The sequence below is a fragment of the Corynebacterium sp. genome (assembly GCF_012837295.1).
In the GTDB taxonomy this organism is placed as follows: Bacteria; Actinomycetota; Actinomycetes; order Mycobacteriales; family Mycobacteriaceae; genus Corynebacterium.
The window spans coordinates 1-50,683 of the sequence record NZ_DURI01000373.1; the positions used below are offsets into that span (position 1 = coordinate 1).

At 69.2% G+C, this 50,683-nt stretch carries 49 protein-coding genes and 5 tRNA genes; 18 read left to right on the top strand and 36 right to left on the bottom strand.

Annotated features, from left to right (window positions below):
• The 4 genes from GX015_RS12225 to aspS all read right to left on the bottom strand — a co-directional run.
• The coding region (locus GX015_RS12225) for an alanine--tRNA ligase-related protein (protein ID WP_291345422.1) at positions 1–330 on the bottom strand (330 nt) is incomplete at its 3' end.
• Between the two features lie 85 nt (positions 331–415).
• The gene (locus tag GX015_RS12230) at positions 416–1,834 is read right to left on the bottom strand and encodes a replication-associated recombination protein A (RefSeq protein ID WP_291345423.1); all 1,419 of its coding nucleotides are present in this window, start codon (positions 1,832–1,834) and stop codon (positions 416–418) included.
• Between the two features lie 31 nt (positions 1,835–1,865).
• Positions 1,866–3,059, bottom strand: coding sequence for a phosphotransferase (locus tag GX015_RS12235; protein ID WP_291345424.1), 1,194 nt, complete (start codon positions 3,057–3,059; stop codon positions 1,866–1,868).
• Between the two features lie 28 nt (positions 3,060–3,087).
• On the bottom strand, positions 3,088–4,893 hold the full coding sequence (gene aspS / locus GX015_RS12240) for an aspartate--tRNA ligase (protein ID WP_291345425.1): 1,806 nt from the start codon (positions 4,891–4,893) through the stop codon (positions 3,088–3,090).
• 173 nt (positions 4,894–5,066) lie between these two features.
• Here aspS and GX015_RS12245 point away from each other — a divergent pair, with 173 nt between their 5' ends.
• Positions 5,067–5,942 carry a neutral zinc metallopeptidase gene (locus GX015_RS12245; RefSeq protein WP_291345426.1) on the top strand — a complete coding sequence of 292 codons (876 nt, stop codon included), beginning with the start codon at positions 5,067–5,069 and terminating at the stop codon, positions 5,940–5,942.
• Between the two features lie 51 nt (positions 5,943–5,993).
• Here GX015_RS12245 and GX015_RS12250 read toward each other — a convergent pair whose 3' ends face one another.
• Positions 5,994–6,497 (bottom strand): DUF4112 domain-containing protein, encoded by a 504-nt coding sequence (locus GX015_RS12250; RefSeq protein WP_291345427.1) that lies wholly within the window; start codon positions 6,495–6,497, stop codon positions 5,994–5,996.
• Between the two features lie 34 nt (positions 6,498–6,531).
• Between GX015_RS12250 and GX015_RS12255 the strand changes: the two genes are divergently transcribed.
• The 6 genes from GX015_RS12255 to GX015_RS12280 all read left to right on the top strand — a co-directional run bounded on the left by GX015_RS12255 (position 6,532) and on the right by GX015_RS12280 (position 12,556).
• Positions 6,532–7,284: a CBS domain-containing protein gene (locus GX015_RS12255; RefSeq protein ID WP_291345428.1), complete on the top strand. Its 753-nt coding sequence runs from the start codon at positions 6,532–6,534 to the stop codon at positions 7,282–7,284.
• A gap of 496 nt (positions 7,285–7,780) precedes the next feature.
• Entirely contained in the window at positions 7,781–8,899 is a 1,119-nt protein-coding gene (locus tag GX015_RS12260; RefSeq protein WP_291345429.1) for an LLM class flavin-dependent oxidoreductase, read from the top strand.
• A gap of 43 nt (positions 8,900–8,942) precedes the next feature.
• Entirely contained in the window at positions 8,943–9,629 is a 687-nt protein-coding gene (locus tag GX015_RS12265; protein ID WP_291345430.1) for a CE1759 family FMN reductase, read from the top strand.
• Between the two features lie 62 nt (positions 9,630–9,691).
• Positions 9,692–10,606 carry a VOC family protein gene (locus GX015_RS12270; RefSeq protein ID WP_291345431.1) on the top strand — a complete coding sequence of 305 codons (915 nt, stop codon included), beginning with the start codon at positions 9,692–9,694 and terminating at the stop codon, positions 10,604–10,606.
• Positions 10,607–10,686: 80 nt separating this feature from the next.
• On the top strand, positions 10,687–12,192 hold the full coding sequence (locus GX015_RS12275) for an L-serine ammonia-lyase (RefSeq protein ID WP_291345432.1): 1,506 nt from the start codon (positions 10,687–10,689) through the stop codon (positions 12,190–12,192).
• Positions 12,193–12,196: 4 nt separating this feature from the next.
• A complete protein-coding gene (locus GX015_RS12280; protein WP_291345433.1) occupies positions 12,197–12,556 on the top strand; it encodes a hypothetical protein in 360 nt (119 codons plus the stop codon).
• Between the two features lie 42 nt (positions 12,557–12,598).
• On the opposite strand, the gene hisS is transcribed toward GX015_RS12280, so the two are convergent.
• Entirely contained in the window at positions 12,599–13,888 is a 1,290-nt protein-coding gene (hisS, locus tag GX015_RS12285) for a histidine--tRNA ligase (protein ID WP_291345434.1), read from the bottom strand.
• Between the two features lie 10 nt (positions 13,889–13,898).
• A complete protein-coding gene (locus tag GX015_RS12290) occupies positions 13,899–14,582 on the bottom strand; it encodes an MBL fold metallo-hydrolase (protein WP_291345435.1) in 684 nt (227 codons plus the stop codon).
• Between the two features lie 243 nt (positions 14,583–14,825).
• On the opposite strand from GX015_RS12290, the gene GX015_RS12295 reads away from it, so the two are divergent.
• Positions 14,826–15,662: a peptidylprolyl isomerase gene (locus GX015_RS12295; RefSeq protein WP_291345436.1), complete on the top strand. Its 837-nt coding sequence runs from the start codon at positions 14,826–14,828 to the stop codon at positions 15,660–15,662.
• Positions 15,663–15,797: 135 nt separating this feature from the next.
• On the opposite strand, the gene GX015_RS12300 is transcribed toward GX015_RS12295, so the two are convergent.
• The 8 genes from GX015_RS12300 to ruvC all read right to left on the bottom strand — a co-directional run bounded on the left by GX015_RS12300 (position 15,798) and on the right by ruvC (position 24,867).
• Positions 15,798–18,059, bottom strand: coding sequence for a bifunctional (p)ppGpp synthetase/guanosine-3',5'-bis(diphosphate) 3'-pyrophosphohydrolase (locus tag GX015_RS12300; protein ID WP_291345437.1), 2,262 nt, complete (start codon positions 18,057–18,059; stop codon positions 15,798–15,800).
• Positions 18,052–18,678 carry an adenine phosphoribosyltransferase gene (locus GX015_RS12305; RefSeq protein ID WP_291345438.1) on the bottom strand — a complete coding sequence of 209 codons (627 nt, stop codon included), beginning with the start codon at positions 18,676–18,678 and terminating at the stop codon, positions 18,052–18,054. Before GX015_RS12305 ends, GX015_RS12300 begins: the two co-directional genes overlap by 8 nt.
• A gap of 180 nt (positions 18,679–18,858) precedes the next feature.
• The gene (gene secF, locus GX015_RS12310) at positions 18,859–20,190 is read right to left on the bottom strand and encodes a protein translocase subunit SecF (protein WP_291345439.1); all 1,332 of its coding nucleotides are present in this window, start codon (positions 20,188–20,190) and stop codon (positions 18,859–18,861) included.
• Positions 20,191–20,192: 2 nt separating this feature from the next.
• Positions 20,193–22,073 (bottom strand): protein translocase subunit SecD, encoded by a 1,881-nt coding sequence (gene secD, locus GX015_RS12315; RefSeq protein ID WP_291345440.1) that lies wholly within the window; start codon positions 22,071–22,073, stop codon positions 20,193–20,195.
• A gap of 97 nt (positions 22,074–22,170) precedes the next feature.
• Positions 22,171–22,536, bottom strand: a complete 366-nt coding sequence (gene yajC, locus GX015_RS12320; protein WP_291345441.1) for a preprotein translocase subunit YajC — start codon at positions 22,534–22,536, stop codon at positions 22,171–22,173.
• 72 nt (positions 22,537–22,608) lie between these two features.
• Positions 22,609–23,658, bottom strand: coding sequence for a Holliday junction branch migration DNA helicase RuvB (ruvB, locus tag GX015_RS12325; RefSeq protein ID WP_291345442.1), 1,050 nt, complete (start codon positions 23,656–23,658; stop codon positions 22,609–22,611).
• A 28-nt stretch (positions 23,659–23,686) separates the two neighbouring features.
• Positions 23,687–24,316 (bottom strand): Holliday junction branch migration protein RuvA, encoded by a 630-nt coding sequence (ruvA, locus tag GX015_RS12330; protein ID WP_291345443.1) that lies wholly within the window; start codon positions 24,314–24,316, stop codon positions 23,687–23,689.
• Positions 24,313–24,867 carry a crossover junction endodeoxyribonuclease RuvC gene (gene ruvC, locus GX015_RS12335; RefSeq protein WP_291345444.1) on the bottom strand — a complete coding sequence of 185 codons (555 nt, stop codon included), beginning with the start codon at positions 24,865–24,867 and terminating at the stop codon, positions 24,313–24,315. The genes ruvA and ruvC overlap by 4 nt, the downstream gene beginning before the upstream one ends.
• A gap of 125 nt (positions 24,868–24,992) precedes the next feature.
• Between ruvC and GX015_RS12340 the strand changes: the two genes are divergently transcribed.
• Entirely contained in the window at positions 24,993–25,454 is a 462-nt protein-coding gene (locus GX015_RS12340; RefSeq protein ID WP_291345445.1) for a DUF3817 domain-containing protein, read from the top strand.
• Positions 25,455–25,459: 5 nt separating this feature from the next.
• On the top strand, positions 25,460–26,425 hold the full coding sequence (locus tag GX015_RS12345) for an aminoglycoside phosphotransferase family protein (RefSeq protein WP_291345446.1): 966 nt from the start codon (positions 25,460–25,462) through the stop codon (positions 26,423–26,425).
• A 68-nt stretch (positions 26,426–26,493) separates the two neighbouring features.
• Here GX015_RS12345 and GX015_RS12350 read toward each other — a convergent pair whose 3' ends face one another.
• From GX015_RS12350 to GX015_RS12420, 15 genes are all read right to left on the bottom strand, one after another.
• Positions 26,494–27,252, bottom strand: a complete 759-nt coding sequence (locus GX015_RS12350; protein ID WP_102211987.1) for a YebC/PmpR family DNA-binding transcriptional regulator — start codon at positions 27,250–27,252, stop codon at positions 26,494–26,496.
• Between the two features lie 150 nt (positions 27,253–27,402).
• Entirely contained in the window at positions 27,403–28,023 is a 621-nt protein-coding gene (gene pdxT, locus GX015_RS12355; protein ID WP_257995824.1) for a pyridoxal 5'-phosphate synthase glutaminase subunit PdxT, read from the bottom strand.
• The gene (locus GX015_RS12360) at positions 28,016–28,897 is read right to left on the bottom strand and encodes an acyl-CoA thioesterase II (protein WP_291345447.1); all 882 of its coding nucleotides are present in this window, start codon (positions 28,895–28,897) and stop codon (positions 28,016–28,018) included. Before GX015_RS12360 ends, pdxT begins: the two co-directional genes overlap by 8 nt.
• Before the next feature lie 27 nt (positions 28,898–28,924).
• On the bottom strand, positions 28,925–31,000 hold the full coding sequence (locus GX015_RS12365) for an acyltransferase family protein (RefSeq protein WP_291345448.1): 2,076 nt from the start codon (positions 30,998–31,000) through the stop codon (positions 28,925–28,927).
• A 28-nt stretch (positions 31,001–31,028) separates the two neighbouring features.
• A complete protein-coding gene (gene pdxS / locus GX015_RS12370; RefSeq protein WP_291345449.1) occupies positions 31,029–31,931 on the bottom strand; it encodes a pyridoxal 5'-phosphate synthase lyase subunit PdxS in 903 nt (300 codons plus the stop codon).
• A gap of 115 nt (positions 31,932–32,046) precedes the next feature.
• Positions 32,047–32,550, bottom strand: coding sequence for an NUDIX hydrolase (locus GX015_RS12375; protein ID WP_291345450.1), 504 nt, complete (start codon positions 32,548–32,550; stop codon positions 32,047–32,049).
• Positions 32,547–33,686: a glycosyltransferase family 4 protein gene (locus GX015_RS12380; RefSeq protein ID WP_291345451.1), complete on the bottom strand. Its 1,140-nt coding sequence runs from the start codon at positions 33,684–33,686 to the stop codon at positions 32,547–32,549. The genes GX015_RS12375 and GX015_RS12380 overlap by 4 nt, the downstream gene beginning before the upstream one ends.
• A 3-nt stretch (positions 33,687–33,689) precedes the next feature.
• Positions 33,690–34,628: a phosphatidylinositol mannoside acyltransferase gene (locus tag GX015_RS12385; protein WP_291345452.1), complete on the bottom strand. Its 939-nt coding sequence runs from the start codon at positions 34,626–34,628 to the stop codon at positions 33,690–33,692.
• Positions 34,625–35,293, bottom strand: a complete 669-nt coding sequence (pgsA, locus tag GX015_RS12390) for a phosphatidylinositol phosphate synthase (protein WP_291345453.1) — start codon at positions 35,291–35,293, stop codon at positions 34,625–34,627. The genes GX015_RS12385 and pgsA overlap by 4 nt, the downstream gene beginning before the upstream one ends.
• A 39-nt stretch (positions 35,294–35,332) precedes the next feature.
• A complete protein-coding gene (locus tag GX015_RS12395; RefSeq protein WP_291345454.1) occupies positions 35,333–35,926 on the bottom strand; it encodes an HIT domain-containing protein in 594 nt (197 codons plus the stop codon).
• Positions 35,910–37,967 carry a threonine--tRNA ligase gene (thrS, locus tag GX015_RS12400; RefSeq protein ID WP_291345455.1) on the bottom strand — a complete coding sequence of 686 codons (2,058 nt, stop codon included), beginning with the start codon at positions 37,965–37,967 and terminating at the stop codon, positions 35,910–35,912. Before thrS ends, GX015_RS12395 begins: the two co-directional genes overlap by 17 nt.
• A 90-nt stretch (positions 37,968–38,057) precedes the next feature.
• On the bottom strand, positions 38,058–39,287 hold the full coding sequence (locus GX015_RS12405) for a Dyp-type peroxidase (protein WP_291345456.1): 1,230 nt from the start codon (positions 39,285–39,287) through the stop codon (positions 38,058–38,060).
• A 117-nt stretch (positions 39,288–39,404) separates the two neighbouring features.
• A complete protein-coding gene (locus GX015_RS12410; protein WP_120982816.1) occupies positions 39,405–40,031 on the bottom strand; it encodes a copper chaperone PCu(A)C in 627 nt (208 codons plus the stop codon).
• A 5-nt stretch (positions 40,032–40,036) separates the two neighbouring features.
• Positions 40,037–40,585: a copper resistance protein CopC gene (locus GX015_RS12415; RefSeq protein ID WP_120984098.1), complete on the bottom strand. Its 549-nt coding sequence runs from the start codon at positions 40,583–40,585 to the stop codon at positions 40,037–40,039.
• Positions 40,586–40,875: 290 nt separating this feature from the next.
• A tRNA-Val gene (locus tag GX015_RS12420) sits at positions 40,876–40,947 on the bottom strand.
• A 419-nt stretch (positions 40,948–41,366) separates the two neighbouring features.
• Between GX015_RS12420 and GX015_RS12425 the strand changes: the two genes are divergently transcribed.
• The 4 genes from GX015_RS12425 (at position 41,367) to GX015_RS12440 (ending at position 41,779) form a co-directional block, all read left to right on the top strand.
• Positions 41,367–41,439 (top strand) — tRNA-Gly (locus tag GX015_RS12425).
• 68 nt (positions 41,440–41,507) lie between these two features.
• Positions 41,508–41,578: transfer RNA gene (locus GX015_RS12430), tRNA-Cys, on the top strand.
• A gap of 32 nt (positions 41,579–41,610) precedes the next feature.
• Positions 41,611–41,685 (top strand) — tRNA-Val (locus GX015_RS12435).
• Positions 41,686–41,703: 18 nt separating this feature from the next.
• A tRNA-Gly gene (locus tag GX015_RS12440) sits at positions 41,704–41,779 on the top strand.
• A gap of 163 nt (positions 41,780–41,942) precedes the next feature.
• Here the strand turns inward: GX015_RS12440 and GX015_RS12445 are convergent.
• Positions 41,943–42,452 (bottom strand): ferritin, encoded by a 510-nt coding sequence (locus tag GX015_RS12445; RefSeq protein ID WP_291345457.1) that lies wholly within the window; start codon positions 42,450–42,452, stop codon positions 41,943–41,945.
• A 134-nt stretch (positions 42,453–42,586) separates the two neighbouring features.
• Here GX015_RS12445 and GX015_RS12450 point away from each other — a divergent pair, with 134 nt between their 5' ends.
• The 3 genes from GX015_RS12450 to msrB are packed head-to-tail and all read left to right on the top strand — an operon-like array spanning position 42,587 to position 45,184.
• Positions 42,587–43,351, top strand: a complete 765-nt coding sequence (locus GX015_RS12450) for a dihydrofolate reductase family protein (protein WP_291345458.1) — start codon at positions 42,587–42,589, stop codon at positions 43,349–43,351.
• 10 nt (positions 43,352–43,361) lie between these two features.
• Entirely contained in the window at positions 43,362–44,762 is a 1,401-nt protein-coding gene (locus GX015_RS12455) for a glycosyltransferase family 87 protein (protein ID WP_291345459.1), read from the top strand.
• Positions 44,759–45,184: a peptide-methionine (R)-S-oxide reductase MsrB gene (gene msrB / locus GX015_RS12460; RefSeq protein WP_291345460.1), complete on the top strand. Its 426-nt coding sequence runs from the start codon at positions 44,759–44,761 to the stop codon at positions 45,182–45,184. The genes GX015_RS12455 and msrB overlap by 4 nt, the downstream gene beginning before the upstream one ends.
• Positions 45,185–45,295: 111 nt before the next feature.
• Here the strand turns inward: msrB and hemQ are convergent, their stop codons facing one another.
• From hemQ to hemE, 3 genes are all read right to left on the bottom strand, one after another.
• Positions 45,296–46,000: a hydrogen peroxide-dependent heme synthase gene (hemQ, locus tag GX015_RS12465; protein WP_291345461.1), complete on the bottom strand. Its 705-nt coding sequence runs from the start codon at positions 45,998–46,000 to the stop codon at positions 45,296–45,298.
• A gap of 125 nt (positions 46,001–46,125) precedes the next feature.
• Positions 46,126–47,577, bottom strand: a complete 1,452-nt coding sequence (gene hemG / locus GX015_RS12470) for a protoporphyrinogen oxidase (protein ID WP_291345462.1) — start codon at positions 47,575–47,577, stop codon at positions 46,126–46,128.
• A complete protein-coding gene (hemE, locus tag GX015_RS12475; RefSeq protein WP_291345463.1) occupies positions 47,574–48,671 on the bottom strand; it encodes a uroporphyrinogen decarboxylase in 1,098 nt (365 codons plus the stop codon). The genes hemG and hemE overlap by 4 nt, the downstream gene beginning before the upstream one ends.
• Before the next feature lie 97 nt (positions 48,672–48,768).
• On the opposite strand from hemE, the gene GX015_RS12480 reads away from it, so the two are divergent.
• Entirely contained in the window at positions 48,769–49,344 is a 576-nt protein-coding gene (locus tag GX015_RS12480; RefSeq protein WP_291345464.1) for a DUF3000 domain-containing protein, read from the top strand.
• Between the two features lie 3 nt (positions 49,345–49,347).
• Here the strand turns inward: GX015_RS12480 and GX015_RS12485 are convergent, their stop codons facing one another.
• A complete protein-coding gene (locus tag GX015_RS12485) occupies positions 49,348–50,103 on the bottom strand; it encodes an ATP-binding cassette domain-containing protein (RefSeq protein ID WP_291345465.1) in 756 nt (251 codons plus the stop codon).
• The coding region (locus GX015_RS12490) for an iron chelate uptake ABC transporter family permease subunit (RefSeq protein WP_291345466.1) at positions 50,100–50,683 on the bottom strand (584 nt) is incomplete at its 5' end. The genes GX015_RS12485 and GX015_RS12490, both read right to left, overlap by 4 nt.

Here is a 50,683-nt window from a genome sequence, read left to right on the forward strand (position 1 = left end):
GTTGGTCAGCAGCGCCCACGCGTGCTTGATGGCGCCTTCCTTGAAGTAGTCGCCGAAGGAGAAGTTGCCGGCCATCTGGAAGAAGGTGTTGTGGCGGGTGGTGATGCCCACCTCCTCGATGTCGAGGGTGCGCACGCACTTCTGGATCGACGTCGCCGTGGCGTACTCGGGGGTCTGGTGGCCCAGGAAGTACGGCTTGAAGGGGACCATGCCCGCGTTGACGAACAGCAGGTTCGGGTCGTCGAGGACCAGCGAGGCGCTGGGGACCTCGGTGTGCCCCGCGTTCACGAAATGGTCGATGAAACGCTTCCGGATCTCATGGGTCTGCACGGAGTCGGGTCCCTCTTTCGCGACGTTGATGTGTCTGCCGCGCGGTCGCGGCGATAGCCGTGCCAGCATACCCCCTCGGGTCGGGCTACTCCGCCTTCCCCCGGGCGCGGTTTCCGCCCGTGCCTCGTGGCCCGCCCCGGACGATGCCGCGCAGCGTGCCCATGTGCTCGCGCATGGCGCGTTCCCGGCCGTGGGTGCCGGGCCGGTAGTACTCGGCGTCGGCGAGTTGGTCCGGCGGGTACTGCTGCTTGACGACGCCCTTCGGATCGTCGTGCGGGTATTGATAGTCCACGGCGTTGCCCAGGGCCCGGGCGCCGCCGTAGTGCCCGTCGCGAAGGTGCGGGGGCACGGCACCATAGTTGCCCGCGCGGACGTCCTTGAGCGCGGCGTCGATGGCGGAGATCACCGAGTTCGACTTCGGGGCGGTGGCCAGGTGGATGACCGCCTGGGCCAGCGGCAGGCGTCCCTCCGGCAGCCCGATCATCTGCACCGCGTCCGCGGCGGCGACGGCGACCTGCAGCGAGGACGGGTCGGCCATGCCGATGTCCTCGCTGGCGAGGATGATGATGCGCCGCGCGATGAAGCGGGGGTCCTCCCCTCCCTCGATCATCCGGGCCAGGTAGTGCAGGGCGGCGTCGACGTCGGAGCCGCGGACGGACTTGATGAACGCGCTGGTGACGTCGTAGTGCTGGTCCCCGTCGCGGTCGTAGCGCACCACGGCGCGGTTGACGGAGGCCTGGACGGTCTCCACGTCGAGCGTGCCGCCGTCCGGAACCGCCTCGGCGGCGGCCTCGAGGTACGTCAGCGACCGGCGGGCATCTCCCCCGGCCAGCGCCACGAGCTGGTGCAGCGCGCCCTCGTCGAGCGTGATGCGACCGTTCAAACCCCGTTCGTCCGAAGCGGCGCGCCTGATGACCTCCGCGACGTCCTCTTCCGACAACGGCTCGAGCTGGAGCAGGAGCGACCGGCTGAGCAGCGGGGATACGACGGAGAAGCTCGGGTTCTCCGTCGTCGCGGCGACGAGGAGGACCGTGCGGTTCTCGACGGCACCGAGCAGGGCGTCCTGCTGCGTCTTGGAGAAGCGGTGGACCTCGTCGATGAACAGCACCGTCTGCACGCCCTCGCGCACCAGGTGCTTCCGGGCGCGCTCGATGACGGCGCGGACTTCCTTCACGCCGGCGTTGAGCGCCGACAGCGCCTCAAATCGTCGGCCCGTCGACGTGGAAATGAGGCTGGCCAGCGTGGTCTTGCCGGTGCCCGGGGGGCCGAAGAGGATGACGGAAGTGTCTCCCCCGCCGTCGACGAGCCGGCGCAGCGGGGCGCCGTCGCCCAGCAGATGCTTCTGGCCGACGACTTCGTCGAGCGTGCGCGGGCGCATCTTCACGGCCAACGGCGCGTGGGAACCCGGGTGGAAGTAGGCGCCGGCGTCGGCACCGTCGTCGACCACGTGCCCGGTTGAACCACCGGTGCCCGGGTCGTCGAAAAGCCCCTGTTCGCCGGCCATGACCGCCTCCCGTTCGCCGTGCCCGAAGACCTTAGGAACCCGCCAGCGCGATGACCGCGCGGGCGAAATCGCCGACCTCGGCGGAACGCGGGTCCTCGCAGCCTCCGGAGAACTCCTCCAGCGCACGCGCGGTGCCCAGCAGATCGCGGCGTTCCAGGGCGCCGCCGCCCAGCGACGCCCCGGACGCGGCCTTCTCGCCCTCGGGGATCTCGACGCCCGCCGTCAGCGCGGCCTGCGGCGAACCATAATGCAGGATCGTGACGGTGATGAGGGTCCAGCCGAGCAGGGCCGTCATCAAACGGGTGCGCAGATGCTGGTCGCCGACGACCTCCGGCCACGGCGCGCGGACCTCTTCGACCCACGACCGGACGAAGGCCTCCGACTCCGCCGGGCTCGGCGGCTCGGTGAACACGTGCAGCGGAAAGCCCGCGATGACGCTGGCGACGTCGAAGGTGGCGTCGCGGAAGCCGGCCCACTCGTAGTCGAGGAAGCCGACGCGGCCGGCCATGAGGATGTTGTCGGGCGCCAGATCGAAGGGCGTGAACGCACGGTGGTGCCCGGAGGAGATGCGCCGCGCGGCCTCGCCGGCCAGGCCCCGCACTCCGTCGGTCACCGGCACGCCGAGGTCCTCCAGGCGGCCCATGCCGGACTCGATGGCCCGGACGATGCCGCGGTCGCGCTCGCCGGAGACGTCCTCGTCCCCGCGATGGCGGGACCACATGCGCGACAGCAGGGTGTTGAACCCGTCTTCGCGATCCGCGGTGCCCGCGTGCATCCGGCCCAGCGCCGCGCCCATCGAGCGCAGCGCGCGCAGCCGCTCGTTCGCGTCGCCCGACTCGAGGACGTCGGCCAGCGTCGGGGCGTCGCCCGCGTCGGAGATGACGATGATCCGCTCGGCGACGTCATGCGCCAACAGCTCCGGGCCCGGGCGGACGTCCTCCGGCAGCGACGTGGCGAACTGGTAGGCCACGATTTCGCGCAGCAGGGCCGGGTCGGCGCCCGCGGCGGAAGACTCCGGCAGACGCTTGACGACGAGCGATCGAACCGGCAGGAACGGATTCGGCGACACCCGCAGCCGCACGACCATGGCACGGCTCGAACCGCCGAGGTCCTCGGGATCCGTCAGCTCCGGCCGACCCCCGAAACGGGAGGACAGCAGTTCGCCGGCGGTGGCGATGATGTCGGCGACGTCGTGGTCGTTGCCGTGGTCGTCGTGGGAATCCATGATCTCCTTGGGCTCGCGCCCGGTGCTGTTAGGCCTGCTGCTTGTTCTGCTTCTTGTCCGCCTTGGGCTTGAAGTCGATGCCCGACTCCTTGCGCTGCTGGGCGGTGACCGGCGCCGGGGCGTCGGTCAGCGGGTCGACGCCGCCGCCGGACTTCGGGAAGGCGATGGTCTCGCGGATCGAGTCCACGCCGGCGAGCAGGGCGACGATGCGGTCCCAGCCGAAGGCGATGCCGCCGTGCGGCGGGGCGCCGAAGGCGAAGGCGTCGAGGAGGAAGCCGAACTTCTCGTGGGCCTCCTCGTCGGTGATGCCCATGACCTCGAACACGCGCTTCTGCACGTCCTGGCGGTGGATTCGGATGGAGCCGCCGCCGATCTCGTTGCCGTTGCAGACGATGTCGTACGCGTAGGCCAGCGCATCGCCCGGGTTCTGGTCGAAGGTGTCCAGGTGCTCCGGCTTCGGCGAGGTGAAGGCGTGGTGCACGGCGGTCCAGGCCGAGTGACCCAGGGCGACGTCGCCGGAGGCCTTGGCGTCGGCGGCGGGCTCGAACATCGGGGCGTCGACGACCCAGGTGAACGCCCAGTCGCCGTCCTTGATAAGGCCCAACTTCTCGGCGATCGCGCCGCGGGCGGCGCCCAGCAGGGCACGGGCCGACTTGGTGTCGCCGGCTGCGAAGAAGATGCAGTCGCCCGGCTTCGCGCCGACGTGGGCGGCGATGCCCTCGCGCTCCGCGTCGGTGATGTTCTTGGCCACCGGGCCGCCCAGCTCGCCGTCTTCGCCGACGAGGATGTAGGCGAGGCCCTTGGCGCCGCGCTGCTTGGCCCACTCCTGCCACGCGTCGAGCTGGCGGCGCGGCTGCGACGCACCGCCCTCCATGACGACGGCGCCGACGTACTCGTTCTTGAACACGCGGAACGTGGTGTCCGCGAAGAAGTCGGTGCAGTCGGTCAGCTCGATGTCGAAGCGCAGATCCGGCTTGTCCGAGCCGTACTTCTCCATGGCCTCGCGGTAGGTCATGCGCGGGATCGGGGTGGTGATCTCGTAGCCGCCCTCGCGCCAGATGGCCACCAGGATCTCCTCGGCCAGGGCGATCACGTCGTCCTGCTCGACGAAGCTCATCTCGACGTCCAGCTGGGTGAACTCCGGCTGGCGGTCGGCGCGGAAATCCTCGTCGCGGTAGCAGCGGGCGATCTGGTAGTAGCGCTCCATGCCGCCGACCATGAGCAGCTGCTTGAACAGCTGCGGCGACTGCGGCAGGGCGTAGAAGGAACCGGGCTTCAGACGGGCCGGGACCAGGAAGTCGCGGGCGCCCTCCGGGGTGGAGCGCGTCAGCGTCGGGGTCTCGATCTCGGTGAAATCGTTGGAATCGAGCACCTGGCGGGCGGCGCGGTTCATGGCGGCGCGCAGGCGCATGATCTTCGCGGGGCCCTCGCGGCGCAGGTCCAGGTAGCGGTACTTCAGGCGGCTTTCCTCGCCGACCTCGTTCGCGCTCGACGCGTCGTCGAGCTGGAACGGCAGCGCGGCGGATTCGTTGAGGATCTCCAGCTCCGTGACGTTGACCTCGATGTCGCCGGAGGCCAGGTTCGGGTTCTCGGATCCCTCGGGGCGGTTTTCCACCACGCCCGTCACCCGCACGCAGTACTCGCTGCGCAGGTGGTGGGCGCGCTCGGCGACCTCGCTTTCACGGAAGACGACCTGGGCCAGGCCCGAACGGTCGCGCAGGTCGATGAAGATGACGCCACCGTGGTCGCGGCGGCGGGCCACCCAACCCGTGAGGGTGACGGACTGTCCGGCCTGGTCGGCGCGGAGCTCGCCGGCGAGATGCGTACGCAGCACTATTGGGGTCCTTCCAATGCTTTGCCTGTGAGAGTTAACCGAGATCGTGCGCCCATCGGGCGCGCGTCGTTGGCAGTGTACCCGCCGCGGCGGACCGGTTTAGGGCCGGGCCGTCGTAAAGCGGGATCGTGTCGGGGCTCCCGCAGCGGCGTTCCTGCTGGCATACTCGGTGCATGACGTTCCGTTCGGATTTTCGGAAGAGCGGCGACCGTGCTCGCCGCGGTGGTGGCGGCCGCGGTGGCATCGCCATCGGCGGCGGCCTCGGCGGCCTGCTCCTCGTCGGCCTGTTCATGCTCCTCGGCGGCGACCCCTCGCAGCTCCAGCAGCCCCAGCAGGGCGGCGGGCAAAACCAGGGCGCCCAGGGCGGCGGCCTTGACCACTGCCAGACCGGCGCCGACGCCAACGAGCACGTCGACTGCCGCATCGAGTTCACCGGCATCTCCGTCGACCGCGTGTGGGCCGAACAGCTGCCCGCCCAGGCCGGCATCCAGTACCAGGCGCCGGGCATCGAGATCTTCACCGGCTCCACCCAGTCCGGCTGCGGCTACGCCTCCTCGTCGACCGGCCCGTTCTACTGCCCCGCCGACGAGTACTCCTACTACGACGTCACCTTCTTCGACCAGCTCGAGCGCATGGGCGGCGGCGACGGCCCGCTCGCCCAGCAGTACGTGGTGGCCCACGAGTTCGCCCACCACATCCAGAAGCTCGAGGGCACGCTCGGCCGCTCCAACTACAACGACCCCGGCCCGGACTCCGACGCCGTCAAGGTCGAGCTCCAGGCCGACTGCTACGCCGGCATCTGGGCGCACTTCGCCGACAAGGGACCCGACGCGATCCTCGAGCCGCTGACCCAGCAGCAGGTCGCCGACGCGCTGCAGACCGCCCGCGCCATCGGCGACGACACCATCCAGGGCCACTCCGGCGGCGACATCCGCCCCGACCTGTGGACCCACGGCTCCGCCGAGCAGCGCGCCGACGCGTTCCTGACCGGCTACCAGACCGGCAAGATGGCGCAGTGCGACACCCTCGAGCGGGGCGTGTACAAGTAGACCCCGATCGGCGACCGATCGGGCCTTTGCCCGGTCAGCGCGCCAACGTGATCAGTATCCCGCCTGGATGAGCGCGACCAGGCCCCAGACCGCGCCGATCGCGAGCGCGATGATGAGCACGGCCAGCACGGCCAGCAGGATCAGCGCGCCGATGAGATAGCGTTTCGACGACTTCGCCGACCCGGCGGGGTCGTCGAGCGCTTTCTGCATCAGCCGCTCGTTGCGGATGTTGGCGCGGAAGAAGAAGTCGAACGCGTCGCCCAACAGCGGGATGGCGCCGATGGTCATGTCGAGCACCAGGTTGAAGGCCATGCGCAGCAGGACGACGAACGGTACCCGGTAACGGATTCCGTCGATGACCAGTCCGGCGGTCGCGACCGCGCCGGCCGCGTCGCCCAGCCCCGGGACTAGTCCGACGAGGGGATCCAGCCCGACCCGGCGTTTCGTGCCGGGGATGGTGAAGAGGTCGTCCATGTAGTGGGCGATGACGCGCGACGTCCGGTTGAGGGCGCGGGGTCGGCCGTCGATGCCGGACTCGGGGTGATTGGCGTTCATGCTCCCCAGAGTAGGCGCCGGTAGCCTGGGCGACATGACCGATGCATCCCCGGGCGACAATGCCACGGCGTTTCTGGCCGCATTCAACGACATCGAGGCCCATCTGCGCCGCGATCTCCGCGCCAAACCGTCGGACGGTTTCAAGTGGATGGTCAACCTCAGCCATCGCAAGCATCGGCTTTCCGACGCCCAGCGTTCCGCTCTGATGGCCTTTTCCGATCTTCGCAACGCGATCAGCCACGGCGAGTATCGAGACGGTCGGCCCATCGCGGACCCGCTGCCCGCGACGGTGGCGGACGCCGAACGCCTGGCCCGCAACCTCATCGATCCGCCGGTGGTGCTCGAGGTTCTGCCGAAGCGCCGGCCGGTGACGGTGTCGCCGGACGACTCGGTGGAGAAGGTCTTCGCCGTGCTCGCGGAGTCGACCTACTCGCAGTTCCCGGTATACGAGGGTGGCGCGGACCGGGGTCGGTGCACCGCGCTGCTGACCACCGACGCCATCGCGATCTGGGTCGCCCACGACTACGGCGACGACGGGCGGCTCGAGGCGAAGACCGTCGCGGACGTGCTGGAGTGGGCCGGTTCGCGGGATCTCCCCTATTTCATGCCCCGCACCGCGACCGTCCAGGACGCCGTCACCGCCCTGACCATTCCGGGCGATGACGGGCTGGTCCCCCGTGCGCTCATCATCACCGAGGATGGCAGTCCCGACCAGAAGCCCCTGCGCGTCGTCGGCGGTGCGGACTTGCCCGTGCTGTGGGCCGAGGTGCAGATCGGGTCGTACTAGCTGCGGACGATCATGTCGGCTTCTTCCGGCTCCGCTTGGCCTTTTCTGCCCGGGCTCCTTCTCCGTGCGCTGTCTCCGGCCCCCTCCCCCCGGCTCCTTCTCCGCGTGCTGTCTCCGGCCGCGTCTCTGCGCAAAACCCGACATCCATATCCCGACATCACCACTGCTGTCGGGGTTTGGCCACGTCAAATCGACTCCTGTCGGGGTTGAGATGTCGGGGTGAAGCCGAGTGGGTGGTGATGTCGGGGTTTGGATGCTGCGGCCGCGCCGAGAAACGTCGGGCTGCGAAGCGCACCCGGTCAAGACTTGCCACGCCGAAAAGCGCACCCGGCCGCAACTCGTCGCGCTGAGAAGCGCACCCCGCCGAAACACGCCGCGCCGCAACACTTGCGCACACGTCAACAACACTTTATTGTTGACGTATCACCAATTAGGGAATCCAGAACCACCGGCTTCGGCCGCAACCAACCACCCGAAGACCACACCAGGAGTCATCATGCAGTTCGGCATCTTCACCATCGGCGACGTCACCACCGACCCGACCAACGGCACCACCCCCACCGAGCACGAGCGCATCGACGCCATGACCCAGATGGCGCTGAAGGCCGAGGAAGTCGGCCTCGACGTCTTCGCCACCGGCGAGCACCACAACCCGCCGTTCGTGCCCTCCTCCCCGACGACCCACCTCGGCTACATCGCGGCGAAGACCGAGAAGCTGCAGCTGTCGACGGCCACCACGCTGATCACCACCAACGACCCGGTGAAGATCGCCGAGGACTTCGCCTTCCTGCAGCACCTCTCGGGCGGCCGCGTCGACCTCATGATGGGCCGCGGCAACACCGGCCCGGTCTACCCGTGGTTCGGCAAGGACATCCGCCAGGGCATCCCGCTGGCCGTGGAGAACTACCACCTGCTGCGCCGCCTGTGGCGCGAGCGCCCGGTCAACTGGTCCGGCGAGTTCCGCACCCCGCTGCAGGGCTACGTGTCCACCCCGTGGCCGCTGGACGACACCCCGCCGTTCGTGTGGCACGGCTCGATCCGCTCCGTGCAGATCGCCGAGCAGGCCGCGTTCTACGGCGACGGCTTCTTCCACAACAACATCTTCTGGAACAAGGAGCACACGGCGAAGATGGTCAACATCTACCGCCGCCGCTTCGAGCAGTACGGCCACGGCCAGGCGGACCAGGCCATCGTCGGCCTGGGCGGCCAGGTCTTCATCGGCGACACGGAGGAGAAGGCGAAGAAGTTCTTCCGCCCCTACTTCGACAACGCCCCGGTCTACGGCCACGGCCCGTCGCTGGAGGAGTTCACGGAGATGACGCCGCTGACCGTCGGCACGGTCGAGCAGGTCGTCGAGCGCACCATGCAGTTCGCCGACTGGGTGGGCGACTACCAGCGCCAGCTGTTCCTCATGGACCATGCCGGCCTGCCGCTGGAGGTCGTCCTGGAGCAGATCGAGATCCTGGGCAAGGAGGTCGTCCCGGAGGTCCGCCGCCGCATGGAGGCCCGCCGCCCGGAGCACGTCCCCTCGGACCCGCCGACCCACGCCACCCTGAAGCTCGACCGCGAGCACCCGCACCACAAGGTGCAGCCGGGCCGCGTCGAGGACAAGTAGCCCCACCTCCACGCCGCTCGCATCCCCGGAAAGGAACGTTCCCATGCGCACCATCGCAGTCATCACGGCCGGCCTGTCCACGCCGTCGTCGACGCGCCAGCTCGCCGACATGCTCGGCGACGCCACCGTCGCCGCCATCACCGCCCGCGGGGAGTCCGGGGAGGTCAAGGTCATCGAGGTCCGCGATCTCGCCCGTGACCTCGCCGACGCGTTCACCGTCGGCGGCCTGTCCTCGGAGGCCCTCGACGAAGCGCGCCGCACCGTCGCCTCGGCGGATGCGGTCATCGCGGTGTCGCCGGTGTTCAAGGCCTCGTACTCGGGCCTGTTCAAGATGTTCATCGATTCGCTTGACGACGACGCCCTGCGGTCCGTGCCCACCGTTCTCGGGGCGACCGCCGGCACCGCCCGCCATTCGCTGGCGGTCGACCATGCGCTGCGTCCGCTGTTCTCCTACATGGGCGCGATGGTCGCGCCGACCGGCGTGTTCGCCGCGACGGACGATTTCGGCGCCGCCACCTTCACCGGCGGCGGCAGCGGCAAGGGCGGGGACGATCAGGGCACCGCTCCCCTGACCTCGCGCGTGTCCCGCGCGGCCGGCGAGCTCGCCGATCTGGTCCTGGCGCAGGGCGTCGGCGGTCTGGCCGCCGGTGCCACCCGCCGCTCGGGCTCGGGCATCGAGGCGCCGTCCGGCCCCTCCTTCGGCGACCTGCTCAAGGGCCACTTGGGCTGAGGCCCGTCCGTCCGGCCGGCTGACGCGCCCCCGTGATCCGCATGCTCCTCTACCCTCGGGGCATGCGGATCATCCCCAACATCTGGTGCGACGGCACGGCCCTCGAGGCGGCCGAGTTTTACGCGGGCATCTTCCGGGAGGGGGCGATCACGAAGATCGTCACCTACCCCGAGGAAGGGCTCCCCGACTTCCAGGCCAACATGGCCGGTCGGCCGTTGACCGTGGACGTCGAAATCCACGGCAGGCCCCTGACCCTCATCAACGCCGGTCCGGAATTCCGGCCGAATCATTCGATCAGCTTCCTGCTCAACTTCGACCCGGCGGCGTTCGGCGATGACGGAGACGACGTCGCCAAGCGAGCGGACCTGGCCCGGGAGTACCTGGACGAGGTCCACGACGCGTTGATCGACGGCGGCGAGTCGATGATGGAGCTCGGCGAGTATCCGCACAGCCCCCGCTACGCGTGGATTCGCGACCGCTACGGCGTGACCTGGCAGCTGATGCTGACCGATCCGGAGGGCGAGCCGCGGCCGTTCCTCGCGCCGTCGTTCATGTTCGGCGGCGAGAACCAGGACAAGGCGCGTGAGGCGACCGACTTCTGGATCGGCGTCTTGTCGGACGCGGGCGCGGAGGACACCGCCCGGGGCGCCCTCGTCGAGTACGACCACGGCGCCGTCATGTTCACCGACTTCCGTCTGGCCGGAGAGTGGTTTGCGGCGATGGACTCCGCGGTCCCGCAGGACACCGCATTTAACGAGGGGATCTCGCTCCTCGTCGAGTGCCGGCCCGGCGAGCAGCTCGACCGCGTGTGGGACGCGCTGTCGTCGGATCCCGCCGCCGAGCAGTGCGGCTGGTGCAAGGACCGCTACGGCCTGTCCTGGCAGGTCGTGCCCGACACGATGGACGAGCTGATGACGCGTCCGGGCGCCTACGAGAAGATGATGTCGATGAAGAAAATCGATCCCGACGGGTTCTGACCCGCGTCATCGTCGATCGGCACCGGTGCCGTCACGTCGGCGGAACATCCCGGAAACGCTTCATTTGTAGTGTGGGCCACATGACCATCAGCGTCGTGGACCTGTTCAGCATCGGCATCGGGCCATCGTCGTCGCACACCGTAGGCCCGATGCGGGCGGCGTCGAAGTTCATCTCCGGGCTGCCGCCGGCATTCCTCGGCGAGCCGCATGACTCCCCGGCCGGTTCGCGTGACGACGGCCCGGCGCCCACCTTCACCACCGGATCCCCGCGGTTCACCGTCGACGTCGAGTTGCGCGGATCGCTCGCCGCGACGGGCAGGGGCCACGGCACGGATCGCGCCGTGCTGCTGGGACTGGCCGGACACGACCCGGAGACGGTCCCGCCGGACGCGGAACCCCCGCCCGGTGCGAGGGTGCCGGAGGAAGGCACGGTCGAGAAGACGGCGGACGGTGGCCGACACTTTTCCTACCGGGTCACATTCGACGCGGAGGAAATCGAGGGCCACCCCAACGGCATGGTCTTCACCGCCCGCCGCGGCGATGAGGAGTTCACCCAAGAATGGTTCTCGGTGGGCGGCGGTTTCGTCTTGTCCGGCGAGGAAATCGCGGCCCGCGGCAATGGCCCGGCCGGGTTGGGCGCGGGCGCGTCGACGACCGGGCGGAGCGGGACGATCCCCCACCCCTTCACCACGGGCGACGAGCTGCTCGAACACTGCGAACGCGGGGGCCTCGATGTCTCGGACGTCTTGGCCGCCAATGAAGCCGCGCTTCACGGTGACTACGAAATCGTCGAAAAGCACTTGGACGCGGTGTGGTCGACCATGCGCTCGTGCATCGACGCGGGCGTCGGCGCCGGCGTCGACGTCCCGGACGCCAATGGCGGCATCCTTCCTGGCGGACTCGGCGTGCGGCGACGGGCTCCCGAACTGCACCGGCAGCTCATGGGCATGCGGTCCGATGAAAAGCCGGATCCGCTGGCGGCCATGGAATGGGTGAACCTGTGGGCGTTGGCGGTCAACGAGGAGAACGCCGCCGGCGGACGCGTCGTGACCGCCCCGACGAATGGTGCCGCGGGCATCGTGCCGGCGGTCATGCGCTACGCGCACGAGTACGTCACCGGGTTCACTCCCCAGGCGGCTCACCGCTTCCTCCTCGCGGCCGGCGCGATCGGGATCGTGGTGAAGGAGAACGCGTCGATCTCCGGCGCCGAAGTCGGGTGCCAGGGCGAAGTCGGCTCGGCGGCCGCGATGGCCGCCGCCGGATTGTGCGAGGTTTTGGGCGGCGATCCCCGCCAGGTGGAAAACGCCGCGGAGATCGCCCTCGAACACAACCTGGGCCTGACGTGCGATCCCGTGGGCGGTCTCGTCCAGATTCCCTGCATCGAGCGCAACGCCGTGGCGGCCGTGCAGGCGATCAACGCCGCGAGGTTGGCCAGGCTGGGCGACGGCGACCATGCCGTCACCCTCGATGAAGTGGTGGAGACGATGGCGGCCACCGGCCGTGACATGATGACCAAGTACAAGGAGACGTCCACGGGCGGCCTCGCCGTGGCACTGCAGATGCCCGTGAACAGGACGGCGTGCTGATCAGATGCCGGTCCCGATCCCCCGAATCATCGCCGCTTCCGGTCTGGCCGCCCTCGGCTTGTTCCAGACGGGCCTCGCGGCGGGCATTCCGTGGGGCGAAGCCTCGTACGGCGGCGCCCATCGCGGCACGCTTCCGGACCGGTTGCGGGCGACCAGCGCCGTCGCCGCGCCCGTCTATCTCACCGCAGCCGGAGTCGTCGGAAAGGGAGCGGCGCCGCGGGCCTTGCTCGGCGCCATCGCCGGCATCATGGGCGTCGCCGTGATCCCGAACCTTGCCTCGCCGTCCCCGAAGGAACGGCTCTGGGCGCCGGTGTGCGCGGCAATTGCCGTCGCCTCGGCGATGGAACTGCGGCGCACCGACTAGACCGGTGAGCGCGAAGGTGAGCGCGCGGCTTGGCCCGCGTTCCTACTGATTCAGGCGCGCCTGCAGCTGGGCGACGACGTCGTCAAGCTTGACCGCGTCCTGCTCGTGAGCGGTCAAGTCCTTGAGCTGGACCTCGCCCGCCGCGAGCTCGGACTCGCCGAGCACCAGCGCAAAGCGGGCGCCGGCGCGGTCGGCGCCCTTCATCGCGCCCTTGAGGCCGCGGCCGCCGTAGGACATGTCGGAGCTGATCCCCGCATCGCGGAGCTTGCCGACGAGCACCGCCATCGCACGCGAGGCGTCCTCGCCCAGCGCCACGCCGTAGACGTCGACGCGGCGCTCGTCGCCGAAGGTCTTGCCCTCGGTCTCCAGCGCCAGCAGGGCGCGGTCGACGCCGAGGCCGAAGCCGATGCCCGACAGCTCCTGGCCGCCGAGCTGCGCCATCAGGCCGTCGTAGCGCCCGCCGCCGCCGATGCCGGACTGCGCGCCCAGGCCATCGTGGACGAACTCGAAGCAGGTCTTGGTGTAGTAATCCAGGCCGCGGACCATGCGCGGGTTGATCACGTACTCGACGCCCATGTCGTCGAGGAGGCCGGTCACGGTCTCGAAGTGGGTGCGGCATTCGTCCGACAGGTGGTCGAGCATGAGCGGCGCGTCGGCGGTCATCTCCTTGACCTCCGGGCGCTTGTCGTCGAGCACGCGCAGCGGGTTGAGCTCGGCGCGGCGGCGGGTCTCCTCGTCCAGCGGCAGGCCGAAGAGGAAGTCCTGGAGCTTCCGGCGGTACTCGGGGCGGCAGGAATCGTCGCCCAGCGAGGTCAGCTCCAGGCGGTGGCCGGTCAGGCCGATGCCGCGGAACGACGCGTCGGCCAGGGCCACGACCTCGGCGTCCAGGGCCGGATCATCGACTCCGATCGCCTCGACGCCGACCTGCTGCAGCTGGCGGTACCGGCCGGCCTGCGGGCGCTCGTAGCGGAAGAACGGGCCGGCGTAGGACAGCTTCACCGGCAGCTGGCCCCGGTCGAGGTTGTGCTCGATGACGGCGCGCATGACGCCGGCGGTGCCCTCCGGGCGCAGCGTCACGGACCGGTCGCCGCGGTCGGCGAAGGTGTACATCTCCTTCGACACCACGTCGGTCGACTCGCCCACGCCGCGGGCGAACAGGCCGGTGTCCTCGAAGACGGGCAGCTCGATGTGCTCGTAGCCCGCCAGGCGGGCGCGATGCTGCAGGTAACCGCGCACGGCCTCGAAGGCGCGGGAGTTCGGCGGAACGTAGTCCGGAACGCCCTTCGGCGCGGTGAAGGGGCGGATCTTCTGCTTCTTCTGCTGCTCGGTCACCCGGGCAACCTTACTTCACCTGCGCGAGGAACGGATTATGGGCCTTCTCCCGGCCGATCGTCGACGTCGGACCGTGGCCCGGCAGGATGGTCAGGTCGTCGTCGAGGGGAAGGACGCGGTTCTTCAGCGAGTCCATCATGTCCTGCGGGTCGGCGCCGGGCAGATCCGTGCGGCCGATGGAACCGGCGAAGAGCACGTCGCCGGAGAACACGATCTCGTCGCCGCCGTCGAACGCGCGCAGCATGACGCATCCCGGCGAGTGCCCCGGCGCGTGGATGACCTCGAACGCCAGACCCGCGAACTTGACCTCCTCGCCGTCGTCGAGGTCGTGGATGTCCGTCGGCGGCACCATCTCGGCGACGTTGAACATCTTGCCCAGGCTCAGGCCCGCGCCGATCAGCGGATTGTCCAGCATGAAGCGGTCATGCGGGCTGATGTACACGGGAATCCCCCACTCGCGGGACACGTCGCCGACGTCGCGGGTGTGGTCGATGTGCCCATGCGTCAGCAGCACGGCCTCGGGCTTGAGGTTGCGTTGCTCGCACTCCGCCTTCAGCCGCCCCAGCGCGTCCATGCCCGGGTCGATGATGACCACGGGGATCGGGCCGTCGGCCGCGTCGCCTTCCATCGAATGGCCGGTGGCGACGTAGCAGTTGGTCTCGAGCGGACCGGAGGGGAAGCCGATGATCTCCATGGGACTCCAATCTGGGAGGGATCGGTGACGCGGTGTGCGGGCGCGCGCATCCTCGGGCGCGCAGTGTTTCGTCGAACATACTACTTGCCGCGGATTCGCCCCGAATCCGTTCCGGATCCGACCCGAATGTCCCTCGCCCGCACGGCCCCGTTCCCCACGCGGAGGCCTTCGCAGGGCATAATGTTCTGCTGGACGTCACGCCAGATGTCACGCGAGACCGGTACACGATCGAAAGAGGCAACCGTGCAGGGCAATGAACAGCGACGCCGCGAGGCGATGAAGAACCTGGAGCGCGAGCTCGGCCGCCGCGACCGTGCGGAGAAGGCCAAGCCATTGGGCGTCGTGGTCACCACCCTGGCCATCCTGGTCGTCCTGGTCGGCGGCATTTGGTTCCTGACCACCATGGGCGACGACGAGGAAGACGTCACCGCCAGCGAGACGGAGACCACCTCGCCGGAGCTGACCCCGCTGGCCATGGCCCGCGCCGAGGCGCTCCCCGACACCGTCACCTGCGAATACCCGGCCGGCGGCGGCGAGGCGGCCAAGGACGTCTCCACCCCGAAGACCGACGGCATCGCCACCACCGGCACCGTCACGGTCACGCTGAAGACCAACCATGGCGACGTGCCCATGGAGCTCGACCGCTCCATGTCCCCCTGCGCGGTCAACGCCATCGAGCACCTGGCCAAGGAGGGCTACTACAACGACACGGTCTGCCACCGCATGACTTCCGGCGGCCTCAACGTCCTGCAGTGCGGCGACCCGTCCGGCTCCGGCGCCGGCGGCCCGGGCTTCACCTTCAAGGACGAGTACCCGGTCGACGAGGCCGACGCCGCGTCCTCCGTCGTCTACCCCGAGGGCTCCATCGCGATGGCCAACTCCGGCCCGGACACCAACGGTTCGCAGTTCTTCCTCAACTACGGTGACGGCCAGCTCCAGCCGTCCTACTCGGTCCTGGGCACCATGACGCCGGAGGGCCTGGACGTGGTCAAGGGCATCTCCGAGAAGGGCATCGAGGGCGGCCAGCTCGACGGCAAGCCCGCCGAAGAGGTCCGCATCGAGTCCGCCACGGTCTCCTAGACCCTCGCGGCACGGCGCCGGCTCGTCCCCGGCGCTTGAAGCTTCACGACGGCCACCGGCCCCGCACATCACTGTGCGGGGCCGGTTTTCGTCGTCACGCAAAGGCGCGCGAACGTGGCGCGGAGGTGAAGCGCCCTACCCTCCGCTGGTGACGCGGAAGACGTCGTAGACGCCCTCGATGCCGCGCAACACGGAGATGATGTAGCCGAGTTGCTTGATGTCCGAGACCTCGAACGTGAAGCGCATGACCGCCACGCGATCCTCCGCGGTGTGCGAGGAAGTCGCGATGATGGGCACCTTCTGCTCGCTGATCGTGCGGGTGATCTCCGAGAGCAGACCGTGGCGGTCCAGGGCCTCGATCTGCACCGTGACGGTGAAGACCGCTCCGGAGGAGTCGCTGGCCCACTCGACGTCGATGAGGCGCTCCGGCTCTTCCTTGAGCTTCGCGGCGTTCGTGCAGTCGGTGCGGTGGACGCTGACCCCGCCGCCGCGGGTGACGAAACCGAAGATCTCGTCGCCCGGCACCGGGGTGCAGCACTTGGCCAGCTTCGCCATCATGTCCGCCGAACCGGCCACCAGGACGCCGGCGCCGTCGGCGCGGCGGCGCTTCTCCGGGGCCTGCAGCTTCGACAGCGGCGTCCGCGCGGCGAGCTGATCCTCGGCGTCGTCCTTGCTGGAGAACTGCGCCATGAGGCGGTTGGTGACGTGCTTGGCGCCCACCGTGCCCTCGCCGATGGCCGTGTACAGCGCGTCGACGTCGGCGAAATTGAGCTCCGAGGCGATCTGCTTCATCGTCTGCGGCGTGAACAGGCGGTGCATGGGCAGGCCGCCGCGCTGGACCTCCGCGGCCAGGGCGTCGCGGCCGGCGTCGAGCGCCTCCTCGCGGCGTTCCTTGGCGAACCACTGGCGGATCTTCGCCTTGGCGCGCGGGGACTTCACGAACGACGCCCAGTCCTTCGACGGGCCCGAATGCTGGTCCTTGGAGGTGAACACCTCCACCCGGTCGCCGGTCTTCAGCGCCGATTCAAGGGCCACGAGCTTGCCGTTGACCTTCGCGCCGATGCAGCGGTGGCCGATCTCCGTGTGAACCGCGTAGGCGAAGTCCACGGGGGTCGCGTCCATGGGCAGCGTCATGACGTCGCCCTTGGGCGTGAACACGAATATCTCGTTCGAGGCGAGGTCGTAGCGCAGCGAATCGAGGAACTCGTTGGGGTCCGCGGCCTCCCGCTGCCAGTCGAGCAGCTGGCGCATCCACGCCATCTGGTCGACCTCGGCGGCGTCGCCCTTGTGCGAGCCCTTCGTCTCCTTGTACCGCCAATGCGCCGCGATGCCGTACTCGGCGTTGTAGTGCATCTCGTGCGTGCGGATCTGCACCTCCAGGGCGTTGCCGCCCGGGCCGATCACCGTGGTGTGCAGCGACTGGTAGACGCCGAAGCGCGGGGCCGAGATGTAGTCCTTGAAACGGCCCGGCATCGGCTGGTACAGCGAATGCACCGCGCCCATGGCGGCATAGCAGTCCTTCGTGGTGTCCACGAGGACGCGGATGCCCACCAGGTCGAAGATCTCGTCGAAGTCGTGTCCGCGGACGATCATCTTCTGATAGATCGACCAATAGTGCTTCGGCCGGCCCATGACGGTGGCCTCGATGTGCGCGTCGCGCAGATCGGCGGTGACCCCGTCGGAAACCTGCTTCAGGTACCGGTCGCGCTGCGGCGCGCGGTCGGCGACCAAGCGGACGATTTCGTCGTACTTCTTCGGATAGAGGATGGCGAAGGACAGGTCCTCCAGCTCCCACTTCACGCTGGCCATGCCCAGCCGGTGCGCCAGCGGGGCGATGACCTCGAGGGTCTCGCGGGCCTTCTTCGCCTGCTTCTCCGGCGGCAGGAAGCGCATGGTGCGCATGTTGTGCAGGCGGTCGCAGACCTTGATCACCAGCACGCGCGGGTCCTGGCTCATGGCCACGACCATCTTGCGCACGGTCTCGCCCTCTGCGGCGGAACCCAGCGCGACCTTGTCCAGCTTGGTCACCCCGTCGACCAGCCGCGCGACCTCCGGCCCGAAGTCCCCGGTGAGATCATCGAGGGAGTAGTCGGTGTCTTCCACCGTGTCGTGGAGCAGAGCGGCGACCAGCGTCGTGGTGTCCATGCCGATTTCCGCGGCGATGGTGGCCACGGCCAGCGGGTGCGTGATGTACGGCTCCCCCGACTTCCGCTTGACGCCCTCGTGGAGCTTCTCGGCGATGTCGTAGGCCTTCTGCAGCTGCGACAGATCGGCGCGCGGATGCACCTCGCGATGGATCGCCACCAGCGGATCCAGCACCGGGTTGACCTTCGTGCGGGCCCCCGTGAGGCTCCGGGCCAGGCGTGCGCCGTAGCGGCGCGGCGACCGATCAGCCATTCTCCGCCCCAGAAACGGAATCGACGGCCACGCCGGAATCGGAAGCGGGATCCGAGACGGAGAAGGAGCCGGCATCGGTGTCGGAGTCTTCGTTGACCACGTACAGCGGCAGGTCGGACAGCTTCTCGCGGCCGCCCAGGCCGGGCACCTCGAGGACGGCGCACAGGCCGGTGACCTCGGCGCCGCACTTCTCCAGCAGCGCTCGGGCCGCCGCCATGGTGCCGCCGGTGGCCAGGACGTCGTCGACGAGGACGACGCGCTTGCCCTCGAGGTCCAGCCCCGAGGCCGGGATCTCCAGCGCCGCCGACCCGTACTCGAGGTCGTAGGACTCGGTGTGCACCGGCGGGGGCAGCTTGCCCTTCTTGCGGACGGCCAACACGCCCAGGCCCATGCGGTACGCCACGGCGGAACCGATGAGGAACCCTCGGGCGTCGAGGCCGCCGATCACGTCGGCCCCGAACCCCGTGCACGCATCCGCGACCTCATCGACGATGAGGCGGAACCCCTCGGGATCCGCGAGCACCGGGGTCAGGTCCTCGAAGAGGACGCCGTCGGTCGGAAAATCGGGCACCAGACGGATCAAATCGTCCAGCGCGGCCCGCGCATTTTCATATCCCACGGGGATCCTCGCTTTCAGGGAAACGGGAGCAAGACGCAACCACTAGGCGTTGTCGCGACAACGTTACCCTCATCTTTCCACGCTTCGTGCACGCCGAGGGCACCGGCCCGGTCACGCGAAAACGCCCGCCCGGAAAGCACGGTGCTCTCCGGGCGGGCGCGATGGTTCGCGGGCGTCAGGTCATCGACCCGGCCGCCAGGTCGACGGGCGCGGGGCGTCTCCCCCATCGGCGATGTCGTCGGCCGCGCCCGGAGTCCGCGGCGCCTTCTTCTCCGGCGTCTTCTGCTCGGGCACTGTCGTCTCCGACGCAGTCGCACCGCGGGTGGGCGGCGTCGGCGTCGCGATCGACCTGCGGGCCGGGGCCGGTGCCGCGGCGGCAGCGTCGTCAAGCGAATCGTCCGCATCCGGCGCAATGCCGTCCTCGTCCGGGCCACCGAAGCCCGGGGCCGTGCCCGCGGCGCGCGCGTCGGCGACCTTGCGGTCGTGTGCGATGTAGTCCTTCTGCCTGCGCTTCAGCGACACCAGGAAAGACGCCGCCAGGAAGATCGACGAGAACGTGCCCTGGACGATGCCGATGACCTGCACCAGCGCCAGGTCCTTCAGCGTGCCCACGCCGAGCAGGCCGACGGCGATGACCATCAGCGCGATGATCGGCAGCAGCGACGACACCGTGGTGTTGATCGAGCGCATGATCGTCTGGTTGACCGCCAGATTCACCTGCTCGGAGTACGTGCGGCGCGTCGACTGCCGGAAACCGGCGGTGTTCTCGCGGACCTTGTCGAAGACGACGACGGTGTCGTACAGCGAGAAGGACAGCACGGTGAGCAGGCCGATGACGGTGGCCGGGGTGACCTCGAAACCGACCAGCGAGTAGATGCCGGCGATGACGACGCCGTCGATGGCCAGCGCGCCGATCGCCGCGATGGCCATGTCCCGCTCGAAGCGGAACGCGATGTACGCGAAGACCAGGGCCAGGAACACGGCCATCGCCAGGATCATGCGCTCGGTGACCGCACCGCCCCAGGACTCGGAGACGGTGGAGTCGCCGATGGCGTCCGGCGTGGCCTCGCCCGAGGCGTCGACCGGCCGGAACTCCTCGTAGAGCGCCATGCGGGCCTCGTTGATGGTGTCCTCGCCGATGCGCTCGGAGGTGATCTCCAGGACGCGGGCGTCGCCGGAGCCGATGATCTGCACCAGCTTCGGCTCGACGCCGGTGGCCTCCTCGAAGACCTCCTGCGCCTGCTCCTCGGTGACGCCGGCGGGCGGCATGGTCATGCGGGTGCCGCCCTCGAAATCGATGCCCAGCGCGAAACCGCGGAAGGCCATCGCGGCGATGCACACCAGCAGGACCACCGCGGTGATGCCGTACCAGGTGCGTCGCTTGCCGATGACGTCGATGCCACCGGAACCCGTGTAGAGGCGCGTGAAGAAGCCGCGGTCGGCGACCGCCCGGTCGCGCTCGTCGACGGCGATGGCGGAATCGGTGAGTGCGGTGTCTCGGTTGTCCGACATGGTCACTTCGCCTCCTGCGGCTCGGTGCGGGCCCGGCCCGCTTTACGACGGTTGGCGCCCCGGTCCGAGGCCAGCTTCATCACCGAACCGAACCCGTTCATCGACGGCTTCGCCAGCGACGGGAACTTTCGCGTCGCCAGGATCACCAGCGGCGCGGTGACCAGGAAGGCCGTGACGATGTCGAAGATGGTGGACAGGCCCAGGGTGAAGGCGAAGCCGCGGACGTCGCCGACCGCCAGGACGTACAGCACGACTGCGGCGATGACGGACACGAAGTTGCCCGCGAGGATCGTCCCCTTGGCGGAGCGCCAGGCGTGCGGAACCGCCGAACGGAACGTGCGGCCGATGCGCAGCTCGTCCTTGATGCGCTCGAAGAAGACGATGAAGGAGTCGGCCGTGGTGCCGATCGAAATGATGATGCCCGCGATGCCCGCCAGATCCAGCGAGTAGCCGATCCAGCGGCCCAGCAGGACCAGCACGCCGTAGATCATCGCGCCGGACGCCGCCATCGAAATGATGGAGATGGCGCCGAGGCCGCGGTAGAGCGCCAGGGCGTAGAGCACGATGAGGCCGATGCCGACCAGACCGGCGAGCACGCCGGCCGACAGCGACGCCGAACCCATCGTGGCGGGGATCGTCGTGGCGGTGCCGCCCGGTTCCCCGTCCTCGCCGGCGAAGCTCAGCGGGAGGGCGCCGTAGCGCAGGTTGTTCGCCAGCGTCTGGGCCTCGTCGATGGTGAAGTCGCCCGTGATGCGGGTGGCCTGGCCGACCGGGGTCGGGTCCTGGATGACCGGGGCCGAAATGACCTCGGAGTCCAGCACGATGGCCACCTGGCGCTGCAGGTAGTCGGTGGTCAGCTGCGTCCACGTGCGGCCGCCCGCGTCCTCGTTGCCCGACTTGAAGCTGAAGGACACCTGGACCTCGCCGGACTGCTGGTCGTAGCCGCCGTTGATGGGCGCATTGGTGTCGATGTCGTCGCCGGACAGGCGCTTGCCGTCGACCTCGTCGGTCTCGCCGACGAGCAGCGGCGCCGGATCGAGCAGCATGGCGCCGCCCGGGTTGTTAGGGTCGCAGGTGACCAGCGGCTTCGCCGGATCATCCGCGCCGGCCAGCGGGTCGGCCGCCTCGGGGTCGTCGCAGCGCATGAGGGTGGTGGCCGCGAAGAGCTTGGTCGGGTCATCGGACTGGCGGGAGTCCAGGAGGACCTCGCGGACCTTCTCGCGGCGCTCGGCCGCCTCGACCGAGTTCGCGGGCTCCGGCGCGGCCTCGGCGTCGACGGTCTGGACGGGGCCCAGGTCGCGCTGGAGATCCGCCGGGACGGGCTCATCGGGGTTCTGCTGCTCGAAGGCGGTGCGCCGCTCCTCGATGTTCTTGCCCCACTGGTCGTGGAGCTCCTTGAGGTTGGCGTTGGCGTCCTCGGGGGTGAGCAGCCCGACTTCCACCCAGTCATCGGCCATCGTCTTCGTGACCTCCGCGAGCGCGGCCTCGTCCGGGTTCTCCGGCGTGGCCACGGGGCGGAAGAACAGCTGCGAGGTCTGGCCGAGGGCGCGGGCCTCCTGCGAATCCTCGCCGGGCACGGTGATCACGAGCGTGTCGCCGTCGGTGACGACCTGCGCGCCGGTGACGCCCATGCCGTTGACGCGGTTCTCGAGGATGCGGCGCGCCTGGTCCAGCTGGTCTTGCGTGGGCTGCTCGCCCTGCGGGACGAGGGTGACGCGGGTGCCGCCCTGCAGGTCGATGCCGAGCTTCGGCGTCGCCTCACGGTTGCCGGTGAAGAACACCAGGACGTAGGTCAGCACGAGCAAGGCGACGAAGAGCAGCAGCGACCACTGCGGCCATTTCGCGCGGAAACCGCGGTTGGCGCCGCGGGATGGGCTTGCCAAGGGGAACTCCTGGGGGTGTGCGGGTCGGTGGACCGGTCGTGTCCCGTGCTCGGCACGGGTTCGGCGGACCCCGTGGTCGGGGCCCGCTCGGAGGGCCTTAGACGGCGTCGTCGCCCGTGGTGCCGCGGTTCGGGGCCTTCGGCTCGGACTCGCGGACCTGCTCGGCCTGCGGCGCCTGCGCGGTCTGCGGGGCGGCCTTGGACTCTTCCTCGTTGACGTTGCGGACGATGGCGGCGCGCTCCCAGCGGGTGACGATGCCCTCGGCGATCTCCAGGTCGACGGTCTTCTCGTCCACGGCGACGACGATGCCGTGCTGGCCGGAGCCGGTGAGCACCTCCGCGCCCGGAGCGAGGCGGGCCTGCATTTCGCGGATCTGGCGGAGCTGCTTGTTCTGGCGGAAGGTCGTCCAGATGGGCAGAGCCAGCAGAACGACCATGAGGATCAGGAGAAGAATCGGGTCCATGAGCGGAGAGTCTAACGTCTGGGCCCCGCAGCCTCGCGACCCCCGTGCCGGTTGAGACGTGGCTCACGTGCCTCACCGGAGACCGATGGCGCCCTCCGGCGGTTCGAGGCCGAGGTGGCGCCAGGCCGTCGTCGTGGCCACGCGACCGCGCGAGGTTCTGGCGATCATTCCCGCGCGGACGAGGTACGGCTCGCAGACCTCTTCGACGGTGCCGGGCTCCTCGCCCACCGCCAGCGCCAGCGAATTGACGCCGACGGGACCGCCGCCGTGCCCCCTGACCAGCGCGTCGAGGACGGCACGGTCCAGTCGGTCGAGGCCAAGCTCGTCGACGTCGAACACGAGCAGCGCCGCTCGCGCGGCCCCGATGTCGATGACTCCCCCTGCGTGGACATCCGCGAAGTCGCGGACGCGGCGGAGCAGGCGGTTGGCGATGCGAGGCGTACCGCGCGACCTCGAGGCGATCTCCACCGCCGCTTCGGGGCTGACGTCCACGCCGAGGATGCCCGCGGCACGGGTGACCACCTTGGTCAGATCCGGGACGTCGTAGAACTCCATCTGCGCGGTGAAGCCGAATCGGTCGCGCAGAGGACCGGTGAGCATGCCGGAGCGGGTCGTGGCGGCCACGAGGGTGAACGGCGGGATCTCCAGCGGGATCGAGGTCGCGCCGGGACCCTTGCCCACGATGACGTCGATCCGGAAGTCCTCCATGGCCATGTAGAGCATTTCCTCCGCAGGCCGGGCGATGCGGTGAATCTCGTCGATGAAGAGGACGTCGCCCTCCATGAGGTTGGACAGCATCGCCGCCAGGTCGCCCGCCCGTTCCAGCGCCGGACCCGACGTCATGCGCAGCGACGTGCCGAGCTCCTGGGCGATGATCATGGCCATCGTCGTCTTGCCCAGGCCCGGCGGCCCCGACAGCAGAATGTGGTCGGGCGTCACGCCACGCCCGCGCGCGCCGCCCAGGACGAGCTCGAGCTGACTGCGGACCTTCGGCTGGCCGATGAACTCGTCCAGCGACTTCGGGCGCAGGCTGACCTCGGCGTCGACCTCGGCCGACTGGGCGCGCGCGTCGACGTCGCGCGGGCCCGTGAGGTTGAACTCGGTGCGCTCCACATCAGACATGATCAGTCATCCTATTCGTCGCGCCGGCTCAGGCGCCCAGGGCCTTCAACGAGGCGCGCAATGCCGCCGACGTGTCCAGGGACGGATCGGCCGCGAGCACTTCCTCCACCGCCGCGGCAGCCTCCTGCTCCCGGAACCCGAGCCCGGTGAGAGCGCCCACGACCTGGTCCGCGTCGGCCGCGGGCACCGTCGCGTTCGCGCCCGGCCTGGCTTGCGCCGCTCCTTCGCCCGGGCCCCCGGTGGCCGGCGGCGCGGCGAAGGGCGCGACCTTGTCCTTGAGTTCCACGAGCATCCGCTCGGCCATGCGTTTGCCCACGCCATTGGCCGACTGCAGCCGCTTGGCGTCGCCGCCGGCAACCGCCGCAGCAACGTCGGCCGGATCGAGCACCTGCAGCACCGCCATGGCCAGCCGCGGCCCCAGCCCCGACACCGTCTGCAACAGCTCGAACATCTCCCGCTCCGCCGCCGCCGCGAACCCGTACAGGGTCATGGCGTCCTCGCGGACCACGAGCGTGGTCAGCAGAAAACCCTCCTCGCCCCTCGCCAAAGTGGCCCCCGTCCGGGCGGTCACGGTGATCAGATGGCCGATCCCTCCGCACTCGACGACGACGTGGGCCGCGCCCAGGTCGATGACCGTGCCGCGCACCGATGCGATCACTGCAATGCCTCCTTCGCGCGCGCCAACAGCGGCGCCCGCCAACAATGGCAGATGGCCAACGCCAGGGCGTCGGCGGCATCCGCCGGCTTCGGGGGTTCGGACAACCCGAGGATCCGGGTCACCATGGTGGTCATCTGCGCCTTGTCCGCGCGGCCGTTGCCCGTCAACGCCTTCTTGACCTCCGACGGCGTGTACATGTGCACCGGCAGCCCTCGGCGAGAGGCGGCGAGCATCAGCACGCCGACCGCGTGGGCGGTCTGCATCACCGTGGAGACGTTGCCCCGCTCGAAGATCCGCTCGATGGCGACCACGTCGGGCTCGTACCTGTCCATCCACTCTTCGGCGGCGTTCGACAACCGCAGCAGGCGATCGGGCAGCTCGGCGTCCGACGGAGTCCGGGCCACGCCCACGGCGATCGGCGTCACGGCCCGGCCGCGCCCGCCGTCCGCCACCGACAAACCGCACCGGGTCAATCCCGGATCGATCCCCATGACCCGAATGGTCACCGCTGCCCCGCTCTCCCGATCAGTTGCCAAGTCCGCCCCATTCATACCACACCATCCGAACAGGTGTGCGTCACCGTCGCAAAGCAGGCGGCCGGGCCAGGGGCAATCGAAAGTCGGAGGGCCCGGCCCGTCTTGGTCGCGGCCCGCCCCACCACGTAGTTTTGAGCATCATGGACACGCCCAAATCCCTGTACCGCAAGCTCGCCTTGGCCGAGATGGTCACCTGGACCATCCTGATCATCGGGCTCATCCTGAAGTACGCGGCGGACATGCCGCTGGCCACGCGCATCGGCGGCTCGATCCACGGTTTCGTGTTCCTGTCCTACGCCGCCGTGACCATCCTCGTGTGGGTCAACCAGAAGTGGTCCTTCGGCCGCGGCATCCTGGGCCTGGGTTCGGCGATCATCCCCTACATGACCGTGCCGTTCGAGCGCTCCACCGAGCGCGCCGGCAAGCTCGACGGCCCGTGGCGCTTCCGCGACACCGACGAGGCCCCGCGCACCCTCCCGGAGAAGGTGCTGGCCCCGATCGTGCGTCACCCGCTGGCCGCGGCCGTGGCGATCCTCGTTGCCGTCGCCATCGTGTTCGCCCTGCTGCTCAACGCCGGTCCGCCGACCGAGTGGTTCAGCTGACCCACGTGACCGCGCCGACTTCCGGCGGCGCCGTTCCGGGGCCCGACGTCCTCGCAGCGGTGCGCTCCGCCTTCCCCGACGTGACGTGGCAACGCGTCCATTTCCCCGACCAGGGCCTCGACCACCATGTCGCCGTCCTGTCGGGGGTTTCCGGCATTGCCGGGGTCGAGGACGGCGGAGACCGCTCGCCCACCGTCGTCGCCCGTCTGGCCATCGCGCCGGGGGTCGTCGGCCGCGCGGACGTCGAGGCGGGCGTCCTGGCCGCCGTCGATCGGCGCGCGCCGGCCCCCGTGCCGGTGGCGCTGGCCACGGACTCCGACAGCCTCACGCTGGCCCGGCACATCCCAGGAGGGCCTTTGTCGGATGCGGTGTGGGCTTCGCTTGACGACTCCCGCCGCCGCACCATCGCCGCCCACCTCGCGGGCACTCTGGACGCCGTCCACGGACTGGACCCCGCCGAGCCGATGCTGGCGGGCGTGGGCGCGTCATGGTTCCCCGTCAAGCACGCGAAGTTGACCGACGCCGTCGCCTCTCACGTCCTGCCGGTTCTCGATGGCCGCGATGCGGATGCGACGCGGGCGATCATGGAGCAGGCCGAGACCACGTTCATCCGGGAACCGGTCTCACCGCGGCTCGTCCACGGCGACCTCCACGAAACCCATCTGCGGTGGGACGGTGGCGCGGACGCCGGCGGGGCCGGGACATCCTTCGGCCTCATCGACTTCTCCGACATGACCCTGGCAGATCCCGCCATCGACGTCGCGCACCTGTCCGGCATCTCCCCCGAGCTGCACCGGCGGGTCATCTCCGACCTGGCGGCCGCCGACGAAGATCTCGAACGGCGCGCGGGCATCTACTCCCGGTGGGACGCGGTGTTCCTGCTGGCCGACCACCTCACGACGGGAAGAACCCCGGAAACGACGGCGCGCGCCCTGTTCGGGCGCGCGCTGGAGTCGATCCGGGGTCTGTGAATCCCAGTCGCCGAGGCTGAGCCGTCGGCGGTGTACGCGGCGCCGGGGCTGCGCCCGGCACCACGGCCTTACGCGTCGAGCTCGGCGAGGACCTCGTCGGAGATGTCGGCGTTGGAGTACACGTTCTGGACGTCGTCGGAATCCTCCAGGGCGTCGACGAGGCGCAGGAACTTCTTCGCGCCGTCGGCGTCGAGGGCGACCTCGGTGGCCGCACGGTAATCCTGCTCGGCGGAGTCGTACTCGATGCCGGCGTCGACCAGCGCGGTGCGCACGGACATCAGATCGGTGAAGGCGCTGACGACCTCGAAGTTCTCCTCGAGATCGTTGACCTCCTCCGCGCCCGCGTCGAGCACGGCCATGAGCAGGTCATCCTCGGTCAGGCCGGACTCGCCCTTGGGCACGATGACGACGCCCTTGCGCTCGAACATGTACGACACCGAACCGGAATCGCCCATGTTGCCGTTCTGCTTGTTGAACGCGGAACGAACGTCCGACGCCGCACGATTGCGGTTGTCCGTCAGGCACTCGACGATGACGGCGACGCCACCCGGGGCGTAGCCCTCGTAGACGATCGTCTCCCAGTCCGAACCGCCGGCTTCCTCGCCGGAACCGCGCTTGCGGGCGCGCTCGATGTTGTCGTTGGGGACCGAGGCCTTCTTGGCCTTGCGGATCATGTCGTCCAGCGTCGGGTTCGCCGAGGGGTCGCCACCGCCGGTGCGCGCCGCGACCTCGATGTTCTTGATCAGCTTGGCAAATTCCTTGCCGCGCTTGGCATCGTTGGCCGCCTTCTTGTGCTTGGTGGTCGCCCACTTGGAATGGCCCGCCATCTGCTGGTCCAAACTCCCTTTTGTCTCGAGGATGCCGACGGCCCCTCGACCGGGGCCGACCGGTCCGCCGGACCAATTCCGGCGGTCGTGGCGATTATACAGGCACGACCCGCCGGATCCCGCAGGCCATTTCGACCGGCGGGCCGACTCTCACCCGACGTCCAGGCCCGCGCACTCCCGCAGGAACAACCGGTGCACGCGGACGTCCCCGTCGACCTCCGGGTGGAAGCTGGTGGCCATCACCGCACCGTCGCGCACCGCGACGATGGCGCCTTCGGCCGGCCCCTCCGGCACCGTGGCCAGGATTTCGACGCCCTCGCCGACCGTTTCCACCCACGGCGCGCGGATGAACGTGGCGGGCACGGGATCGTCGATGCCGGCGAAATCCAAATCGGTCTCGAAGGAGTCCACCTGGCGGCCGAAGGCATTGCGCCGCACCGTGGCGTCGAGCGCCCCCAACTGGACCGCGTCCTCCCGGGTGTCCAGCACGGTCGAGGCCAGCAGGATCATCCCCGCACAGGTGCCGTAGGCCGGAAGACCACTCCGCAGGGCGTCGGAAAGCGGCTCGAGCAGGCCGTTGAACCGCATGAGCTTCGACATCGTCGTCGACTCGCCGCCCGGGAGGATCAGCGCGGCCAGTCCATCCAGATGCTGGGGCAAGCGGACCTTGCGGTGGGCCACGCCGAGCTCGTCCAGGACCCGCTCATGCTCGACAACGCCGCCCTGCAGCGCCAGCACGCCGACGACGGGCCGGGAAACCGAATCAGTCAAAGTTCTCCCCCGGCTTCGACTTCGACGCAGGGGTGAACGGCACCGGCTCCACGCCCGGCGGCAAATGCCGGGTCAGGCCCTCCTGGGTCACCACCGCCACCAGATCACCGGCGCGGTTGAAGATGCGCCCGTGGGTCAACGCGCGCCCCGCGTGGGCCGAGGGCGACACCTGGTCGTACAACAGCCATTCATCGGCGCGGAACGGGCGCAGGAACCACATCGCGTGGTCCAGGCTCGCCTCCTGCAGCTTCACGCCGGGATGCGGGACCTTCGCCGACGACAACAGCGTCATGTCGGACATGTACGCCAACGTGGACACATGGAAGGTCTCGTCGTCCGGCAGACGCTCCTTCGACCGGAACCACACCACCTGCTGCGACGGGGTGTACGGGTTGTGCGAGTACTGGTCGGCGGGGACGACCCGGATGTCCCAATCCGACCACTCCGCGAACAGGAGCCGGCGGGCGCGGGGCATGGTGGAGACGTCGACGACGACGTCCTCCGGGTCCGGCACGTCGCGCATGGTGTCGGAATGCTCGATGCCCGTGTCGCCGCGACGGTGGAAGCTGGCCTGCATCATGAAAATCGTCCGCCCGTCCTGGACCGCGCGGACGTGGCGATGGACGAAGGAACGCCCGTCGCGGATGCGGTCGACGAGGTACGTCGTCGGGATGTGCGGGCGGCCGGGGCCCACGAAGTAGGCGTGCAGCGAATGAACGGCGAACTCGGCGTCCACCGTCCGCGTCGCCGCGGCCAGCGCCTGCCCGGCGACCTGGCCGCCGAAGGTGCGCTGGAGAACCGATTCGATGACGGGGCCGCGGAAGATGTCGCGGTCGATGCGCTCGAGGTCGAGTACTTCGCGGATGTCAGGCATGGTGTCCAGTATCCCCGATCGCCCCCGTCAGCGCGCAGCGGCCCCCGCCTGGGCCAGCGCGGCGTCGATTTGCTCGCCCAGCAGCGGGGCGAGCGATCGGGCGTAGGCGTTGGTCATGTGGTCTCGGTCGCGGTAGACGACGATGTTGCCGATGACCGGCGAGCACCAGTCGAACTGACAGAACCAGTCGGCGGTGTCCGCGGACCAGGCCGTCGGCCATTGCGAAAGAACCCGGTCGGCGGGGTTTTCCGGCTCGTAGATCCGGGACCGGGGCACGGCGCAGTTGGGCCAGTCGTCCTGCTGGCGCATGCACCGGTTGGGGTAGAACGGCGTGCCGTTCTCGTCGACGAGGCGCGGGTTGTCGCGCAGCCCGAGGAATGGGATGCCGTGGTCGGCCAATTCGGCCCAGAAATCGTCGGCGCCGACGACGACCTGCTCGACTTCGCGGCGTTTCCCGCGCGACGAGGTGGTGCTCACGGAGACGACGAGTTCGGGATCGAGCTCGACGAGCCGGTCGATCGCGCCGCGCGACCACGTCACGCAATCGCGCTCGACGAACCAGGACGTCCGCAGGGTCAGCGGGCACGCCTCGCGCAGCATCGTCACGACGCGGAAGCCCCGTTCCAGGCCGAGCATGTGCAGCGGTTCGACGTAGGTGTCGGCGTGGGAATGGCCGACGATGGCGACGGTCATGTCCGCGTCGACGTCGCCGTAGACGCAGTCGGGGTACTCGTCGGTCGGCGCGTCCATCTTCACCAGACACCCGTCCCGCCACGATCGGGTGCCGATGTGCTCGGGCAGTTCCGGGTACGGCTCCGCAGTGGGCACCTCGATGCTGCCGTCGGCGGCCATTGCCCCGGGGTAGACGGCCGGATCCAACTCGCGGGAGTCGATGCGGTCGAGGTGGGCGATCCACGCCGTGTTGGCGAACAGTCCCGCCACGACGAGTGCGCCGATGACGGCGGCCGCGGCGATCTTCGGTCTGCGGCGCGGCGTCGGCTCCGCGGTCGACTCCGGGGCGGCGGGCGTGTCGGGCGTGTCGGGGGTGTCGGCGGTGCGTCGCGGCCCCTGCTCCTGGAGGGGCTTTTCGACGTAGTTGTGGGTCGCATCGGCCAGCAGCAACGACAGGCCGATGACCACGAGGCCCAACCACACCGGCACATCCCAGTTGCCGGTCGCATGGGCGATGAGGATCAGCAGCGGCCAGTGCCACAGGTAGAGCGGATAGGCGACGCGACCCAGCCACTGCATGGGCGCCGACCGCAGGACGTCGCCGGTGCGGCCGGATCCGTCGGACAGGACGATCAGCGCGGCGCCGCCGATGGGCAGCAGCGACAGCGGCCCGGGAAACGCGGTGGTGTCGCGAATGACGAATCCAGTGGCCACCATCATGGCGACGCCGGCGAACGACGCGGCGCCGCTCAGTGACGCCGGCACGCGCAGCTTATGGCCGTAGACGGCGAGCACGCCGCCGAGCGTCATCTGCCACAACCGCGTCCACGTCGAGTAGTAGTCGTCCATCCCGCCGTACAGTCCGCCGCGCGACGCCCACGCGAAGGAGGCGATCGTGGCGACGATGAGCAACGGCCCGACGAGGCGGCGGCGGAAGAAGGGCCATGCGGCGCACAGCGACCCGACCAGGATGGCCATGAAGTAAAACTGGCCCTGCACCGACATCGACCACAGATGCTGCAGCGGGCTCGGTGCCGTCGTCGCAGCGGCGTACGCCGCCTCTTGGTCGATGAGCTCCCAGTTGAGCACGTATGTCAGCGCCGCCCGCACCTGCCGGGTCAGCTGCTCCGACATCCAGTCGGGGGCGAACATGACCAGGATCAACGCCGACCCGGCCATCGCCGTCACCAGCGACGGCACGAGGCGGCGGATGGTCCGCAACAGGGGCCACAGCGGGTTGGCCAGCGCCCCCGGGCGGCCCGCGTAGCGGATCTGCGAGCCGAGGAAGAAGTACCCGGCCAGCATGAGGAACACGTCCACGCCGCCGGACACCCGGCCGACGAAGACGTGGAAGACGACCACGAGCGCGATGGCGAGGCCGCGCACTCCGTCCAGGTCAGTGCGGCGCGCGGCCGGTGCTCCCCCGCTCACCTTCTCGCCCCCGTGCCCGTGGTCGGTGTTACCAGCCGCGCTCGGCCAGGCGATGCGGCTGCGGGATCTCGTCGACGTTGATGCCGACCATCGCTTCGCCGAGGCCGCGGGACACGTCGGCGACCACCTTCGGGTCGTCGTAGTGCTGGGTGGCCTGGACGATGGCCTTGGCGCGCTCGGACGGGTTGCCGGACTTGAAGATGCCCGAGCCGACGAAGACGCCCTCGGCACCGAGCTGCATCATCATCGCGGCGTCGGCCGGGGTGGCGATGCCGCCCGCGGTGAACAGCACCACGGGGAGCTTTCCCTTCTCGGCGACCTCGCGGACCAGCTCGTACGGGGCCTGCAGCTCCTTGGCCGCGACGTACAGCTCGTCGGGGGCCATCGACTTCAGGCGGTTGATCTCGGCGCGGATGGTGCGCATGTGGGTCACCGCGTTGGACACGTCGCCGGTGCCGGCCTCGCCCTTGGAGCGGATCATGGCCGCGCCCTCGTTGATGCGGCGCAGGGCCTCGCCCAGGTTCGTGGCGCCGCAGACGAACGGCACGGTGAAGTCGAACTTGTCGATGTGGTTGGCGTAATCGGCGGGGGTGAGAACCTCCGACTCGTCGATGAAGTCGACGCCCAGGGACTGGAGCACCTGCGCCTCGACGAAGTGGCCGATGCGGGCCTTCGCCATGACGGGGATGGACACGGCCTCGATGATGCCCTCGATCATGTCCGGATCCGACATGCGGGACACGCCGCCCTCGGCGCGGATGTCGGCGGGAACGCGCTCGAGCGCCATGACGGCGGTGGCGCCGGCGTCCTCGGCGATCTTCGCCTGCTCCGGGGTGACGACGTCCATGATGACGCCGCCCTTCAGCATCTCGGCGAAGCCCCGCTTCACGCGGGCGGTGCCGTGGCTGGTGTTGTTGTCGGAGGTGGTCAACGAAACCTGCTTTCTGGAGGTTCAATCCGGTGTTCGTCCCGGGCGCCGCGCGCCCGACGACTGACAACTATAGACCCGCCTATAGACCGTGCCGTCTAGCGACCCCGAATTTCGTTCAACGCCCCTGCGGGGCTTCCACCGACGCGTCGAAATACTCGGGAATCGGCGCGGTTCCGGCCAACCGCAGGCCCCGCACCAGCGGGCGCATGCGCAGCATCCGGGTGTCGGTGACGGCGTCATTGTAGAACCGGCGGGCCAGCTCGACGCGGGTGGTCGCGTCGTGCAGCTCGATGGCCAGGGCGGCCTCCGGGGGACGCGCGTCCAGGGCCTCCGCCAGCTTCGCGCCGAGGGTGTTCTCCGCGTCGGCGCGGGCATGCGGGTCGGCCGACGTCAACCGGCGCGCTTCGGCGCGGGCGACGTCCGGGCCAAGTTCCGGGTACGCGGCACGGGCGACGGCGCCGCGTCGACCGAGTGCGGCCTCCAGCGACGACCGCGCGAGGTCCGTGCGCACGTGCATCCGGTTCAGGCGCGTCGCCGTCGCCGACGCCAGCAGCGCCGCCACGAGAAGCACCACGGCCAGGATCGCGAGCACGACGGCCCACCACGGTACGAGGATCACGAGACGACCACCTTTTCCCCGTCCATCCGGACGGTGTCGTAGACCTGCAGCACCTTATCGGCGATCGTGGACCAGTCGAACTCCCCCGCGCGCTCGTGCCCGGACGCCACGAGCCCCGCCCGCCGGTCGTCGTCGGAAAGCAAGGAGATGACCGTGCGGGCGAGATCCGCGGAATCGCCGTTGCGGAAATGGTCGCCGAATCGGCCGTCGTCCAGGACGAGGCGGAAGGCGTCGAGGTCGGAGGAGATCACCGCGGCGCCGGCGGCCATGGCCTCCACGAGCACGATGCCGAAGCTCTCGCCGCCGCGCTGTGGGGCGACGTACGCGTCCGCCGATTTCAGCGCCGCCGCCTTGGCCTCCTCGGACACGCGCCCGGTGAAGCGCAGCACGTCGGCGTGTTCACCGGCCCGCCGCACCGCCTGGGCCCGGTCGCCGTCGCCGATGACGAGGATCTCCAAGTCCGGGAACACCCGCCGCATGGCGGGCACGGCGTCGAGGAGGACGGGCAGACCCTTGCGGGGTTCGTCGAAGCGCCCGAGGAACACCAGGCGTTTCGTTCCCGGCGGCGGCGCACCGATTTCGGGCACGTCGGCGGCGTCGGGCGCGGCGGCGTAGTCGGCCACGCGCACGCCGTTGGGGATGAGAACCGGGTCGCCGCCCAGCTGCTCGACCTGCCAGCGCCGGGCGACCTCGGACACGGCGATGCCGCCGCGGATCCGCTCGAGCATCGGCCGCAGGAAAGGGGTGGCCAGCTTCAGCGCCAGCGATTCCGTCGCGGCCGAGTGGTACGTGGCCACGATCGGCCCGACCGCCGCGCGCACGGCGAGCATGGAGTAGCTGGGCGAATTCGGTTCGTGGATGTGCAGGACGTCGAAGTCCCCGCGCTCGATCCACCGCCGCACCTTCCGCGCGGTCACGGGACCGAACGCCAGCCGCGCCACCGACCCGTTGTACGGGATCGGGATCGCGCGCCCGCCGCGCTCGACGAAGTCGGGCACCTCGACGGTCGGGCCGGCGGGCCCGATGAGGCTCACCTCGTGGCCCCGGGCCCGGAACTCCTCGCAGAGGTCGATCGCGTGCGCCTGCACGCCGCCGGGCACGTCGAACGAGTACGGGCAGACCATTCCGATGCGCATGGCTCAGTCCCCCGCCTTTCCGTTCGCGTCCGGCTCGGTTGCTTTGCGACGCCTGCGCGCCTGCCGGTCCGCCGTCCACAGCGGCTGCAGCATGTGCCAATCCGCGGGATGCGCCGCGATGTCGGACTCCATGAGTGCGGCGCAGTCCTGGACGACGTCCGCCACGTCGCGGCCCTCGGCGGGAACCGCGGGGTGGACCTTCAGCCCCCAGTCGTCGCCGTCGAACCACAGGCCCGCCACATGCAGTGCCGCGCCGGTGTCGCGGGCGAGCTGCGCCGCGCCGATGGGCATGATCGTCTTCTCTCCGAAGAAGTCCACCTCGGCGCCGCGGCCGCCGAAATCGCGTTCGCCGACGAGCGCCACGACTCCCCCGGCGTCCAACCGCGCCCGAAGCCCGGCCATCGGGGGTTCGCCTCCGGTCAGAGGCAGAATCTCGAATCCGAGGCCTTCCCGGAAATCGACGAAGGCGTCGTAAAGCTCCTCGGGCCGCAGGCGCTCGGCGACCGTGGTGAAGCCTCCGAAGCGCCGTGCCGCCCACATGCCGGCCATGTCCCAATTGCCGGAGTGCGTGACCAGCAGGATGATGCCGCGGCCTGCGGCGGCGGATTCCTCCAGAAGCCCGCGACCGCGGATCATGCCGCCGATGCGCTCGGCCAGCTCCGGGCCGGCGATGGCGGGCAACCGGAACGCCTCGACCCAGTAGCGCAGATAGCTGCGCATCGACGCCTTGACCAGCGCGTCGGGGACCTCGTCGGCGGGCAACCCGGTGACGCGCGCCAGGTTGCGGCGCAGCTGCTCGGGCCCGCGGCCATCGTCGGAAAACCGGTCGGCGGCCTTCATCGCCGCCCACATGACGGGACGCTCGGGCAGCTTGCCCACGATCTTCCAGCCGGCCAGGTAGCCGAGCGCGGCGACGTCATCGCGCGTGCGCGGCAACCTCATGCGCGCTCCCCGGCCGTGCGATCGGCGTCGCGGGCGCCCTTCGGCGGAGCGATGCACTCGCCGGCGCCCGGGTTGCGGCCGACCATGACCAGGCGCTGCACGACCGTGAACACGGAGCCGACGGCCAGCAGCCACATGGAGATCTCCACGGCCCACGGCACGCCGAGGCCGTGGATGCCGATGCCCACCAGCGCGATGATCAGCCGCTCCGGGCGCTCGACCAGGCCACCGTCGACCGCGAAGCCCGACGCCTCGGCGCGGGCCTTGACGTAGGAGGTCACCTGACCGGCGACCAGGCAGATGAGCACCGCGACGATGAGGTGACCGGGCGCCCCGTGGGAATGGATCACCCACCAGAGGATCGCGCCGAAAAGCGCGCCGTCGGTGATTCGGTCGCAGCTGGCGTCGAGCACCGCGCCGAAGCGGGTGCCGCCGCCGCGAAGGCGCGCCATCGTGCCGTCGAGCAGGTCGAACGCCGCGAACAGACCGGTGAGCACCGCCGCCGCGAACAGGTGCCCGGTCGGGATCAGCGTCACGGAAATCACGATCGCCGCGACCGTCCCGAAGATCGTCATCGCGTTGGGCGACACGCCCATCGAGTTCAGCGCGCGGGCGATCGGCTCGACGACGGGTGCGATCGGCCTGCGGCCGCGGGCGCTGAGCATGGTCGGTCCTCTCGGTTGATCCTCGTGGGTGGGCGGGCGCTACCAGGCGTCGGCCAGGATGGCGCGGGTGTCGCGCAGCATCTGCGGCAGCACCTTCACCCCGTCGATGACGGTCATGAAATTGGAGTCGCCGGACCACCGGGGCACGACGTGCATGTGCAGATGCTCCCCCACCGAACCCCCGGACGCACGCCCGAGGTTGAAGCCGACGTTGAGCGCGTGCGGCCGCGAGACCTTCTTCAGGGTCCGGATCGCCCGCTGCCCGAAGGCCATCAACTCCGCCATCTCCTCGTCGGTGAGGTCCTCCAGGTTCGCGACCTGGCGGTACGGCACCACCATGAGATGCCCGGCATTGTACGGGTACAGGTTGAGCACGCAGTAGACCAACTCGCCGCGCGCCACGATCAGCGCGTCCTCGTCGGAACGCTCCGGCAGCTCGACGAACGGGTTGCGCGAACGAGATTCGCTTGACGACGACCCCTCGTCCCCGTCGCCGGCCCGCGCCTTCGAGGCGCCGTTGTCCGCGATGTAGTGCATCCGGTACGGCGCCCACAGGCGCTCGAGGCGATCCGGTTCCCCGGCGCCCCGATCGACGAGGGTGTCTTCGGGGTGGCCGTCAGCGTCGTGAAGCAATGTTCTCACCGTCGGGCTGGTCGTTGATCCGCTCCGCGACCCAGGAGGCGACGAGATCGGCGGCCTCGGCCACCGGCACGCCGTTGATCTGAGAGCCGTCGAGGAAGCGGAAGGACACCGCGCCGGCCTCGACGTCGCGTGCACCGGCCAGCACCATGAACGGCACCTTCGCCTGCGTATGGTTGCGGATCTTCTTCTGCATGCGGTCGTCGGAGACGTCGACGTGCGCACGCAGACCGCGGGACTTCAGCTCCGCGACGAACCCGTCCAGGTGCGGGATGCAGTCGTCGGCGACCGGGATGCCCACGACCTGCTCCGGGGCCAGCCACGCCGGGAACGCGCCCACGTAGTGCTCCAGCAGCACGCCGAAGAAGCGCTCGATGGAACCGAAGAGCGCGCGGTGGATCATGATCGGGCGCTTCTTCGTGCCATCGGACGCCGTGTACTCCAGGTTCATGCGCTCGGGCATGTTGAAGTCGAGCTGCACGGTGGACATCTGCCACGTGCGGCCGATGGCGTCGCGGGCCTGGACGGAGATCTTCGGGCCGTAGAAGGCCGCCCCGCCCGGATCCGGCACCAGGTCGAGACCCGAGGCGTCGGCGACGCGCTGCAGGATCGCCGTGGAACGCTCCCAGATCTCGTCCGAGCCCACGAACTTCTTCTCGTCCTTCGTGGACAGCTCCAGGTAGAAGTCGTCGAGGCCGTAGTCCTTGAGCAGCGAGATGATGAAGTCCAGGACGTCGGTGAGCTCCTGCTCGAGCTGCTCGTCCGTGCAGTAGATGTGCGCGTCGTCCTGCGTGAAGCCGCGCGCGCGGGTCAGGCCGTGGACGACGCCCGACTTCTCGTAGCGGTACACCGTGCCGAACTCGAACATGCGGATCGGCAGCTCACGATAGGAACGGCCGCGGGAACCGAACACCAGGTTGTGCATCGGGCAGTTCATCGGCTTGACGTAGTAGTCCTGCGGCTGCTTCGTGCAGTTGCCCTCGGCGTCGTACTCGCCGTCGAGCTGCATCGGGGGGAACATGCCCTCCTTGTAGAAGCCCAGGTGGCCAGACTGCTCGAACAGGTCGCCCTTGGTCACGTGCGGGGTGTTGACGAAGTCGTACCCAGCCTCGATGTGGCGGCGGCGGGAATGCTGCTCCATCTCGTTGCGGATGATGCCGCCCTTGACGTGGAAGACCGGCAGGCCCGAACCGATCTCGTCGGGGAAGCTGAACAGGTCCAGCTCCGCACCGAGACGGCGGTGGTCGCGCTTCTCCGCCTCCAGCAGCATGTCCAGGTAGGCGTCCATGGACTCCTTGGACTCCCACGCGGTGCCGTAGATGCGCTGCAGGCCGGCGTTGGACTGATCGCCGCGCCAGTAGGCCGCCGAGGACCGGGTCAGCGTGAACGCCGGGATGTAGCGGGTGGTGGGCACGTGCGGGCCGCGGCACAGGTCGAACCACTCGGTCTCGCCCGTGCGGGGGTTGACGTTGCGGTAGCCGGTCAGCTCGTTTCCGCCCACGTCGACCGTGGCGTCCTCATTGGCGTCGATGTCGCCGGACGACTTGTCGGCGATGAGCTCGAGCTTGTACGGCTCCTGCGCCAGCTGTTCGGAAGCGTCGTCCGGTGACTCGAAGACGAAGCGCTCGAACTTCTGGCCCGACTTGATGATCTTCTTCATGCGCTTCTCGATGCGCTTGAGATCTTCCGGCGTGAACGGCTCCGCGACGTCGAAGTCGTAGTAGAAACCGCCGTCGATCGCCGGGCCGATGCCCAGCTTCGTGCCCGGGAACTCCGCCTGCACGGCCTGCGCCAGCACGTGGGTGGTCGAGTGGCGGATGACCCCGCGGCCGTCCTCCGTGTTCGCGGCGACGGGCTCGACGGTCTCGTCGACGGCCGGAACGTAGGAGAGGTCTCGCAGGTCACCGCGCGGGTCCCGGACGCAGACGATGGCGTCGGGGCCCTTGTTCGGGTAACCCAAGTCCCGCATGGCGGCGCCGGCGGCGACGCCCGCGGGAACGGTGAACGGGGCGGGGATGGTGATGGCTTCGGACACGGCTGGCGTGGCTCCTTCTGGCGGAATCGGGCGGGTGTCGCATACCTGGCGACCCCCGCGGACCCCACAACCTTAGCGCCCCGGGGCGGCTCAGTCTTCCAGGAGGTCCTGGGCCCAGTACTCGTCGCCCGCGGTGCCGCGGGGCATGGCGAACACGGCCGAACCGATGTGGAAGATCCACTCGTTGAGGCGGTCCGCCTCCGCCAGGCGCTTCTGAATGGGATCGAACTGCTCCAACGGGTTCTTCTGGTAGCAGATGAAGATCAGCCCCGTGTTGGACGTGAAGCGTCCGTCGGGCTCAGGCGGCAGGTCATAGTTGTAGACGCGCCGCAAGATCTTCTGGTTCGGGAATTCCTTCGGCGGCATGGAACGGGCGACGTGGCTGTTGCGGTCGATCACCGGCAGCCCGTATTCGTCGGTGGCGTCCAAATCCACCGGGTCGAACTCGTTCTCCTTGCCCAGGGGCGCGCCGGTGTCGAGCGTGCGGCCCGCGACCTCCTCGCGGCTCGGACGGTCGAGGATGTCCCACCCGTCGATGTCCATTTCGATGCGCCGCACGACCATCGCGGAACCGCCGCGCAGCCAGTCCGGGCCCGAGTCGATCCACACGACCCGGTCAAAGTCTCCTTCTTCCCGAGGGTTGACGGTGCCGTCGAGCTGGCCGAACCGGTTGCGCGGGGTCGCGGTGGGCTCCTTCGCGCCCTTGGCGTTGAGAAAGCCCATCTGCACCCACCGCACGTCGACGTAGGGCGCCCCGTTCTTGATCATGAACCGCGCCGCATGGGACAGCATCAGCGGATCATCGCAGCAGATCTGCAGGCACAGATCGCCGTCGTTCCACTCGTCCCGGAGCTGATCGGTCGAATACTCCGGGAGCGGATCCAACCAATCCGGCTTCTGGTCCTCCCGCTCCGCGACGGTGAAGAACTCCGGCCCGAAGCCCACGGTGAAGGTCAGGTTCGCCGGGGCGTCGTACATCTCGGGTTCCAGGTCCGTGCGCGGCGGCTCGCCCTTCGACATGCGCCGCGCGTCCTGAGTCCACACCCGCATGAGCCTGCGGAGCCGGTCGCGGTCGACGTCTTCCTTGATGTCGAACGCGATCAGCCACAGGTTGGCCTGGGCCGGCGTGGCGATGCCAGCCTGGTGTTCGCCGTCGAACTCGACGGTCTGCGTCTGCAGCGGAGGCCGCTCCGGCTCGTCCGGCTCGCGTTCGAGTCCGATGGCCGCGGCGTTTCCCGCGGCGGCGACGCTCAACGCGCCGGCCCCCGCGCCCGCCCCGAGTCCGGTGAGGAAACGGCGGCGGGACAGGTTGCTGCTCATGCGGGTGGTGCTCCTGGTTCTCATGCGGTGGTGAAGCTGATCGTAAAGCTGATGGTAGAAAGGCGTAGGCGGGCGGCCGACCTCGAATGGGCCGACTCGCCCGCCCGCGGGGACGGCCTAGTGGCCGGAGTGGTCCTCGCCTTCCTGGTTCATGTTCTTCATCTCGCCGTCGTCGCCCATGCCCGGGTTGGACAGGGAGCCGTCGCCGGCGTAGTCCTCTTCGCCGGCCGGCTGGACGCGGACCTCGACGTCCTGCGTCAGCGTCGAACCGTCGGAGAACTCGAAGACCACGGTGAACTCCTGGCCCTGCTCCATGGCCTCGTCGTTCTTCATGATCATCAGGTGGTCGTCGCCCGGGGCCAGCATGTGCTCGCCGTTGGCCGGGATCTTGTGGCCGCCGTCGATCTTGAACATCTTGCCGTCCTTGGTGGCGTGCTGCTCGAAGACGGTGCCTTCCTTGAGGCCCTCGACGCGGAAGTCGACGAGCTCGATCTCCTCGTCGGTGTTGTTCTTCAGGATGCCGAAGAGGCCGGTCATGCCCTTCTCGGCCGGCTTCTCCTTGATGTAGGCGTCCTCGAAGGTCACGGCCGCCGACGCCTCGGCCTCGGTGGACTCCGACGCGGTGGTCGTGGTGCCTTCGGCCGCGGTGGAGTCCGCGGAGTCGTCGGTCGAGCAGCCCGCGAGGACGAGGGCGATCGCGGCGGAGCCGGCGACGAGGGCCTTGGTGGTGCGGTGGAGCTTCATGGGGATCAATCTGCCTTTCGGTTGACGACGGCCACTCCGGCGACGACGGCGAGGATGACGGCGATCAGGCCGCCGCCGGCGACCCACGCCCAGGTGGGCACGCCGTCTTCCTCGTCGAGGTCCGATCCTCCCCCGGCGTTGACCTGGTGGTCTCCGACGGAGAAGGACAGCTTGCCGCGGGTGGAGTGCCCGTCTGACGAGGTGATCTGGAACCCGACGATGTACGCGCCGGGGCCCGGGTCCAACGAATCGGGGACGTCGAAGGCGATGACCTGGTCGGAAAGTTCCGGCTGCTCGGTGAGCAGAACTTCCTTCGTGTTCGCGTCGCTGATGGCGACGGTGTTGAAGGACTCGCGCGGAATGCCCGAAAAGGTCATCTCGATGCGCCGGGGAAACTCGTCCAGATTCTGCCCGTCGGCGGGCGTGGAGGCGATGACGGAGTCATGCGCATGTGCGACGGGGGCCAGATGGGGCCCGTTCAGGGCGGGCGCGATCGCCAACCCCGTCGCGAGCGTCGCGGCGATCGCCGTACGCCCGATGAAGCTTTTGCGCATGTGCACCGGCATTGTCCTCCATGGCCGCTGGGGGCCGTCTCGATTGCGGGAACCGGGTGAGCCGCACGTTCTGCGCACGACTCATCCAGTAGTCGGGGAATCGCGTCGATTGGTTCCCGCGATGATCCGCGACACCCCGTCGAATACCCCCGAGTGTACCCGGACCCTGCGTTAACTTCGATTACCTCGCCGGTGATCCACGCTACTCGGCACCAACGGCTCGCATTTGCACCGGCCCCCGCCCCCGGACACGAAAAAGCCGCCGGAGGATTGACCTCCGGCGGCTGCGGTAGTCCCAACTGGGTTCGAACCAGCGACCTTTCCGGTGTGAACGGAACGCTCTTCCGCTGAGCTATGGGACTGCACGTACTCGGGAGTCGCTCCCGCTTACGGGTGATTAAGTTAGCACGCCTTTCGGCGGCGGCCTAATCGCATGTTCACCGCGTGTTTGCACGACTTTGCGTGACGACGGCCCGCGGTCGCACCGGAGCATCCTTCTTCCCGCTCGGCTCTCCAGCCGACTCCTCGGCCGACTCTCCGGACTTCCCGGGCCCGGACACCTCCACCCCTCCGCGCCCGTGTCCGCCCCAACGACCGGAGCCACATCCGGAGTCGGGGCTCAGGCGATGGCCGGGGCGCCGATGAAGCCGCGAACGTCATCAAGCGGAACCCGAATCGGCTTACATGCTGGGGATTTGCAGATTTTCCGCGAATCCCGCTAATGTTCTTCTCGCACCGCAAGCGGGGCACGGGCAACCGGGCAAGCGCAACGGAACGCAGTGCGGATGTAGCGCAGCTGGTAGCGCATCACCTTGCCAAGGTGAGGGTCGCGGGTTCGAGTCCCGTCATCCGCTCGGATTTTCTCCGGAGAGACACCATCTGGTATAACTTCTGAGTGAATCACGAGAGGCGGCAACGCCACGGTGGAATGGCCGAGTGGTGAGGCAACGGCCTGCAAAGCCGTGCACACGGGTTCGATTCCCGTTTCCACCTCGCATCAAATTGCATAAGCAGTTTCTGCACAAGCGCGTTTAGCTCAGCGGGAGAGCGCTTCCCTGACACGGAAGAGGTCACTGGTTCGATCCCAGTATCGCGCACCAAGGCACTTGGTGCCTCACGCGGATGTAGCGCAGCTGGTAGCGCATCACCTTGCCAAGGTGAGGGTCGCGGGTTCGAGTCCCGTCATCCGCTCCACATCCCCGCCGGATCTTCGGATCCGGCGGGGTTTTGCTTTGCCCCGTCGCGTTGGGCCACGATCCGCCCCAGGATCCACCGCCCACCGGCTCCGGTCCACGCAAAAACCCGCCACCGCGTCAAACGTGCGGTGGCGGGTTCGTCGTGAAGCAGACGCCGGCGACTACTGGGCGCCGAGGTCCTCCTGGCGGGCGCCGAGCTCCTCGTCGATGCGCAGCAGGCCGTGGCCGTCGGCGCCGATCAGCTCGATGCGGCCGATGATGTTGCGGACGGTGTCCTCTTCCTCGATCTGCTCGTTGATGAAGAAGTCGAGCAGCGGGCGGGAGTCGACGTCGCGCTCGTCGGCGGCGAGGTTCCACAGGTCGCGAATGGAGGCCGACACCTTCTCCTCGTGCTCGAGGGCGATGCGGAAGGCGTCGATGGCCTTTTCCACCTTCACCTCCGGTGCGGCGATGGCACCGAGGCGGGCGTGGTTGTCGCGGGCGGCGAGGTGGTCGATGAACTTCTCGGCGTGGACGATCTCCTCCTCGGACTGCGCGCGCATCCACTGAGCCATGCCGCCGAGGTCGAGGCGGTCGAGTTCGATGGCCAGCTGGCGGTACACGTTGGACGCCTGCATTTCCAGGGTGACCTGGTCGTTGAAGGCCTTTTCGAGCTTGTCGTTGAGTCGCATGCCGCAAGGATATGCGTATGCCGATAAATACGACAAGGATTATTCGGCTTCGCGAAGAAGGCTGGCCTAGCCTCGGATGGTTGGCGCACTTGACGCTGACGAAGAAGGGCGCGCATCGATATAGGCTCACGTCCATGAAGTGGCTCGGAGAAATCGAGGCCCGCGGTCGCGCCGCCGGAGCCGGAGACGGCGCAGGTGCCGGCCCCACCGACGGCGCCGACGTCGGTGGCGGCGTCAGTGGCGGCGATGTGCTCGCTCGATTCGTTCCTCCCCTCGACGGAGTGACGCTCATAGCGGTGACCTCGCTCGATGGGCGCGCCGCGATCGACGGGGTCTCCGGCGGCCTGGGCAACCCGGCCGACGCGGCGCTGCTGCAGGCCGTGCGGGCCGTCTCCGACATCGTCGTCGTCGGTGCCGGCACCGCACGCGCCGAGAACTACGGGCCGACGGCTCCCCCGACCCGGCTGGCGGTGCTCAGCCGCAGCTTCGACGTGGATCCGGCATCCCGGCTGTTCGACGATCCCGCCAGTCCCCCCATCCTCATCGGTGGCGCCGGGGCCCCTCCGGAGCGTCGTACAGCACTCGCGGAGGCGGGGGCGACGCTCGTCGAACTCTCGGACACCGCGCCGGAGCAGGTTCTCGCTGCTTTACGACGGCTCGGGCACACCCGGATCGCCCTCGAAGGCGGACCCGGCGTCTATCGCGAGCATCTCCGCGCCGATGTGGTGGACCGGGCGTTCCTGACCCTCTCGCCGATGATGGTCGGCGACGGGCCCGCGACGTTCGGTTCGCGCGACGCCACGGGAGCTTCCCCGCTGCCCCTCGATTTCCGGGCGGAGGCGGCGGCGTTCTCCGACTCGCACCTTTTTGTCCGCTATTCGAGGGTGCGCGCCGGGTAGCTTCGTAGCCGTGACTACCTCCCCGACGACGCTCGACGGTGCCCGCGCCCGGCGGATGGTGGCCCCGATGCTGTGGCCACTGGCGATCTTCCTGATCATCCACCGCGCGTGGGCGCTGCCCAACCAAAGCGGCGGCACCGACGACTTCACCACCGTCTGGCGTGCCCTCGTCCGCTTCAGCGACGGCAACCTCGTCTACACGGCCAACTACGCGCACGTGGACCCGCATTACCTGTACTCCCCCGGCGGCACGCTGGCCCTGCAGCCGGTGACGTGGCTGGGCGATTACGACACGGCGCGGATGTGGTTCATCTTCGCCCAGGCGGCGGGGATCATCGCGACGGTCCTCATTCTCCTGCGATTGTGCCGCGTTCCGCTGACCAGCTGGATCGTGCCGATGACACTGTCGCTCGTGTTCCTCACGGAGGCGGTGACCAGCACGCTGCGCTTCGCCAACGTCAATGGCACGCTGCTGCTGGCGCAGGTCCTGTTCATCGTCCTGCTGCTGCGCGACCGCCGGATTCTCGCGGGCCTCGTCATCGGACTGGCCATCACGGTCAAGCCGATCGTGGCACCGCTGCTCTTCCTCGCGTTCGTGCGCAAGGACTGGTCGACCATCGTCGTCGCGGCGGCCGTTCCGGTCGTGTTCAACATCGTGGCCTGGCCGATGGGCGCCGATCCGATGGCGTACGTCGAGCGGACCATGCCGTACCTCGGCGAGGTCCGGCTCCACGCCAACGCGTCGATCTCCGGCGAGCTCCTCTACTTCGGCGCCCCGGAGCTGCTGGTCAAACTGTGGCTCATCGCTTTCGCGGCGCCGGTCATCTTCGCGCTGGTCCTGCTGCTGCGGTGGCAGTGGCGCGACGAGATCTTCTGGGCCCTGACCACTTCGGGCGTGCTCATGACGGGCGTGCTGCTGCTGAGCTCCCTGGGCCAGCAGTATTACGCGCTGCTCATCCTGCCCACGGTGATCGGCGTGTTCCACGCGATCTTCGGCGCGCCCGACGCACAGGGCGACGCGCCGCGGTCGGTGGTGCTCAACGTGCCGGCGGGCCTGGCCATCACCATGTTCTATTTCACGCTGAACTGGTTCATGGACGACTACGCCGTCGGTTCCCAGCTGTGGATCCAGGTCATGGCGTGGATCGGCTGGATGCTGCTGTGCTTGACCATGTTCGCGATGCTGATCAAGTGGACCATCGAGGAGCACGCCGCCGGCTACGACTGGCTCGGCCGGAAGGGCGCGTCGTCCTTCTTCGGGCGCCGCGCGGCGTCCGATGGAACACGGGGCGCCTCCCGCGGCGTTGCACCGGGTGATCGCCCCGGCGATCGTCCCTCCGGCGCCGCGGGGTCACCGGACTCCTCTGGATCGCCGGGCTCGCCTGGATCGATGGAAAGGACCAACGCATGACGGACCAGAACACCACCGACTGGAACCTCACCGACGACGAGTGGCGCGCGCGCCTGAACCCCGAGGAGTTCCGTGTGCTGCGCCGCGCCGGCACCGAGGCGCCCTTCGTCGGCGAGTACACCGACACCGAGACCGAGGGCGTCTACTCGTGCCGCGCCTGCGGAGCCGAGCTCTTCCGCTCGACGGAAAAGTTCCACTCCCACTGCGGCTGGCCGTCGTTCTTCTCGCCGCTGGCCGGCGACGCCGTCATCGAGCGCGTCGACGACAGCCTGGGCATGCGCCGCACCGAGGTGCTCTGCGCCCGCTGCGAGTCGCACTTGGGCCACGTATTCACCGGCGAGGGCTACCCCACGCCGACCGACCAGCGCTACTGCATCAACTCGATCTGTCTCACCCTCGAGGAAAAGCCGGTCACGCCGTAGGCCCGTCATCGCTTGACGACGAACGACGCCCCCGCAATCCGATCGGTGGATTGCGGGGGCGTCGGTCGTCGTCAAGCCGAGGCGGAGGTCCTGCCGGACCCCGGCCGAGTGCTACGGCAGGGCGTTGATGATCTCCGCGACGTCATCGACGCGGCGGCCCGTGTGGAACGGGATCTCCTCGCGGACGTGCAGGCGTGCCTCGGTGTAGCGCATCTTCCACATGAGGTCGACGATGCGGTCGAGCTCCGGGCCCTCGAAGGCCAGGATCCACTCGTAGTCGCCGAGCGCGAAGGCCGGGACGGTGTTGGCGCGGACGTCCGGGTAGTCGCGGCCGGCCTGGCCGTGCTCCGACAGGATGCGGCGGCGGTCGGCCGGCTCCAGCAGGTACCAGTCGTAGGAGCGCACGAACGGGTAAACCGCGATCCAGCGGCCCGGCTCCTCGCCCATGATGAACGACGGCAGGTGAGACTTGTTGAACTCCGCCGGGCGGTGCAGCGCGGCGTTCGACCAGTGCGGCGTGGAGGCGCGGCCGAGCGGGGTCTCGCGCAGGAAGGCGTTGTAGAACGCCTGGACGTCCTCCATCTTCTCGGCGTGGACCCAGAACATGAAGTCGGCCTCGGCGCGCATGGCGGAGACGTCGTAGAAGCCGCGGACGATGAGGTCGACGTCGTCGGCCTCGTAGCGCTTCAGGAACTCGCGGGTCTCGGCGACCGCCGCCTCGCGGTCATCGCCCAGCGCCCCCGGGGTCACCTTGAACGTGGACCACATGGTGTAGCGGATGGTGTCGTTGAGCTTCTTGTAGTCGAGCTTCGCCATGAACGGCCGTCTCCTTGAAGTCGGTGGTGATGGTTGATTGCCGGGGTGGGCACTGCAGAACAGGCTACCCTCGCCGGCACGTGCCGGAGCCGGGTGACCGGGGTGGTCCCGATCACCCGCGCGGCTCAGGCGAGGTCGTTGATGATCTTCGCCGCCGCCGCCTTGGCGTCGGCGATGCACGCCGGGATGCCCGGGCCGCGATGCCACGCGCCGGCCGCCGCGACGCGCGGGACGTCGTCGAGGGCGGCGTCGGCGAAACGCATGAGATCGCCGTGCCCCACGCCGTAGCGCGGGATGCCGCCCCACCAGCGCTGGACGACGACCTCCGCCGGCTGACCGGCGAAGCCCGTCAACGACTCGAGGTCGGCCAACGACTTGGCGGTGAGCTCCTCGTCGGACAAGTGCACGAGCGAATCGTCGCCGAAACGGCCGAAGGAACCGCGGACGACCGCGCCGCCGCGCTCCCCGAGGTGCGGCCACTTCTTCGACGAGAACGTGAACGCCTTCGCGTCGACCGGCGCGTCCGCGGCGATGAGGATGCCGGAGTAGTCCGGCAGGCCCTCGGCGTCGTCGAAGCGCATGGCGACCACGGCCGACGAGGCCAGGTCGATGGCGCCGATGATCTCCGCGGCATCGGGGGCGACCGTGGCCAACAGCGCGCCGGTGGCCGGGGCCGGCGCAGCGAGCACGACGGCGTCGGCGTCGAGGATGCGGCCGTCCGTCAGGGTGACGGCCTTCGAGGCTCCTGCTCCCCCGGCCTCCGCATCGGCGATGGACTCGACGCCCACGCCGAGTTCCAGCTCCGGGGCGGCCTGCTCCACGAGCGCGTCGTAGACCTTGCGGTAGCCGTTGCGGAACGTGCGGAAAATCGGTGCGGCGACGGCGCCGGAGGCGAGCCGCGCCTCGTTGGCCTCGGCGCGCTGATCGAGCACGCGCCGCGCGGCGGCGGTCAAGCTCACCGGCTCACCCACCGCGGTCATCGCGTCGAGCGCCCCCGCCAACTGCGGGACCGTGGCGCGCAGACCGAGGTCGTCGGCCAGGCTGGAGTACACGCCGCCGAGCAGCGGCGACACCAAATGGTCCACGACCTCGCGGCCCAGCCGGGATTCCACCAGCTGGCCAAGATTCACGTCATCGCCGTGCACCCAGTGCAGCGGCGCGGTGACCTCGGGATCACCCTCGGCGTCGATGCGGGCGCACGTGTCGTCGGAAAGCAGGCCCTGCAGGCCCTCCGACGACGCGGGGACGCCCATGACCGTGGTGCGAGGCATGGCGCGGAGCTCGCCCGCGGCGTAGATCGTCGACGGCATGCCCGACGGGACGACCAGCTCGTCGGAGAGGCCGAGGCCCTCGAAGAAGTCCGTGGCGTCCTTGCGGAAGCCCAGGTACGCCTCGGCGCCGACCTCGATCGGCCCTTCGGCCGTGTCGACGGTGCGCAGCTTGCCGCCGACCCGGTCATCCGGATCGACGACGACGATGCGCGCGCCCGGGCCGAGGCCCCGGCGCAGCTGGAACGCGGAGACCAGGCCGGTCAGGCCCGCGCCCGCGACGACAACGGTCAGCGGTCGGACGCTCACAGCTCGTGCACCATCTTCACGGTGCGGGTGATCGCGTCGGCGTCGGTGTTCGGCGGAACGCCGTGGCCCAGGTTGAAGATGTGGCCCCGGGCCGTGCCGCGCTCGATGGCCCGATCGGCCTCGCCGCAGATCCGGCGGACCTCCGACTCGATTGCGGCGTCGCCGGCGAAGAACATCGCGGGGTCCAGGTTGCCCTGCAGCACGCGGGCGTGGGAGGCCCGGTCGCCCGCCGGGTCGGCGGCGGCCAGGGTATTGGAGATGCGCTGGGCGGCGGCGTCCAGCGGCACGCGCCAGTCGACGCCGACTACCTCGGAGCCCGCCTCTGCCATGGCGCCGAGCAGCTCGCCGGTGCCGACGCCGAAGTGGATGCGCGGAATGCCCGCGTCGGCGACCTCCTCGAAGATCGCCTGCGAGTGCGGCAGCACGTGGCGGCGGTAGTCACGCTCGGTGAGGAAGCCCGCCCACGAGTCGAACAGCTGCAGCGCGTCGATGCCGGCGTCGATCTGGGCGCGCAGGAAGCCCGTGACGATCGGCGTGATGCGGCGCATCAGCTTGTCCCACAGCTCCGGCTCGGAGTGCATGAGCGCCTTCGTGCGCTCGTGATTGCGCGACGGGCCACCTTCGACCAGGTAGGACGCGAGGGTGAACGGGGCGCCGGCGAAGCCGATGAGCACCTGCTGGTCGGTCAGCTCGTCGAGGATGCGGGCGATGCCCTCCGCGACGGGCGCCAGGGTGTCCGGGTCGAGCTCGGGCAGCTTGTCGATGTCCGAGGCGGTGCGGATCGGCTCGGCGACGACCGGGCCGCGGCCGGCCACGATGTCGAGGTCCACGCCGGCGGCCTTGACCGGCACGACGATGTCGGAAAAGAGGATCGCCGCATCGACGTCGTGGCGGCGCACCGGCTGCATGGTGATCTCCGCCAGCAGCTCCGGATTGAAGCACGAGTCGAGCATGCCGACGTCCTTGCGGATCTCGCGGTACTCGGGCAGGGAGCGCCCCGCCTGGCGCATGAACCACACCGGTCGGCGGGACGGGGTGCGCCCGGCGGCGGCCTGCAGGAACGGGGCGTCGGACAAGTTGCGGCGATTAGACATGACACCATCATGCCCCATACGGCATCGGAGATACCGCCGCCCCCTTCGCGGCGCGCCTCCACGGACGGGGCCTCCCGCGCCGCTACATTCAAGCACCGTGACCGCCACCGAATCCGCCCCGCAGCCCTTCCGCGACGCCGTCGAGTCGATGCACGCCGCGCACGTGCGCGCCGAGATTTCGCTGGGCGACATCAGGCCCCCGCAGAAGCTGGCCCCGTTCAGCCACGCGATCGGCCTGGAGGTTGTGCACCCGGAGACCGACCTGGTCCCGGAGACCTCCGAGGGCGACGCTTTCGGCCGCCTGATCCTGCTGCACGATCCGCGGGCCGAGGAGTCCTGGTCCGGTGCGATGCGGCTGGTCGCCTACATCCAGGCCGACATGGACGCCGACGTCGCCTCCGATCCCCTGCTGCCCCAGGTGGCGTGGCAGTGGCTGACGGAGGGCTTCGAGGATTGCGGCGCCGGCTTCAGCAACTTGGGCGGCACCGTGACCACGACGAATTCCGTGCGCTACGGCGAGATCGGCGGCCCGCCGGAGGCCTTTCAGCTGGAGATGCGGGCGTCCTGGACCGCCGAGGACATCGACCTCGCGCCGCACGTCGAGGCCTTCTCCCGCGTGCTCGCGAACGTCGCCGGGCTGCCGCCGGAGGGCGTGTCCGAGCTGGTCCGCTAGCCGCTAGTAGTAGACCGCCAGACGGCCGCGCGGCCCGTCGACGACCTCGACCGGGGTGTCGAAAACCTCGGTGAGGATGTCGTCGCGCATGATCTCCTCCGGCGTGCCGAAGTGGACGATGCGTCCGTTCTTCGCGGCGCAGATGCGGTCGGCGTAGTGGCCCGCGAAGTTGATGTCGTGGAGCACGATGACGACCGTGCGACCGAGCTCCGTGGCCGCGCGGTGCAGGTGCTGCATCATCTGGACCGAGTGCCGCATGTCCAGGTTGTTCAGCGGCTCGTCGAGGAGGATGTAGTCGGTGTCCTGCGCCAGAACCATGGCCACGTAGGCGCGCTGGCGCTGACCGCCCGAGAGCTCGTCGAGGTAGCGGCCCTCCAGCTCGGCGAGGCCGAGGAAGTCGATGGACCGGGTGATGATCTTCTCGTCCTCCGGCGTGATGCGCCCCTTCGAGTACGGGAAGCGCCCGAAACCGACGAGCTGGCGCACCGTCAGGCGCGTGACGAAGTGGTTCTCCTGCCGCAGGATCGACACGATCTTCGCGAGGTCCGCGGACTTCGTCGACGTGACGTCGTAGCCGGCGACCTCGATGGAACCCTCGTCCATGCCGACCAACCGGCCGATCATGGTCAGCAGCGTCGACTTGCCGGCGCCGTTGGGGCCGACGAGCGCGGTGACGCCGCCGGCGGGGATCTTCAGGTCCACCGGACCGATGGAGACTTCGTCGTTGTAATGCTTGGCGACGTTGGTCAGCGTGATCACAGACGGCCCTTTCGCAGGATGTAGATGAGGAAGAACGTGCCGCCGACGACCTCGATGATGATGCCGACGGAGCCTTCCGCGTAGAAGAAGTTCTTGAGCACGAAGTAGGAACCCGACAGCACGACGAAACCGGTCAGCCACGCGATCGGGAAGACGTGGCGGTGGTCGTAGGTGTCGGCGAGCTGGTACGCGATCATGGCGACGAGGAAGCCGAGGAACGTCATCGGGCCGACCAGCGCCGTGGACACGGCCATGAGCATCGACACCATGATCAGGACGATGATGGTGTCCTTCTTGTGGTTGACGCCAAGGTTCGTGGCCGTCTCGCGGCCCAGGCCGAGCACGTTGAGCTTGGTGGAGCGCAGCCACAGCACGCCGCCCGCGAAGGCGATGATGGGCAGGCTGACCAGCAGGTAGTCGGTGTCGGCGTTGGCGATGGAACCGATCAGGCGCGCGGTGAGCACGTCGAACTCGCTGGGGGTGAGCATGCGCTGCATGAACGTCGACAGCGCGCCCATGCCGCCGCCGAGGATGATGCCGACCAGCAGCATGATCTGCAGGTTGCCGAAGCGGCCGCCGA

Excerpts from the sequence above, each read along its gene's own strand:
- GX015_RS12380 (WP_291345451.1), bottom strand. The coding sequence starts at position 33,686 with ATGCGCATCGGAATGGTCTGCCCGTACTCGTTCGACGTGCCCGGCGGC.
- GX015_RS12410 (WP_120982816.1), bottom strand. The coding sequence starts at position 40,031 with ATGAAGCTCCACCGCACCACCAAGGCCCTCGTCGCCGGCTCCGCCGCG.
- GX015_RS12255 (WP_291345428.1), top strand. The coding sequence starts at position 6,532 with ATGACCGATGCATCCCCGGGCGACAATGCCACGGCGTTTCTGGCCGCA.
- GX015_RS12245 (WP_291345426.1), top strand. The coding sequence starts at position 5,067 with ATGACGTTCCGTTCGGATTTTCGGAAGAGCGGCGACCGTGCTCGCCGC.
- GX015_RS12340 (WP_291345445.1), top strand. The coding sequence starts at position 24,993 with ATGGACACGCCCAAATCCCTGTACCGCAAGCTCGCCTTGGCCGAGATG.
- GX015_RS12360 (WP_291345447.1), bottom strand. The coding sequence starts at position 28,897 with ATGCCTGACATCCGCGAAGTACTCGACCTCGAGCGCATCGACCGCGAC.
- secF (WP_291345439.1), bottom strand. The coding sequence starts at position 20,190 with ATGTCGGACAACCGAGACACCGCACTCACCGATTCCGCCATCGCCGTC.
- GX015_RS12250 (WP_291345427.1), bottom strand. The coding sequence starts at position 6,497 with ATGAACGCCAATCACCCCGAGTCCGGCATCGACGGCCGACCCCGCGCC.
- pgsA (WP_291345453.1), bottom strand. The coding sequence starts at position 35,293 with ATGCTCAGCGCCCGCGGCCGCAGGCCGATCGCACCCGTCGTCGAGCCG.
- GX015_RS12445 (WP_291345457.1), bottom strand. The coding sequence starts at position 42,452 with ATGCGACTCAACGACAAGCTCGAAAAGGCCTTCAACGACCAGGTCACC.
- ruvC (WP_291345444.1), bottom strand. The coding sequence starts at position 24,867 with ATGAATGGGGCGGACTTGGCAACTGATCGGGAGAGCGGGGCAGCGGTG.
- GX015_RS12300 (WP_291345437.1), bottom strand. The coding sequence starts at position 18,059 with ATGGCTGATCGGTCGCCGCGCCGCTACGGCGCACGCCTGGCCCGGAGC.
- GX015_RS12350 (WP_102211987.1), bottom strand. The coding sequence starts at position 27,252 with ATGGCGGGCCATTCCAAGTGGGCGACCACCAAGCACAAGAAGGCGGCC.
- GX015_RS12450 (WP_291345458.1), top strand. The coding sequence starts at position 42,587 with ATGAAGTGGCTCGGAGAAATCGAGGCCCGCGGTCGCGCCGCCGGAGCC.
- GX015_RS12290 (WP_291345435.1), bottom strand. The coding sequence starts at position 14,582 with ATGGAGATCATCGGCTTCCCCTCCGGTCCGCTCGAGACCAACTGCTAC.
- yajC (WP_291345441.1), bottom strand. The coding sequence starts at position 22,536 with ATGGACCCGATTCTTCTCCTGATCCTCATGGTCGTTCTGCTGGCTCTG.
- hemE (WP_291345463.1), bottom strand. The coding sequence starts at position 48,671 with ATGTCTAATCGCCGCAACTTGTCCGACGCCCCGTTCCTGCAGGCCGCC.
- hemQ (WP_291345461.1), bottom strand. The coding sequence starts at position 46,000 with ATGGCGAAGCTCGACTACAAGAAGCTCAACGACACCATCCGCTACACC.
- GX015_RS12270 (WP_291345431.1), top strand. The coding sequence starts at position 9,692 with ATGCGGATCATCCCCAACATCTGGTGCGACGGCACGGCCCTCGAGGCG.
- GX015_RS12235 (WP_291345424.1), bottom strand. The coding sequence starts at position 3,059 with ATGGATTCCCACGACGACCACGGCAACGACCACGACGTCGCCGACATC.
- GX015_RS12385 (WP_291345452.1), bottom strand. The coding sequence starts at position 34,628 with ATGAGGTTGCCGCGCACGCGCGATGACGTCGCCGCGCTCGGCTACCTG.
- GX015_RS12260 (WP_291345429.1), top strand. The coding sequence starts at position 7,781 with ATGCAGTTCGGCATCTTCACCATCGGCGACGTCACCACCGACCCGACC.
- GX015_RS12415 (WP_120984098.1), bottom strand. The coding sequence starts at position 40,585 with ATGCGCAAAAGCTTCATCGGGCGTACGGCGATCGCCGCGACGCTCGCG.
- GX015_RS12265 (WP_291345430.1), top strand. The coding sequence starts at position 8,943 with ATGCGCACCATCGCAGTCATCACGGCCGGCCTGTCCACGCCGTCGTCG.
- GX015_RS12230 (WP_291345423.1), bottom strand. The coding sequence starts at position 1,834 with ATGGCCGGCGAACAGGGGCTTTTCGACGACCCGGGCACCGGTGGTTCA.
- GX015_RS12280 (WP_291345433.1), top strand. The coding sequence starts at position 12,197 with ATGCCGGTCCCGATCCCCCGAATCATCGCCGCTTCCGGTCTGGCCGCC.
- msrB (WP_291345460.1), top strand. The coding sequence starts at position 44,759 with ATGACGGACCAGAACACCACCGACTGGAACCTCACCGACGACGAGTGG.
- ruvB (WP_291345442.1), bottom strand. The coding sequence starts at position 23,658 with ATGTCTGATGTGGAGCGCACCGAGTTCAACCTCACGGGCCCGCGCGAC.
- GX015_RS12405 (WP_291345456.1), bottom strand. The coding sequence starts at position 39,287 with ATGAGCAGCAACCTGTCCCGCCGCCGTTTCCTCACCGGACTCGGGGCG.
- GX015_RS12275 (WP_291345432.1), top strand. The coding sequence starts at position 10,687 with ATGACCATCAGCGTCGTGGACCTGTTCAGCATCGGCATCGGGCCATCG.